The sequence below is a fragment of the Alkalinema sp. FACHB-956 genome, assembly GCF_014697025.1.
Lineage (GTDB): Bacteria > Cyanobacteriota > Cyanobacteriia > Leptolyngbyales > Leptolyngbyaceae > Alkalinema.
In genome coordinates this window covers 57672-115342 of record NZ_JACJRC010000013.1, presented here as the reverse complement: position 1 = coordinate 115342, position 57671 = coordinate 57672, and the positions used below count along the sequence as shown (strand labels likewise).

At 50.6% G+C, this 57671-nt stretch carries 42 protein-coding genes and 1 pseudogene (1 of these 43 only partly in view); 20 read left to right on the top strand and 23 right to left on the bottom strand.

The genetic code is table 11. The features are described from left to right. The 8 genes and pseudogenes from H6G21_RS14980 to H6G21_RS14940 all read right to left on the bottom strand — a co-directional run. Nucleotides 1-996: the 5' end (the start) of a TIR domain-containing protein gene (locus H6G21_RS14980; RefSeq protein WP_190574230.1), read on the bottom strand. Its footprint begins 2862 nt before the window's first position; only the first 996 of its 3858 coding nucleotides appear in the window; it begins with the start codon at nucleotides 994-996; its stop codon lies off the left edge, out of view. A 386-nt stretch (nucleotides 997-1382) separates the two neighbouring features. Further along, complete coding sequence (locus tag H6G21_RS14975; RefSeq protein ID WP_190574229.1) at nucleotides 1383-1568, bottom strand: hypothetical protein; 186 nt, start codon at nucleotides 1566-1568, stop codon at nucleotides 1383-1385. 691 nt (nucleotides 1569-2259) lie between these two features. Further along, complete coding sequence (locus H6G21_RS14970; protein WP_190574228.1) at nucleotides 2260-3126, bottom strand: Rpn family recombination-promoting nuclease/putative transposase; 867 nt, start codon at nucleotides 3124-3126, stop codon at nucleotides 2260-2262. A 394-nt stretch (nucleotides 3127-3520) separates the two neighbouring features. Then, nucleotides 3521-4711 (bottom strand): RNA-guided endonuclease TnpB family protein, encoded by a 1191-nt coding sequence (locus H6G21_RS14960; RefSeq protein WP_190574226.1) that lies wholly within the window; start codon nucleotides 4709-4711, stop codon nucleotides 3521-3523. A 333-nt stretch (nucleotides 4712-5044) separates the two neighbouring features. Next, nucleotides 5045-5257 (bottom strand): annotated as a pseudogene (locus H6G21_RS26250) (DUF4351 domain-containing protein). Nucleotides 5258-5412: 155 nt separating this feature from the next. Then, nucleotides 5413-6264 (bottom strand): formyltetrahydrofolate deformylase, encoded by an 852-nt coding sequence (purU, locus tag H6G21_RS14950; protein WP_190574225.1) that lies wholly within the window; start codon nucleotides 6262-6264, stop codon nucleotides 5413-5415. A 158-nt stretch (nucleotides 6265-6422) separates the two neighbouring features. Continuing rightward, a complete protein-coding gene (locus H6G21_RS14945) occupies nucleotides 6423-7127 on the bottom strand; it encodes a DUF4340 domain-containing protein (protein WP_190574224.1) in 705 nt (234 codons plus the stop codon). A 110-nt stretch (nucleotides 7128-7237) separates the two neighbouring features. Beyond that, nucleotides 7238-7636 carry a response regulator gene (locus H6G21_RS14940; protein WP_190574223.1) on the bottom strand — a complete coding sequence of 133 codons (399 nt, stop codon included), beginning with the start codon at nucleotides 7634-7636 and terminating at the stop codon, nucleotides 7238-7240. Between the two features lie 337 nt (nucleotides 7637-7973). Between H6G21_RS14940 and H6G21_RS14935 the strand changes: the two genes are divergently transcribed. Then, a complete protein-coding gene (locus tag H6G21_RS14935) occupies nucleotides 7974-10622 on the top strand; it encodes a DNA topoisomerase (ATP-hydrolyzing) (protein WP_190574222.1) in 2649 nt (882 codons plus the stop codon). Nucleotides 10623-10635: 13 nt separating this feature from the next. Here H6G21_RS14935 and H6G21_RS14930 read toward each other — a convergent pair whose 3' ends face one another. After that, entirely contained in the window at nucleotides 10636-11337 is a 702-nt protein-coding gene (locus tag H6G21_RS14930; RefSeq protein ID WP_199307233.1) for a hypothetical protein, read from the bottom strand. A gap of 134 nt (nucleotides 11338-11471) precedes the next feature. On the opposite strand from H6G21_RS14930, the gene H6G21_RS14925 reads away from it, so the two are divergent. After that, complete coding sequence (locus H6G21_RS14925; protein ID WP_190574221.1) at nucleotides 11472-12644, top strand: glycosyltransferase; 1173 nt, start codon at nucleotides 11472-11474, stop codon at nucleotides 12642-12644. A 383-nt stretch (nucleotides 12645-13027) separates the two neighbouring features. On the opposite strand, the gene H6G21_RS14920 is transcribed toward H6G21_RS14925, so the two are convergent. From H6G21_RS14920 to crtR, 4 genes are all read right to left on the bottom strand, one after another. Continuing rightward, nucleotides 13028-13885 carry a WecB/TagA/CpsF family glycosyltransferase gene (locus H6G21_RS14920; RefSeq protein WP_190574220.1) on the bottom strand — a complete coding sequence of 286 codons (858 nt, stop codon included), beginning with the start codon at nucleotides 13883-13885 and terminating at the stop codon, nucleotides 13028-13030. Nucleotides 13886-14649: 764 nt separating this feature from the next. After that, a complete protein-coding gene (psaC, locus tag H6G21_RS14915) occupies nucleotides 14650-14895 on the bottom strand; it encodes a photosystem I iron-sulfur center protein PsaC (protein ID WP_009458117.1) in 246 nt (81 codons plus the stop codon). 304 nt (nucleotides 14896-15199) lie between these two features. Beyond that, nucleotides 15200-16138 (bottom strand): CoB--CoM heterodisulfide reductase iron-sulfur subunit B family protein, encoded by a 939-nt coding sequence (locus H6G21_RS14910; RefSeq protein WP_190574219.1) that lies wholly within the window; start codon nucleotides 16136-16138, stop codon nucleotides 15200-15202. A 175-nt stretch (nucleotides 16139-16313) separates the two neighbouring features. Continuing rightward, nucleotides 16314-17312, bottom strand: coding sequence for a beta-carotene hydroxylase (gene crtR, locus H6G21_RS14905; protein WP_190574218.1), 999 nt, complete (start codon nucleotides 17310-17312; stop codon nucleotides 16314-16316). Between the two features lie 615 nt (nucleotides 17313-17927). Between crtR and H6G21_RS14900 the strand changes: the two genes are divergently transcribed. The 9 genes from H6G21_RS14900 (at nucleotide 17928) to H6G21_RS14860 (ending at nucleotide 36118) form a co-directional block, all read left to right on the top strand. Continuing rightward, nucleotides 17928-18842, top strand: a complete 915-nt coding sequence (locus H6G21_RS14900; protein WP_242041839.1) for a COP23 domain-containing protein — start codon at nucleotides 17928-17930, stop codon at nucleotides 18840-18842. Nucleotides 18843-19093: 251 nt separating this feature from the next. Then, on the top strand, nucleotides 19094-20866 hold the full coding sequence (gene pyk, locus H6G21_RS14895) for a pyruvate kinase (protein ID WP_190574217.1): 1773 nt from the start codon (nucleotides 19094-19096) through the stop codon (nucleotides 20864-20866). A gap of 117 nt (nucleotides 20867-20983) precedes the next feature. Continuing rightward, complete coding sequence (locus H6G21_RS14890) at nucleotides 20984-22444, top strand: phosphoglucomutase/phosphomannomutase family protein (protein ID WP_190574216.1); 1461 nt, start codon at nucleotides 20984-20986, stop codon at nucleotides 22442-22444. 1957 nt (nucleotides 22445-24401) lie between these two features. Continuing rightward, on the top strand, nucleotides 24402-25430 hold the full coding sequence (locus H6G21_RS14885) for a response regulator (protein WP_190574215.1): 1029 nt from the start codon (nucleotides 24402-24404) through the stop codon (nucleotides 25428-25430). A gap of 93 nt (nucleotides 25431-25523) precedes the next feature. After that, on the top strand, nucleotides 25524-25913 hold the full coding sequence (locus H6G21_RS14880) for a response regulator (protein WP_242041838.1): 390 nt from the start codon (nucleotides 25524-25526) through the stop codon (nucleotides 25911-25913). A gap of 36 nt (nucleotides 25914-25949) precedes the next feature. Then, complete coding sequence (locus H6G21_RS14875) at nucleotides 25950-26441, top strand: chemotaxis protein CheW (protein WP_190574214.1); 492 nt, start codon at nucleotides 25950-25952, stop codon at nucleotides 26439-26441. Nucleotides 26442-26904: 463 nt separating this feature from the next. After that, on the top strand, nucleotides 26905-29736 hold the full coding sequence (locus H6G21_RS14870; protein WP_199307232.1) for a methyl-accepting chemotaxis protein: 2832 nt from the start codon (nucleotides 26905-26907) through the stop codon (nucleotides 29734-29736). Between the two features lie 311 nt (nucleotides 29737-30047). Then, on the top strand, nucleotides 30048-33230 hold the full coding sequence (locus H6G21_RS14865) for a response regulator (RefSeq protein ID WP_190574213.1): 3183 nt from the start codon (nucleotides 30048-30050) through the stop codon (nucleotides 33228-33230). Continuing rightward, the gene (locus tag H6G21_RS14860) at nucleotides 33227-36118 is read left to right on the top strand and encodes a methyl-accepting chemotaxis protein (RefSeq protein ID WP_190574212.1); all 2892 of its coding nucleotides are present in this window, start codon (nucleotides 33227-33229) and stop codon (nucleotides 36116-36118) included. Before H6G21_RS14865 ends, H6G21_RS14860 begins: the two co-directional genes overlap by 4 nt. Nucleotides 36119-36194: 76 nt before the next feature. Here the strand turns inward: H6G21_RS14860 and H6G21_RS14855 are convergent, their stop codons facing one another. From H6G21_RS14855 to H6G21_RS14810, 10 genes are all read right to left on the bottom strand, one after another. Continuing rightward, complete coding sequence (locus H6G21_RS14855) at nucleotides 36195-36422, bottom strand: hypothetical protein (RefSeq protein ID WP_190574211.1); 228 nt, start codon at nucleotides 36420-36422, stop codon at nucleotides 36195-36197. Between the two features lie 419 nt (nucleotides 36423-36841). Next, nucleotides 36842-37234, bottom strand: coding sequence for a DUF2237 domain-containing protein (locus H6G21_RS14850; protein WP_190574210.1), 393 nt, complete (start codon nucleotides 37232-37234; stop codon nucleotides 36842-36844). Between the two features lie 172 nt (nucleotides 37235-37406). After that, nucleotides 37407-38069: a Coq4 family protein gene (locus tag H6G21_RS14845; RefSeq protein ID WP_199307231.1), complete on the bottom strand. Its 663-nt coding sequence runs from the start codon at nucleotides 38067-38069 to the stop codon at nucleotides 37407-37409. Between the two features lie 142 nt (nucleotides 38070-38211). After that, nucleotides 38212-38559, bottom strand: coding sequence for an urease subunit beta (locus H6G21_RS14840; protein ID WP_190574209.1), 348 nt, complete (start codon nucleotides 38557-38559; stop codon nucleotides 38212-38214). A gap of 319 nt (nucleotides 38560-38878) precedes the next feature. Next, entirely contained in the window at nucleotides 38879-39517 is a 639-nt protein-coding gene (locus H6G21_RS14835; protein ID WP_190574208.1) for a hypothetical protein, read from the bottom strand. Between the two features lie 64 nt (nucleotides 39518-39581). After that, complete coding sequence (gene ureA, locus H6G21_RS14830) at nucleotides 39582-39884, bottom strand: urease subunit gamma (RefSeq protein WP_190574207.1); 303 nt, start codon at nucleotides 39882-39884, stop codon at nucleotides 39582-39584. A gap of 139 nt (nucleotides 39885-40023) precedes the next feature. Beyond that, nucleotides 40024-40920 carry an urease accessory protein UreD gene (locus tag H6G21_RS14825; RefSeq protein ID WP_347278026.1) on the bottom strand — a complete coding sequence of 299 codons (897 nt, stop codon included), beginning with the start codon at nucleotides 40918-40920 and terminating at the stop codon, nucleotides 40024-40026. Between the two features lie 45 nt (nucleotides 40921-40965). Then, nucleotides 40966-43374, bottom strand: a complete 2409-nt coding sequence (locus H6G21_RS14820) for an NACHT domain-containing protein (protein WP_190574206.1) — start codon at nucleotides 43372-43374, stop codon at nucleotides 40966-40968. 220 nt (nucleotides 43375-43594) lie between these two features. Further along, nucleotides 43595-46816: an SNF2-related protein gene (locus H6G21_RS14815; protein WP_190574205.1), complete on the bottom strand. Its 3222-nt coding sequence runs from the start codon at nucleotides 46814-46816 to the stop codon at nucleotides 43595-43597. A 114-nt stretch (nucleotides 46817-46930) separates the two neighbouring features. Next, nucleotides 46931-47452, bottom strand: a complete 522-nt coding sequence (locus tag H6G21_RS14810; protein WP_190574204.1) for a hypothetical protein — start codon at nucleotides 47450-47452, stop codon at nucleotides 46931-46933. Nucleotides 47453-48066: 614 nt separating this feature from the next. On the opposite strand from H6G21_RS14810, the gene H6G21_RS14805 reads away from it, so the two are divergent. The 9 genes from H6G21_RS14805 (at nucleotide 48067) to arsB (ending at nucleotide 57542) form a co-directional block, all read left to right on the top strand. Next, entirely contained in the window at nucleotides 48067-48543 is a 477-nt protein-coding gene (locus H6G21_RS14805; protein WP_190574203.1) for a Dps family protein, read from the top strand. Nucleotides 48544-48893: 350 nt separating this feature from the next. Next, nucleotides 48894-49214: a DUF760 domain-containing protein gene (locus H6G21_RS14800; RefSeq protein ID WP_347278025.1), complete on the top strand. Its 321-nt coding sequence runs from the start codon at nucleotides 48894-48896 to the stop codon at nucleotides 49212-49214. Between the two features lie 520 nt (nucleotides 49215-49734). Beyond that, nucleotides 49735-50835, top strand: a complete 1101-nt coding sequence (gene mutY, locus H6G21_RS14795) for an A/G-specific adenine glycosylase (RefSeq protein WP_242041846.1) — start codon at nucleotides 49735-49737, stop codon at nucleotides 50833-50835. 96 nt (nucleotides 50836-50931) lie between these two features. Then, nucleotides 50932-52182: a GTP cyclohydrolase II gene (locus tag H6G21_RS14790; protein ID WP_190574200.1), complete on the top strand. Its 1251-nt coding sequence runs from the start codon at nucleotides 50932-50934 to the stop codon at nucleotides 52180-52182. Between the two features lie 126 nt (nucleotides 52183-52308). Further along, nucleotides 52309-52638: a metalloregulator ArsR/SmtB family transcription factor gene (locus H6G21_RS14785; RefSeq protein WP_190574199.1), complete on the top strand. Its 330-nt coding sequence runs from the start codon at nucleotides 52309-52311 to the stop codon at nucleotides 52636-52638. Between the two features lie 127 nt (nucleotides 52639-52765). Then, nucleotides 52766-53857 carry a PstS family phosphate ABC transporter substrate-binding protein gene (locus H6G21_RS14780; protein WP_190574198.1) on the top strand — a complete coding sequence of 364 codons (1092 nt, stop codon included), beginning with the start codon at nucleotides 52766-52768 and terminating at the stop codon, nucleotides 53855-53857. 192 nt (nucleotides 53858-54049) lie between these two features. Next, nucleotides 54050-55060: an ArsJ-associated glyceraldehyde-3-phosphate dehydrogenase gene (locus H6G21_RS14775; RefSeq protein WP_190574197.1), complete on the top strand. Its 1011-nt coding sequence runs from the start codon at nucleotides 54050-54052 to the stop codon at nucleotides 55058-55060. Nucleotides 55061-55120: 60 nt separating this feature from the next. Further along, nucleotides 55121-56383, top strand: coding sequence for an organoarsenical effux MFS transporter ArsJ (arsJ, locus tag H6G21_RS14770; protein ID WP_190574196.1), 1263 nt, complete (start codon nucleotides 55121-55123; stop codon nucleotides 56381-56383). Between the two features lie 4 nt (nucleotides 56384-56387). Beyond that, entirely contained in the window at nucleotides 56388-57542 is a 1155-nt protein-coding gene (gene arsB / locus H6G21_RS14765) for an ACR3 family arsenite efflux transporter (protein ID WP_190574195.1), read from the top strand. The last annotated feature ends 129 nt before the right edge of the window (nucleotides 57543-57671 follow it).

Sequence of the window (57671 nt, the reverse complement as noted above, 5' to 3'; positions counted from 1 at the left end):
TTGATCGGCCTCGATCGATCGAACTAAGATTGGAATGATGCGTTTATTTAAAGATAATGCGTACTGAATTTCCTGGTGACAGTAATCCGATTGGAGCGAGTCTGGCGAGAGCACATAGATGATGTTATCGGCTTCTTCGATTCCCCGTTGAATGGCTTGTTGGAAAACGAGGCCCGTTTGGATATCGACTTTATTAATCCAGGTTGTGAGCCCATGGCGCATCAAACTTCGGCGAATTTGTTCCGCGATCGCGTCATCGGTATCTGCATGGGCTATAAATACCTGCGTCATCAAGTTATTGGCGTTCTTGATGCTTTCGCTAATAAATTCGCAATGTAAGTCTGTTGGAATGCAAGGAGGCTGTTCGGTTTTAAATTGTATTTTGAGCCAGGTTTCTGCCTGTTGTCGATCTTCTCCAATGAGGAGATAACGCGATTGTTTTTGTTGCCGTTGCCAGTCGAGGGCTTTGGCTAAAAAGGTTGTATGGTGACGGACATAATCCCAGTGGCGTTCAAAAATCTCAAGGAGTCCGGCCAATCCTGCTTCAAAGTCATCCACGCCTTCCCGCATATAGATCCAATTAATCTTCCCGATCGCAGGATGCATATTCGGAAAGCTGGAATGCAGTCCCTTAGCTTGATAATCTTCCCAATCGGCGATCGACCCTTGGGGGTTACGCTGCTGCCAAATTGCTGGGGTAATTTGCTCACAATGGAGTAGGGGAATAATTCGTTTATTACAAGCTAGGGCAAGTTCTATTTCCTTGCGGCAGTAGGGAGAATTAATCGAATGGGGTGAGATGATATAGAGAAAATTATCCGCTTTTTCAATGCCATCATTAATTTGATTTTGGTAATCAACGCCTAGGGGAATGTCATCAAAGTCGAGCCAGACTTCAAAGCCTGCTGCCGTTAACCGCTTGTGGAGCATGAGGGCAAAGGTTTTGCTATCTGCTCGTCCGTAGGAAATAAAGGCGTTTTGCAATTGGTAGACCATGGGAAACTTTCACTGAGACTGCCTGTACGTTCTCTCCTACAATTTTGTGGTGATCAACTGACGATCAAGCGATTCCTTTAGGGAAATTTATTCTCTGGAATTTAAGGCTTGCAGAGAAAATGGAATCACGCCGTATTACGGGGGATCTGAAACGGTGCAAGAAATCCAGAGATCGCCCCATCGCGATCAAGCATGATTCTCAAATTTGATCCCAATCACAATGGGCTTAGTGATTCCTTACTTTCAGCATTTATGTTGCTAAAGTTGCAATCTATCAAGACGCTCAGCTGAGCGATGCATGTATTGGGGAACATGTTGTTAAACCATACGTCCAAGGGCGGAATCATACAGTTCCTCATGTTTCCCCAACAGGTTGCCAAAAATGATTAGCCTTCTAGCATGATCTCCCGAGCTGCAACGCGCACGACGGTGGGTTCTCCCCGTTTGCGGACGGTTTGACTCCATTCGTGGGCACTGATGAAGTTGATAACGTGCAAAATGCCAATTGCAGCATCAACGGCATCGGCTTCGCCACTCAGTTGCAGCTTGATCTTCTTGGTATAGCGGGTCATAGGTTTTCCTCCAAAATGTGAAGTCAATGGACGAGGAAAACCCAAAAAAGCTAGCCGCCCCGTTTTCTGACATGGCGAAACAGGGCGGCTTGGGGTGCTAAAATGCAATCCAGGCAACCATGCTGGTATCAGCAGCTTGGGGGCTTAGCGATCGTTCTGAGGCTGGAATCTCATTGCGATCGCGCTAGTTTTTTGGGCGTATCGGCAGCAGGGTTTGAATGTCCGATTGCTGCTTAACTATAGCAATGTAGCGGCGATCGCTTTTTCCGTCAACCGTACAGCGGTGGTAAATTGAGGTACTCAATTTCGGTAGTGTGTTTTGATACTACAATTTTGGTAGCACTATCAGCCCTGTGACTTCAGAGATCGTCTCTAGCCCTCTTCAGTCACTTGAAGCCAAGTAAAATCGACTCTAAAAGCTGAAAGCTTTTGACAATGAGCTGTCCAGCATATACGCATTATTGTCAAATGGTTTAAAAACTTGGAAATAGACTACATATGCTAAAGCTCAAGCTGTGTAAGAATTTCGTCGTTTTTAGCCGATTTATCCTTTCCCGAAGTGATTCAAGAGGACTAGAGACATATTCATTCGCAGCATATTGAGCGCGATCGACCGTTAATTCTGTTCGGCTTGAGTCTGAAGTTTCTGTAGTTCTTCGATCGAGAGTCCGGTAGCTTGAGCGATCGGCATCTAGTTCTGATTTTCTAACCAATTAGAGAGGTCATCGATCGATCCAAAATCTAGTAGTGCTTCACCGAGGGATTCGAGTTGTTCGATCGATAGGGAATTGATGAGATCGAGGGTACGATCGTTGATGGAGCCCACTTTTCGGGTTAGTTGGCGTAGGAGCAGCGATCTGGCTTCTCCGATTGCTCCTTCTTCTTTAGCTTCCCGAAATACTCGAACGTCTTCCATTTTAGTACCCAGCATGTCATCAATCTCCTGTCTCGATAACGTGGTAAACATGTAAGCGATGATCGTACTGACCATCTCTATTATCGCTTGCTTTTCAGACAAGTCTATAATCTCTTGATTCGCCCGCTGGAGCAGCATTTTAGCGATATCTGGCGCTTCTGTCTCCTCCACGATCGTCAGCACCATTGCCGCCACCCCTAACGGCAACGCATCGATTTCTCCCAACTCATTGAGATAGATTCGATGCACTTGTCCACCATTCAGCAGCGATCGATGGGGATAAATCTTGCTCTGTTCCGTTGATCGAGATGGATAAATCACCACGGCCTGCCAATCAGAGAACGCCTCCCGATTGCGATAAAAATAGGCCATCGACTCCGCAAACATTCGCTCATACAGCCCTTGATCCGGTTGCATCTGCACTTCAGCGAAAAACACCACCCCTGGTGGTTGCTCTTCCGGTGGCAAAAACACGCCATCAATCATAAAGGTTGGTTCTTTGACCACCACCGACTCAAAGCGATAGCGTTCACGCCGTGTCTGCATCACAGAATAGGCAGTTTCTGGCACCGCTTCCAATAGCTCAAAAAGCAGATTGGGAGCCTGCTGGAACAGTTTATAAAAAATAGCATCACGACGCATACTGTAGCCGATTGCAAGAGAGTGCGTTCTATTGTACTAGAAGCCATAACGAACTCGGATGTCAGAGTGCTGTCAGCAGCAATGACGGCACTCCCAACGACTTGAGCAGTAACCCACCACCCGCTACTTCTATGACAAGGATGAATTAGGCAGTACGCGGTTGCTGATGGATACCCATAGGTATTCAACACATGCCCCTAGGTATAACGCATTTGGTGAAACCATCATTCAGAGTGGAGCTGCGATTAACAAGTATCAGTATGCGGGAGAGCAGTATGATAGAGCGTTGGGTGATTACTATCTGCGTCAGTGGTTTTATGATGCAAGTAATGGCAGATTTATAAGACAAGACACTTGACACTCCCCGTGGCTAGAAGCCAGGGGATTCTTGGTTCTACGACAGTGCTTGCTGTAGCAGGCTTTTGCCAACAACAGTAGAGGCTCCATCTCCCCAAGCGTTTCCCATGTCTAGTATGAGGCTTCCCGTATGCCCTACGGTAGCTAATCCCCGACTCAGGATGTTTCTAGCTGCGTTGTGGTCTCTATCCATTTCACACCCACACTGGCAAGAGTGGGTTCTTTGGGATAGAGACTTTTTCACAATCACGCCGCAGTTAGAGCATTCTTGGCTGGTATAGGCTGGTGGAACGGCAATCGTGATTTTAGAAAATACTTTGCCGTAGTACTCCACCCAGCACCTGAACTGATACCAAGATGCATCGTTAATCGATTTGGCAAGACAATGATTTCGCACCATATTTTTGATTCTCAAATCTTCGTAGGCGACAACATCGTTAGATGTGACTACGCACCTTGCCAACTTAATGGCATGGTCTTTACGCTGCCTACTTATTTTGAGATGACGCTTACCTAAAATCTGTCTTGCTTTTCTCCGATTGCTTGAACCTTTAACTTTCTTGGAAACTCTACGCTGACTACGCTTCAAGACTCTTGCCGCCTTGCGTAGAAACCGAGGATTTTCAACCGTCGCGCCATCGGAATCGGTGTAGAACTCTTGCAATCCCACATCTAATCCGACTGCTTTCCCAGTTGATTCAACATTTTCAGCACGGTCTACCGATACGCAAAATTGCACATAGTAGCCATCGGCCCGTCGCACCAACCGCACCCGTTTAATCTGGTCGATTGGATAGAAATGCAGGTCACGAGTCCCTTTCATTCTCAATCGACCAATCCCACACTTATCAGTAAAAGTGATGGATTTGCGGTCATCCGAGAGTTTCCATCCAGAGGTTTTGTATTCCACACTGCGACAATCTTTCTGAAAAGTCGGGAATCCTTTCTTGCCAGGAACTTTCTTTTTACAATGGTCGTAGAACTTGGAAATACTTGCCCATGCTCGTTCTGCTGCTGCTTGTCGAGCCATTGAATTCAGCTGATTTGCAAAGTTAAATTCTTTTGCCAGCAGCGAACAGTGGCGAGATAGTTCAACCCAGGATTTAGCCTGCCCATCCATCCACAATCGAATTGATTTATTCTGAATGAACTGAGTCACACGGATGGCTTCATCAACTACTCTGAACTGTGCAGGCTTGCCGTAGGTTTTGAACTCAAGCACTAGCATGGGGGTTTCCTCCTACTCTTGTGATAGTAGGCTCATCATAAGAATGTGGATTTGCGGGTTTGTCGCTCTAGTATCTGGTTGGCTTCCTCCCGTTGGTCAGACGCGGGGATATAAGCCGCGCGTCTGAAGCCGGGGGCTTTACGCCTGTTTTTCGGTAATATCTTTTGGAGCAATTTAGCGCGATCGGCCCTGACCCTTGATGATTTAACCAGGTGGTCCGATCGTCGATCGAGTCGAAGCGGAGCAGCGTGATCGGTTCTTAATTCTGATCAGCTTGAGCCTGAAGTTCCTGGATCTGTTCGATCGTTAGGCCAGTTGCTTGGGAGATCGGCTCTATCCCTGATTTTCCAGCCACGCGGTGAGGTCATCGATCGATCTAAAATCCAACAAGGCTTCACCGAGGGATTCGAGTTGCTCGATGGTCTACGACCGACCATAGGTCATCGATAGGGCGTTGATACGATCGAGGGGGAGATCGTTGATGGAGCCAAACTTGCGATTTAGTAGTCGTATCAGGAAAGATCGTTCACCCCGTTTTTCCGCCATGCGTTCGATCGTGGTGATGTACTTCATTTGTCGTGTCTCCTCAAAAGCCTTTAACTCTGACTGAAACAGCTTTTCCCACTCTTCGGGTAACCGCATCAGCCAGTCGAGAAAATGGTTCAACTCCAGGGGATGACTATCTACGCAAACTATGCAAACTACGCAAACACTACTGTCCGATTACCGTAGACCAACACCCGGTGTTGCAAATGCAGCCGCACTGCCCGCGCCAGGACAATCCGCTCCAAATCCTTGCCTTTGCGAATTAAATCCTTCACATTGTCCCGGTGGCTAACTCGGATCACGTCCTGCTCAATAATCGGCCCCTCATCCAGATCCGGTGTGGCGTAGTGGGCTGTTGCACCGATGATTTTGACCCCCCGATCGTAGGCCCGTTGGTAGGGATTGGCCCCCGCAAAGGCTGGTAAAAAGGAATGGTGAATATTAATCACCTGGGGAAAATTTTGGACAAAATCCGAGGACAACACCTGCATATATTTCGCCAACACGACTAGATCAATCTGGTATTGCTGAAGGATTTCCAGTTGTTTGGCTTCCTGGGCCAGTTTGGTATCCGGGGTAATCGGCAGAGGGTGGAAGTCAATGCCAAACTGCTGGGCGATCGGTGCGAGATCCGCGTGGTTGCTAATCATCACGGGAATTTCCGCATCCAGTTCCCCAGCCTGGTGTCGCCACAGCAGATCGAGTAAACAGTGATCCTGCTTGCTGACCCAAATGGCAATCCGAGGCCGTCGATCGGAGAAATGTACTTCCCAGTGCGCTCCCAGGGGATTCGCGATCGCACCCAGGGCCGGGTGAATCACATCTCGGGGAAGGTTGAATCCCTCCAACTGCCACTCGATCCGCGTCAGAAACAACCCCGCCGAAAAGTCCGTATGCTGATCCGCCTGGATGATATTGCCGCCATTGGAGTAAATGAAGTTGGCTAATTTTGCGACCAGACCCTTCTGATCGGGACAAGACAGCAGCAAGGTGGCAGTGGGAGACATGGGTGGAATGGGATGGAACCAAAAACTTCAATCTTCCACTATAGACATAAAAACCAAAGACAAAACAGAAATTAAAACAACACAATGGCTGAATTTCCGCTGTGGGGATTGAAGCGGTGGGCAAACTTTAAGAATTGGGAATGAATTGAGGCGCGAACTTATTGGGGGGATGGGAGGGGTGTAGCAGGAGTCGGTGCAGGTGAAGTGGATTCCGCAGGGGCAGGAGATGCAGGAGTGGAACTAACGGGACTGGGGGAGGCAGAGGCCGATGGCCTGGAACTAGGGGACACAGAGGGGGATGGACTGGCCTTGGGTGCTGAGGCTTTCCATTCTGCGAGGGGCCGGGTGACCGCACTCTCAAACGTCGTCGGGACGAGCAGCACCGTGAGTTCTGCCTTGGGATCAGCCGGTGGATCGACGATCGCATACAAAGCCGTGCGATTAAAGTTGGGCTTGCCCAGGATCAAGGTATGCACTTTTTGATCGGCTAACTTTACTTCCACCGTTGCGAGGGGGGGCTCTAACCCAAATTCCGCCCGCCGATCGGCAGCAGTGGGTAGCGATCGTTCCGATTGGCCGGTGGCGAGTAAATTGGTCAAAAAGGCGATCGCGGCCTCACTGGCAGGTGTTTTTTCCGGCGCAAGCATTTGCCATTGGTTCCCCTGCTTTTCAAACACGAGCGTATTGACCCAGGTTTTCAGCGTGAATGCACGAATATCCGCTTCCTGAAAATTAAAAATTGGCTGACTGCCCGCCGTCTCCGTGGCTGGGGGCGTTGATTTACGACCTTCCACCACATACACGCCGATTCCTAGAAGTGTTGCAACCAGCAGTAGAATTAAAGGCGATCGCTGAAATTTCATCTTGCCAAACTTCTTGCCAAATTGGACTTATAGTAGTACAAATGTACGATACTGTTTTAAGCAATGATGAAATTATGCACAGATTTGCGCCTCGATCGCGAGCCCGATCGCTAATTCTCCGGCAGCAATGCCAAAATCTGATTCACAAAGGCCTCGTGGTCAATCACTGGCTTAGAAATGTAGCCATCTGCCCCACTTTTTGCTAGAAAGGTTTCCCGATCGCCATCCATGGCGTGGGCCGTGACTAGAATGACAGGGAGGTGAGCCGTGTCAGGATTATCCTTCAGCATTTGGGTCAGCCGGATCCCATCGACGGATTTGCCCTGATACATGCTGCGGGACAACGAAACATCCATCAGAACAATGTCTGCTTGCTTGGCTTGCGTGATTTGTAAAACTTCTTCCACATTTTCGGTGTGCTTGACCGCCAATCCTCCCCGTTTGGTGAGGATTTTTGAAAAAACCCGTGCATTAATCGGGTCATCTTCCACTAATAAAACAGTTCTCATCCCTATCACCTAGATCCTGGGCCCCCGATTCGATTAGCATCTACAGTTTGTCCATCGTCCTATCAGCAGCCTCTACTCCCAGCAGGCTTGCCAAAGGATCAAGTCAAACCCTAGACTCTCATCTAATCAAACTGCCATACAGCTTACTGGATAAAAATTCATTCAAACTTTTCCATCTATGATTCAATTCAGCAAAATCCACAATCGGGTTTTTACTGAGACGGTCTAAAAATCTCTCTTCTCAAATCCTACCTTTCCCAAACTATGTTAAGAGTGGGTACGAGCACTCCTATTCATCTTCTCCACCTTTCGCGAAATTTCACAGGAACCCCCGTCCATGGCTAAGCAGTTAGATATTCTCCAAACAGGACAGGTGATCTCCACCGCGCTGCATACGGAAATGCAGCAGTCCTACTTGGAATACGCCATGAGCGTGATTGTGGGGCGTGCCCTGCCCGACGTGCGCGATGGCCTAAAACCTGTGCACCGTCGGATTCTCTACGCGATGCATGAACTGGGGTTGACGCCCGATCGCCCCTTCCGGAAATGCGCCCGTGTGGTGGGGGATGTACTGGGTAAATACCACCCCCATGGGGATCAGGCGGTCTATGACGCCCTGGTGCGGATGGTGCAGGACTTTTCCAGCCGCTATCCCCTACTGGCAGGCCATGGCAACTTCGGGTCTGTGGACAACGATCCGCCCGCTGCGATGCGGTACACCGAAACCCGCTTGTCTCCGATCAGCAATGAGTCCATGCTGACGGAAATTGGTGATTCCACCGTGGAATTTATCGGCAACTTCGATAACTCCCAGCAGGAGCCCACGGTTCTCCCGGCACAATTGCCCTTCTTGCTGCTGAATGGATCCTCAGGGATTGCCGTGGGGATGGCAACGAATATTCCGCCCCACAACCTGGGCGAGGTGGTGGATGGCTTGATTGCGCTGATTGATAATCCCAATCTGGCGGACGAAAAGCTCCTGGAAATTATTCCTGGCCCCGATTTTCCCACGGGGGGCGAAATTGTTGGCACCGAAGGGATTCGGGAGGCCTACTTAACCGGACGGGGGAGCATTCCCATCCGGGGGGTGACGGATATTGAGGAGATCCATGTCGGCAAAGGGAAACACCGCCGATCGGCGATCGTCATTACGGAACTGCCCTACCAGGTCAATAAAGCTTCGCTGATCGAAAAAATTGCGGAATTGGTGAATGGCGGCAAGCTAGAGGGAATTTCCGATATTCGCGACGAGAGCGATCGGGAAGGCATTCGGGTCGTCATTGAACTGAAGCGCGATACGAACCCCAATCATATTTTGCAGGCACTGTACAAGCAAACGGCGCTGCAAAGTAATTTCGGAACGATCATGTTGGCCCTCTCCCAGGCCCAACCCCGCCAGATGACCCTGCGGGAATTGCTCCAGGAATTTCTCACCTTCCGGGAAGAAACCCTGACCCGGCGCTATGGCCATGAACTGACCCAGCACGAAAACCGAATTCACCTCGTGGAGGGTTGGTTGGAAGCGTTGGCCAATCTAGATGATGTGATTGACATCCTGCGTAACGCCCCCGATGGAACCAGTGCCAAGGTGGAATTGCAAAATCAGTTTGACTTTAGCGATCGCCAAGCCGATGCGATTTTAGGGATGCCCCTGCGTCGTTTAACTGGGTTGGAACACCAGAATTTGCAAACGGAGTTTGAGGAGTTAACCACGAAGATTGCCGACTTGAAAAAACTGTTGAGCGATCGGCGGGAATTACTGAAAGCGCTGAAAAAAGAATTGCGCCATTTGAAAAAGCAATTTGGGGATGCCCGGAAAACTCGCATTCTAGACCTGGGGGCTTCCCCCACTGCGCCCCTGGAATCCTCCAAACCATTGGCCAAACGCGCCAGTGCACTCCCAAAAAATGCGGACGCCACTGAAGCTGCCGTCAGTGCACCCAAGGCCGAAAAAGGTCGCAAAGCTTCGCCTAAACCAGCGATCGAAGAAGTCGAATTATTCGCCGTAGAAGACGATCAAGAGACCGTGATCGAGCTCACGCAAAAGGGCTATATCCGTCGTGTCAGTCCCAAAACCTATCAACGGCAACAACGAAAAACGGAGGATCTTGATAAGCCCGTTTTAGAAGAATTGGATGACGTGGTCATTCAGACGGAATTCACAACCACTGCCGAAACGTTAGTGGTCTTGACCCGGAGCGGCAAAGCCTTTCCGCTGAGCGTGCGGGACATTCCCCAAGCGGCAGCTCGTACCAAGGGTGTGCCGTTGGTGACGTTGTTACCAGCCAATGCCGGGGTCGGAGCCGATACCCGCGCGATCGTCAGCACCTTCTTTTTGCCAGAGGATTTGGACAGCCAAGCTCTGCTGCTGTTGACGGCTCAAGGCAAAATGAAACGCATTGCCTTAACGGAATTCCAAGACATGACCAATCGTGGACTGATTGCCACCAAGCTCAAGGACGATGACTCCGTTCTCTTGGCGGGATTTGTTGAAGAAGGCGATCAGGTGGTGGTCTGTACCAGTTTGGGGCGAGTGGTGCGGATTGAGGTGAATGAAGAAACCTTCCCGATCGCCAACCGTACTTCGGTAGGGACCCAAGTCACTAAGCTGTTGAAGCTAGAGCGCTTTGTGGGTTGGGCGATCGCAGGCTATGAAGACGATTTTCTTATGGTGTCGGAGCAGGGCTATGCGAAACGGATGACCGTTGGAGCCCTCAAGCTCTGTGCCCCTGGGGAACTGGGTCAGAATGTCTTCCAATTCACGAATAAATCCGACGTCCTGATGGGGATGACCGTCGCCTTTCCTGGTACTCACACCCTGGCGCTCATGAGTGATACTTGCGTGGCCAAGCTGCCGGTGGAAGCGGTGCTGTTGGGTACGCGCATGGATAAAGGCGAAAAACCCTTCAAAATCGCCAAGGGTGAAAAGGTGACGGATTTGATTCTGCCCATCGTGCCTTATGGCGAAGGGGAGGATGAGTTCTAAGTTTGGACACAGCCTAGGCGTTTTCCGCTGGTTCACCCGATCGCACCCACAGGGCTAGGCCACCCCCCCGGCCCCGTGCGGCAATGTAGCGATCGGTGACGGTAAAAAAGGCAAAAAAGGGTAACTGGCCGATCGGCAGTTGCTCAAAGGGTTTGGCCCGTTGGGGAGCCGGAAATTTTCCGTCATACAGCGTTTTGCCCAGCACCTGAACTTGCAAATGGAGAAAATCAAAGGCCAGCAAATTTTTCTTGCCGAGATAGCGGGCGGGGCCGGTTAAGCGTAAGGTAACGAGTCCCACTTGCAGTTGATTCGCGATCGTTAAATTCTGGCCCAAATTGGCATTTGCAGGGGAAATTAACGCAGGGGAAATTAACTCTGGAGTAGGTTCCGGGGCTGTTCCAGACTGGAGTGCTTGAGAAACAGGAGCAAATTCCAGATAAGCCGGAACCCATTGAGGCAGATAAAATCCTGGCCCTAAGACGATGCCTGCCCGTCGCCGGACTCGCTTGGTTCCGGTTGCAAAACACAACCGCCATTTTCCAACCAAATCGGTGATGGGGTATAGCATTCGCGTCTGCTGGGTCTCCTTTTCGGCCTGTAAAAGGGCCTCAACTACGGCTTGGGTGGCAGGCCGATTGCCCGAACTCGCTGGTGTTGCAACTTGGTGCAGAATTTCGGCTTGGTGCAGAATTTCGGCAAAGGGGCGATCGGTCATTCCAGCTCCTATCCAGAGTTTAAATAAACTTGACAAACTTATTATCGCTTGGCAACAGTAATTTGAAAGGGGTATGTTAGCTTAGAGCTGTTGATGAGACTTTCGTGCCCCTTGAAACGCCTCCTAACTAAGCTATGCGAATTCTACAGTTGCACAATCGCTACCAAATTGTTGGAGGAGAGGAAGGTGTTGTTCAATCAGAGCAGGCACTCTTGAGGCAATATGGTCACTCTGTTGAGCTTCTCGAAGTCAGTAACGATGATCTGCGCAATTCCTGGAGCAAAGTTCTGGCGGCTCCACAGGCAATTTATTCCTGGACTGCCAAACGTCTTCTCTGCGATCGATTGGCGCAATTTCAACCCGACATCGTCCATGTTCATAATTTTTTTCCGCTACTATCTCCTTCGATCTACGATGCTTGTCACGATCGCGGTATTCCTGTGATTCAAACTTTGCACAACTATCGGTTGATTTGTCCGAAGGCAATGCTGTTTCGTGAGAACGAAATCTGTGAAGCTTGTGTAGGTCGATCCTTTGCAGCGCCGGGAGTGCAGTACGGTTGCTACCGTGACTCCAAGGCTCAAACAGCGATCGTCGCAGCGATGCTGAGTTGGCATCAATGGCGCAACACTTGGCACGATCGGGTGAATGGTTACATTGCCCTCACCCAATTCCAACGGCAAAAACTGATACAAGGTGGCTTACCCGGTGATCGAATTCATGTCAAGCCGAATTTTGTATTTGTCCCACCCAGTTTACCCGTTGATCGGCAGTCCTATGCTCTATTTGTCGGTCGATTGTCAGAGGAAAAAGGGGTTGCGCTTCTGCTTGAAGCTTATCAACGATATGGTCTCGATCTCCCCTTAAAGATTGTGGGAGATGGCCCCCTGCGCGATCACCTGCAATCTCAAATCCAGCAAGACCGACTGGACGATCGTATTCAACTGCTGGGCCGCCGAGACAAAGATACGGTTCTTAAGCTGATGCGACAGGCTCAGGTATTAGTCTTTCCGTCGATTTGGTATGAAGGGTTTCCACTAACGATCTCCGAAGCCTTTGCCTGCGGTTTGCCAGTGATTGTTCCTAGCTTTGGCAGTATGGCTGAAATTGTTAGGGATAGTGAAACAGGACTTCACTTTATTCCCCGAGATGTGGAGAGTCTCGCCCAAAAATTACAGTGGGCTAACAGTCATGCTAAGGAATTACAGGTTCTCGGAACCCACGCTCAACAGCAATACAAAGCGCTCTATACGCCGGAAGCTAACTATGAACAGCTGATGACTATCTATCGACAAGCGCAACGCTAGAATAGTTTGCTTGAACTTATCGCATTAGCTTGCGCTGTAGTAATAACTTATGCTGTAGCCATAATAGGCATGGTAGCCGTGCTTATTATGGCCTGCCATGCTTTGCCTGAACGTTAACGAGCATGTAAGTAATCAATTTATTAGAGTGTTGCTCTGCGTTCTTTGTCGGAACGGTTTGCCAAGACCGTTGCAACAATAGTTTAAGGATAGTCTTTCTAGTATACTTCGTTGACAGCAGAGATGGTGTTGTCAAAACTCTCAGAATAAATAATTAGGTTGATTCAGCGATACCTGTTTCTATGAATTATGAATCCAATCACAACTATTTTTCGTAACCATATATTTGTTATATGTTTATATTTGCTATATGTGTGCGATCTAAACTATTTATGATGACTCGATGTGAGTTGTTCCAAAGTCGATTTAGATTCCACAAAGGCCGAGCCTTCCACCAGCTCGACGGAATGGCCTGGATGACGAGCCGTCTGCCAAAGTTGCTTCGCAGCCATCCAAAGAAATGGCGGAATTGTACGATAGTAGCGTTTCCAAAGACGGCGAGGTTCCTGCAAAAGCCGATAGAGCCACTCTAGACCAATTTCCCGAATGACCCTAGGTGCACGTTTGTGTAAGCCTGCATAGACGGGAAATACACCGCCGATACCGACCATAACGCCTTGAATGTCCTCGCGATGCTGCGCCATCCAGAGTTCCTGCTTAGGACAGCCTAGAGAAACAAAGACAATCCCTGCGCGACTCTCTTGAATCTTTTTCAGGACAGGTGCCTCTTGTTCTGGGGGCAGCGGAATCGAACCAAAGGGCAGGGGTTCCATCCCGGCAATGATGAGATTGGGAAAGTCCCGTTGGAGGTTGCGACGCATCTTTGCCAAAATCAGCTGATCTGAGCCAGCAAAGAAAACAGGTAACCCCTCCCGTTCAGCCTGCTGACAGACGGACAGCATGATATCTAACCCTGCAACGCGATCTTGTGACCGACCCGTCAGGAGGCGCAACATCCACACCAAGGGCATGCCATCGGGGGTGACTAAATCAGCCGTTTGCAAGACTGAGGACAGTCGGGCATCCCACGAAGCTTCGGTCAGCATGTGCACATTTGCGACACACACTACTTTGCTGAGATGGGCGCGTCCCCATTTCATAATCCAATTAATTTGGGCTTCAAACGGCAGGGCCGTGACAGGTAAACCAATTACGTTTTGAGTTTCGATCGAATTATTTAGCATTTATATAACCCCATCCTTCACAGCCCTAAAACCATTCCCTGCCTATGTGTTGATCCGTTAGTTCAAGATCACAACATCAGACCAGTAAACTTTACTCATTACCTGCCGCAAGACTGATAGCTTCAGTATTTCCAGGTTTAATCCCGAAAAACTTGGATAATTTATTCCAGAATGAAAACCAGCCTTGAAAATCTACGGCAGCAGATCGTAAAAACTCTTAGCTCTCAGATCTGGGGAAATATGCAACCTACCAAATCTAACGGAGCAGTTTTAGAATCTTTAGACGTTGAAAACACCTGATAGTGGTTATCGTAGCGTACTCCCACTGAGTCGTCTGTAAAGCTTGAATAAACTCTTGGTCGCCGTAACTCCGGTTATCCATGAATTTATGCTGGCTAGAGGGGTGTTACTTTCGGCACAGATACCTAGGAATCAGTCTTCCAGCAATATGAACTCACGATAAAGCTAGAACCCAAGCTAGACCTAAAAGCATCTACCCTGAATCAGATCTAGTAAATGTACGGAAGAACCGACACTTGCGATCGCACTTAATGCTGAGGTTAAGCCAGCTGTAAGGATCCAAAAACTAGGCTTTCCTCTATCAACTTGCTTGAATCAATACGAAAAACTAATCATTGTCAGGATCTTCAAGGTCAGGGTCTTCAAGAAGACAAGCCCTACGCAAGTAAGCAATAAAAAAGGGGCAAAGATTTGCCCCACTGTTGAACCCACATGAATGAAAAGTAATTGCGTATAAGATGTTCTTAGTACGCTAGACCCATGCTGCGGGTCGTCTCTGCACCGAGGTAAACCCGAATGCTGAGGAAGTCGGTAGGGCAAGCCGTTTCGCAACGTTTGCAGCCGACACAATCTTCCGTCCGAGGAGACGAGGCAATTTGGCCTGCCCGACAACCATCCCAGGGAACCATCTCTAGAACGTCGGTAGGGCATGCCCGAACGCACTGGGTGCATCCGATGCAGGTGTCGTAGATTTTGACTGTATGAGACATGTTATGAAAGGCTCCAGATTAGTGCGTTTGCAATATCTGCAGTCCGTCGATTTCGTAGAAAAATCTACCAAACCTCAGAATCATTGCCTAGTGTACTCCAGGGCGTTTCCTGTGCCTGCGAAGTGGTTGCAAAACTTTGCAGAACGTAATAACTGAACTGAACGACCCCGCACTGTTGAGTTGCCGAAAGCATTGGGGGACTGGGCTGCTGGAGCGTTGGAGACAGGTTGTTACAGCCGCTTGTTACAGCAACTTGTTACAGCAACTTGTTACAGCAACTTGTTAGGGCTGTATTAGAGCCGTGTTATGAAAGCCGCGCAAGTTTATCCAAAACTGGTTGGGTAGAGACAACATGCCGATCGAGGCCCAGATCCTGCGGTGCAATCCCCAAGGCCAAGGCAATCAACTGGGGAAGGTGCAAAATCGGCAGTTTGAGTGACTGTCCCGTGACCTTTTCAATTTCTGGTTGGCGGGAGTCTAACTGCATGTGACAGAGTGGGCAGGGCGTAACAATGCAATCAGCACCCGACGCGATCGCGGCCTGTAAGTGCCCGCCTGCCATTTGAAATGATTGTTCCGTGGCGTAGCTAGAAATGGGCCAACCACAGCATTGCGTTCGACCTGAGTAGTAAATTGGATCCGCACCAACTGCTGTAAACAGGGTTTCCATGGATTTTGGATTGACTGGATCATCGTAGGGGTTGTCCTGTCCCCGCAGAAGATAGCAGCCATAAAACGCGGCACATTTCAGCCCTGACAGCTGGCGTTTCACTCGCTGTTTGATAGCTTCAACGCCATAGTCCGCCACCATGACCCAGAGTAAATGCCGGACGGCGCTGGTGCCTTGGTAAGGAGAACACCCTTCTTTCTTGAGAAATCCATTGACTTGCTCAAAATAAGCTGGGTTTGACTGCTGGGCTTGCTTGAGACGATCATCCACATGCCCAATCACCCCCTGGCAGGTACTGCAATGGGTCAGCAAAGGCAGTCCTAATTCCTCCGCGAGGGCAATGTTACGCGCATTGACGGTATCCTCCAGCAACTGGGAATCTTCTTTGAAGGTGCCAGAGCCACAACAGGAAGCTTTTTTCAGCTCTAGTAACTCAATCCCCAATGCCTGGGTCAATAGCGCTGTGGACTGGTAGAGTTCCCGACAGGCTCCCTGGGCCACACAGCCGGGAAAATAGGCATATTTCAGTGGGGGAGGATTTGAAGTAGCCACGTTGGAAGTAACAACAGCCATAACTCGCACAGATAAGAAAAACTGACTAAACCATCTTTTCCAGTCTGCCTAGAAATGGAACCCTCTCCCAAAAAGTTCCAAATCAAAAAAGGCTTCCTCCCCAAGAGAAAGCCTTAATCAAAAGTTGGATTTGCTATCTGACCTAGCTCAATCCTTTGCCAAGAGGGATTGAGGACTAGAGCGATTGAGCAGGTTCTGATGCCATTAAGGATTCGGGTTCAGCGGATTCGGGCTCAACCGGATCAGTCATCACATCTAGCAGTGGTTCTACGGGGGACACGACAGCCGCCTCAGCAGGGCGACGATGGCGACGAATCCCAATGAACACATCATAGATGAAATGCAGTGGATCCTCTGTGAAGATGCCAAGGGTTTGATGACAGCCTTTTTCATCCAACAAAGGCTTCATGGCAAAGTAAACCTTTTCGTAGTTGTACCAAGGTACTGCTGGCCAGAGGTGGTGGACGAGATGGTAGTTTTGCCCACCAATGAGGTAATTCAGGATGCGACCGGGGTAGACCCGAGCATTGAGCCAGCGATCGCGCTCCTTAAAGGGACGGTGGGGCAAATAATCAAAAAATAATCCGAGTTCTAGACCCACCAAGGCCAACGGGGTAAACCAGAAATTGAAAATGTAGTGGATAAACCCAAAGTGGTAGGCCAGCCAAAGGAGGAGAACCGCACTCGATCGCGCCAGGATCCACTCGTAAAGCTCAAACTTTTTCCAGAGTTTCCGCTGAAAGAAGTAAACCTCGTGGTACATGAACCGGGCATTGATCAACCACAAAGGCCCCATGGTGGAGACGATATGATCGGGGTCATTATCGGGGTCATTCACATTGGCATGGTGCTGCATGTGCACCCGCGTGAACACTGGAAACGAAAACCACAATAGGAACGCACTGCCATGGCCTAGGATCGCATTAACGACCTTGCTCCGGTGGGCAACCCCATGGCAGGCATCATGGATAACCGTTCCCACCAAATGCAACGCTAAAAAGTTGAGGCAAAACGTTATCCAGCTAGCCCAATGGAGTTCAAAATGTCCCCATGTTGAAAATGCGGCGATCGCCACCGCAGCGATGAACATAAATAAGTTGGGATTGAACTGTCCCGGCCCGGGAGCACCAACTAGCTCGCGGGGAACTGCTAGGGGCTGCTTTGCCGCCGCCATCAGGCTTTCTCTCCTTTCTCACACCCTCGGGTAGTATACACGATACGGAATGTCATGAAGTTAAGTAAAGACTAGTAAGTTTTTCTCATCAAAGCGCTTGTGTTTGCTACGTTTGTCGTTATCAGATTGGGCGTTATCCCAGTTGCTTGGGCAAGCTCTGTTGCGTCCTCCAAGCTATGGCCATGGGTGGAATGGCCTGGGTTGCTTGGTGTAGAGCGGTGGGTGTCAGGAGATTACTAGACCCAGGGAATACTAGAACACATCAAATACTTGTCATCGACACAGCTATATAGATACAGCATCAATGGGCGTCCATGAGAACGGATGGCTGAGAACGGGTGGCTGAGAACGGGTGGCTGGGAACTTTTGCTGGAAGATTCGGGTCTTAGGCCAGTAGTTAGACGGGTTAGACACGTTACCCAATTTCTCCAGTTCATGCCCCCAAGCATTGACTCCTAAGCCTTGAGATCGAACAGTACTTGTCTCGATGATTTCTCTCAATCACTTCTCTCAATTACTTCTCTCACTTGGTGCTCTTGAGTTTCCATCGTTTGTTGAAACCTGTTCAAAACTGTCTTCGCAACTCACACCTTTCTGGATTAAGGATTGACTCCCATGGCACGACTTCTCTCTGGTTTCCGGTTCAGTCAGTTAGGACTCAGTCAATTGGCCCTCGGTCAGTTACTCCTACGGGGTAGCAGTGCCGCGATCGCAACGCTTCTCTTCACCAGTGGCATGGCGCAGGCGCAAACGACTCCTCGGTCTAGCCTGCGCTCTACGGGCGATGTCACTGTGCCCACGGAAACGGTTTCCACCCCCAGCAGCAGCACGCCCTCATCAACTACCCCCACAGCCACAACGCCCAGCACCAATATTCCCCTCACGGGTGTCCGGTTTGCCTGCCAGACCCTCAATGGCCAACAAACGGTTGTCTACATGCCGGAAAGTCAGCCTACGAAAATGTTTCCTTGGGCTGTTCCGAGCCAGATGGGGGGTGGCTGGAGCAGCGATCGCCGCTGTGCTGAGATTGCGCGACGCTTGGAGTCCTACCGCCCCGATGGCCTGACGGAAATGATGACGGCAGTGGAAAACGGCTATAACACCATCTGCGTCACCACTGAGAAAGTACCGGCCTGCCGAATTGTTCTGACGGTTCCCAATGGCCAGGATCCGATCGCGACCCGCGATCGCGTTTTCCAAAATCTGGCGATCGCAGATAGTGGTGAAATGACCCAAGGGGTGTTAACCTACGGATCCAAAAAGAATGGCGGCGATATCCTGAACCAACTGGGAGATCTATTGGGGATTCCCGGTGTGGGTAAAACTGCGGAGACTGCCACGGGCAACGCTACCCCAGCGTCCAAGAATGCTGGCATCAACCTGCGACCTTTCTTGGATAAAGCCGATGGCGGTACCGGAGCCAAGCTCAGCAATGGCGTCAATCTGCCGACCCCAGCGGCGAAACCCTCGACCTCTGCGCCGAAAAAACCCCGTTCTGGGCTCAAACTGAATCCTAGAATTTTCCGTTAATTGTGATTGGATCCATGAAAGTTGTCTCTAGAGGCGTCATAACAATTTTTTAGTCTCAACTTTGCGCCTCAACTTTGCGCCTCAATTTTTTAGCTTCTTAGCTTCCTGTAGCCGCAGGTTTGCAGCTAGGTTGGTGAGTTCCCTGTCCCAGATTGGGGCAGGGTTTTTTCTTTGGTTTCCCCTTCCGTGGTACTATCCCATATGCTTTCACTAAATTCGATCGAACCTGTTCAGTCGTTGAGTATTTGTTCATGACGTTCCAACCTTCTCGCCGTAGAACCAAAATTGTCGCGACGATCGGCCCCGCTACCAGCAGCCCGGAGGTTCTACGGGAGTTGATCAAAGCCGGAGCGACCACCTTTCGGCTGAACTTCTCCCACGGTACCCACGATGACCATCTGCGCAGCATTCGTGTGATTCGCCAAGTTTCCAACGAACTTAACTATCCCGTGGGGATTTTGCAGGATTTACAAGGCCCCAAGATTCGCCTGGGTAAATTTGAAGACGGATCCATCACCCTCAAAAAAGGGGATCCCTTCATCTTGACGAGCAAACAAATCCCCGGCACTCAAGCCATGAGTTCCATCACCTATGAACCCTTGGCCGAGGAAGTGCCAGAAGGGGCCACCATTCTATTGGATGATGGCAAAGTCGAAATGACGGTGGAACGGATTGATAAGACCGCAGGGGAATTGCACTGCCGGGTTGTGGTCGGCGGTGTCCTGTCCAACAGCAAAGGGGTCAACTTCCCCGGCGTATACCTGTCCATTAAGGCGCTGACGGATAAGGATCGCAAGGATTTACTGTTCGGGTTAGACAACGGTGTGGACTGGGTCGCCCTCAGCTTTGTCCGTAACCCCGAAGATGTGAAGGAGATCAAGGAAATGATCTCCAACGCAGGAAAAAGTACCCCCGTGGTTGTCAAGATTGAGAAGCACGAAGCGATCGAGCAGATGGAAGAAATTCTGTCGCTGTCCGATGGCGTGATGGTGGCGCGGGGAGACCTGGGGGTAGAACTACCCGCCGAAGATGTGCCAATTCTGCAAAAACGCCTGATTGCCACCGCTAATCGCCTAGGGATTCCCATCATCACCGCCACCCAAATGCTGGACAGCATGGTGAACAATCCCCGGCCTACCCGAGCAGAGGTTTCGGATATCGCCAACGCAATTTTGGATGGCACCGATGCCGTCATGCTGTCCAACGAAACCGCCGTTGGGAAGTATCCCGTGGAAGCCGTGGCCACCATGGCGCAAATTGCTATCCGCACCGAACGGGAAAAGGCCAACCGGATCAAGGAAGATGCTGGCAAGTCCATTACTAATGCCATCAGTAAGGCGGTGGGACGCATTGCAGAACAACTCAATGCCGCCGCTATCATGACCTTGACCAAAACAGGAGCAACGGCCCGGAACGTCTCCAAGTTCCGCCCGAGAACCCCCATTTTGGCTATTACCCCCCACATGGATGTGGCGCGGCAGTTGCAGTTAGTTTGGGGGGTCAAACCCTTGCTGATGCTGGAACTAGATACGACCTCCGAAACCTTTGAAGCTGCGATTAACTTAGCTCAAGAACGCAGTATGTTGGCGGCGGGGGATCTCGTCGTGCTCACCGCCGGAACACTGAAGGGTGTAGCCGGATCCACAGACTTAATTAAGGTGGAAGTGGTGACGGCAGTGCGGGGCAAGGGTGTGGCGATCGGGGAAAAGTCCGTCAGTGGACGCGCCCGCATCATGTACAACGAGAAAGCCCTCACCCATTTTGAAGCCGGGGATATTCTGGTTGCTTCTAGCACGTCTGCCAATTACGTGGATGCCATCCGGCGGGCAGGCGGTGTTGTGATTGAAGACGGCAATGTGACGGGCCATGCGGCTACGATCGGTCTGCGGCTGGGTGTTCCCGTGATTGTCGGGGTCAAAGATGCCACGTCTGTTATTCGGGACGGGGAAATCGTCACCCTAGATATGCAACAGGGCGTGGTTTATTCTGGCTTGGGCCATACGGCCAAGGGGAGCGAAGAATAAGCCTAGAACTCTCCGTCAAGAGTTTATCAAGCCCTAGCCGAAGCCCAGACCTCACGGATACACTAGTTCAGGTGCATGAATTATCTGAAAAAAGTATATTTGTGAGGTTCCTGACCTATGGCTCAAACTGGCTTAAATGTCCCAACGATCCACCCCATTAAGTTTGGAACGGACGGTTGGCGCGGGGTCATTGCCGCCGACTTTACGTTTGAGCGGGTGGCGCGGGTGGCCCCTCTAGCAGCGCAAATCCTCAAGGAAGTCTACGGGCCAACCACGGGTAGTAATACTGTCGTGGTGGGGTACGATCGCCGCTTCCTGTCAGAACAATTTGCAGAAACGGTGGCAAATACCGTTCAAGCCATTGGCTTTGATGTTTTGCTATCCGAATGTTATGCCCCTACCCCGGCCTTTAGCTGGGCTGCTAAGCAGATGAATGCCCTAGGGGCGATCGTGATTACCGCGAGTCACAACCCCGGTAGCTATTCTGGCCTGAAGGTGAAAAGTGCCTTTGGGGGATCGGTGCCGCCGGAAGTGACCCAGAAAATTGAAGCACTCTTAAATGCAGGCTCCCAGCCCGCTCCCGCCAGTACACCGGGTACCCTCCAATCTTTTAACCCTTGGACGGGCTACTGTGAGGGACTCCGACAATTAGTGGATATTGAGGCCATTCGATCGGCCATTCAGCAGGGCAAATTGAAGGTCTTAGTCGATGCGATGCATGGGGCTTCGTCCACGGGAGTCAGTCAGATTTTGGGGATTGACGTGGAGGAACTCAACTCCGATCGGGATCCGCTGTTTGAGGGCGGTGCGCCGGAACCGTTACCGAAATATTTGACGACCTTGATGCAGCGATTAAGGGACGATGTGGTTCCCAATGGCGTTAAAGTGGGCTTGGTCTTTGACGGAGACTGCGATCGCATTGCTGCGGTGGATGGCGCGGGAAAATTTCTTAGCTCCCAGGTGCTGATTCCTATCCTGATTGAACATATGGCTACCCGTAAGGGTAAAACGGGGGAAGTCGTTAAAACCGTGAGCGGGTCTGACTTGATTCCCAGAGCGGCGGCCTTATTTAACCTGCCGGTGTTTGAAACGCCGATCGGGTATAAATACATTGCCGATCGTATGTTGGAAGCCCAAGCACTGCTAGGGGGCGAAGAATCCGGCGGAATTGGCTACGGACACCATATTCCTGAACGGGATGCGCTGCTCTCAGCTTTGTATGTCCTGGAAACGGTGGTACAAACCGGGTGTGATTTGAGTGACCTGTATCGTCAATTACAGGAGAAAACAGGATTTGATGCAGCCTACGATCGCATTGACTTACCCTTAGCGAGTTTGGATGTGCGCGATCGCCTACTAGCACAGTTGCAAAATTCTCCCTTACAAACGATCGCTGGCAAAGCAGTTGCAAGCTGCCAAACCGATGATGGTTACAAGTTTCGGCTTGCAGATCATAGTTGGCTATTAATTCGATTTAGTGGCACTGAGCCGGTGCTGCGCTTGTACTGCGAGGCTGCTACGTTGGACGAAGTGCACAAGACATTGAACTGGGCTAAGGACTGGGCCAGTGCGGCCTAGATGTATTGAGGTATTGAGGCGTATCTTGGCATAGGGTTAACTCAATCAATCGGTAAGCCAATGAATCGGTAACCCAATGAATCGGTAAACCGATGTCCCATGATCTGGAAATGCAAGTGAGAACTGATGCCTCACTCCATTGATGCCTCAATTCATTAAAGACAGTTAAATACACAATAGGGCGTTGCTAAGTTGGGAAAATTATCCTTACAATTAGCAGCGCCTCTTTTAATTAGCAGTGTGAGTTGATAGTGTTAGTTAGCAATGCCTATATTAGTTAATAATTAATAATATTAGTTAGCACAGGTTAGTTAGCACAGGTTAATTTTAGAAAGGTGTTCTTCTACGGAAATCGTTTTTGGGCAGATACTACTAGCAAATGCTATTGGCCAGCAAACGCGATCGACAAACACGACTGGCTGACAAACACGACTGGCTAACAAACGCTATTGTTTCAAGATTTTGGAAGGGGAATAGGGTTCCTGTAAAGGTGAACATGCAAAGTATTTGAGCCTACAACGTGGGAATGTCAAGCAAAACGCAAATTGAAAAAATATTAAGAAAAATTAATTTATATCGCTCTTTGCTTACAAACCCGATGAATGTTGAAGTCCCAGTAAATAAAATTCTTCGGGGGAATTTTCTATCAATTCTTTCCCAATCACGAGATTGAGACTGCTCTATCAAGGTATATAGGCTTTTAGAAAGAGTTGATCCCGCTGGGCTGGTTTATTCCTCCCCTGAAAGTCTAAAAAAGATTGTCTTTTTTTTATGAAGCATCTTCCTAAGGTGAGATCTTGCTTTTTTCCCACTTAAACTATTAAGCTAGCAGTGACAATAGGAGCTTTACTGAAATTCAGTAAAAAGCATGATGCTGATAAAACACTTTCATTGCTGGATGGGCTGGGGGGACTAAGGTTCGGTCATTCAATTTGGGTCTTCAAGATTCGGTCATTCGTGTTTGGATGCTTTGGTATTTGGATGCTTTGGTGTTTGGATACTTTGGTGTTTAGACATTTGCAGGATGGCGAGTCATGATGGGTTGAGTTGTTGGTTGAGTTGAAAGTTTTTGCGTCAGAAGTTTTTGAGTCAAACAACTTTCAAGATTAGCTATCCCAAAGCAATCCTATGTATGTTGTGTCTTTTTCACCATGATGGAACCTGTTGTCTTCTAGGATACAAAATGGTGTTATCTTATTCAGTCTATTTCAGTTAATCGTCCTTTTGAAAAGGGATATTGCAGATATCCCATGCGCCGAATTGAATATTTTCAGTTCAGTTGAATTGGATAACCCATCGATCAAGATTTTGGTGCCAAATCAAACTGCATACTGTGAGGTCACTGTGAGGACAGATTTTCTATGGAGATTGAAAAAACTTCATAGCCTTGTTCTAATCCTGTGCCATCACCGTTGTAAGTATTGATTTAAGTCAGTTGGAGCGATAGTGAGTACTAGAGAAAATGCATCCTGTAGATATTCTCAAGTGTGTTTTTCAGTCCTTCGACTTAAAAACTCCACAGGATTTGCACAACAGTTGAGCAGTCTAATACATAAGTCTAATTAGGTTGTTCAATTCAGTGGCATGGAACTGATCTCTAGTATCAATTCGTCGATCGTGCAATATGTGAATTAGTCAAATGTTCCTAAAATCGTCATCGAGTGATTATTCATGAACAGCGGTTGATCATTGACATTGGCTAATCTTAAAAATGAACGATCTATAACTTTGCCAGTTGTTCCCAGCAATTCCTACAGTCTTTTGTCAAATACTACGTAGTTTGATGATAAAGATGATACGTTTGTGGCTTTTGTTGGGGTAACAGCGATGTTTAATTCGTAATTTTTATGATTTTTGAGTATCAACTCTAGTAATTTACTGGTGGGATTTTGGCATCTATATCACTGCTATTCGGTGATTTTTGTTGACCAAATTATGAGGAATGAGAGAACGCGGCATGAATACACTGTCTTCCGTTAGCTATCGCTCATTTGAACGGCTACATCCTTTAAATCTGTTGGCTCAGTTGAGTAGTCGCCAAACGACGGGACGTCTGCAAGTGACGAGTGAAGCCACTGTTTGGTCAATCTACCTCGATCGTGGGCAATTAACCTATGCCACGAATCTAGTGGATCCCTTTGGCCGGTTAGAGCGCCATCTAGAACAGTTGGCGATGCAGCTTCCTAGTTTGACGGCTGCAATTCGAGAAGAAGCTCGGTCTCGCTTTGAACATAGCGTTCGGAACCAGGCGAATGTTGAACCAGATTATCGGGCGATTTGCTGGCTCGTTGACCAAGGTTATCTCCTGCCAGCGGATGCGATCGTGCTCATCGAGAATTTAGCGAAGGAAGTCCTAGAAGGGTTCCTAGAAATTAAGGCCGGTCGTTTTCTCCCGATCGATAGTGACGTGCTTGCCCAAGCCCCCAGCTTTGGTCAACTAGAACTTAAGACGCTGGTAGAACATTGCCAATCCCAGATTCGCCAGCGCTACTCTCAGGTTTCCAACGCTTCTGCGACCCCGACTGCCCTACGCCTGCCTCAGCTCAGTCTTGATCCCCCTCTTTCCGCTACTCGTTCGGTGGCTGAGCCGCCCCAGAACGCAGAACAACCACTCGCCAAAGACCACTACACGATCGTCTGTATTGACGATAGCCCCACAGTACTTCAGGCCATTAATTGTTTTCTCGATGATCAAAATTTTTCGGTGATCATGATCAATGATCCCGTTAAAGCACTGATGCAGGTGGTGCGCAGCAAACCTGATTTAATTTTGTTAGATGTTGGAATGCCCAACCTCGATGGTTATGAATTGTGTTCGTTACTTCGGCGACATCCGACTAGTAAAACAATTCCTATCATTATGGTGACCGGGCATACTGGCTTCATTGATCGGGCGAAGGCAAAGTTAGTGGGTGCATCCGGCTACCTGACTAAGCCTTTCAATCAAGCCGATTTATTGAAAACCGTCTTCAAGCATTTGACCTAGCAGGTGTCAGACCCGAGAGGACGCAAACGTCATTGCCAACTTAAGGGTGCACAGGATGGGGCAATAAGATGGTGCAAAAAATGTGAGGTTTACATGGTTTCATCATTTATCGACACGAAAATGGCAACGATTTTGGTGGTGGAAGATACTCCCTCAGAAATGGAACTGCTGAGTCATTATCTCCGGGAGAGCGGTTATACCGTCATTGGTACAGCCAATGCCAAGGATGCTCTCCAGTTAGCCCTCGACCAAAAGCCGGATGTCATTGTTAGTGACGTGGTCATGCCGGGGATGAGTGGGTTTGAGCTCTGCCGTAGTCTGCGGAAACATCCCGAAACGGCCAAGATTCCGGTTATCTTTTGTACGTCCAAAAATCAAGACATCGATCGCCTGTGGGGCATGAAACAAGGGGCTAATGCGTACATCACCAAGCCCTTTACCCGTGAAGCTCTAGTTCAAGCGATTCAAACGGTCAAACTCTAGCCTTATTCCTGCAATCGTCTTTTCAGGCATGAACTCATGAATCAATCGACTTTAGCTGTGCCAGCGCCTCGAGCGCTGACTACTCTGGATACGGGGTATCTTCGGGTCACCTTACCCAACAATATTCAAGCGGTTGTTCCGATGAGTGCAGTGCAGGAAGTTTTGGCGTTGCCGATTCATCGGATTACTGCAATCCCCAATATGCCCGTGCCGGTTCTGGGTCTGATGAATCGGCGCAGTCAAATTCTATGGCTGGTGGATTTGGCGAATTTATTGGGGGTGGGTTGCTTGGAATTAAATCGCCAAACCCAACCCGTTGTGGTATTCAAGCAGGGCAATACGCTGGTGGGATTTGCCGTGACGGAGGTTGAAGGCATGATTTCCCTCAATCCCGATACCTTTCAAGTGCCGACCCACACCCCCCCCAGCTTACTGCCCTATCTACAAGGCTGCACGGTACAAAACGGGGATATCATCCTTGTCCTCAATCCCGAAGCCATTTTGCAAGCCCCAGTTCTTCAGATTTAAGGGGATAGGTCAATCCATCATCGGCTGGTTAAGCCCATGGTTCAGCCCAAGGGGATTGGCAACGCAAAATGGCATGCAACATTAAATCTGGTGTGGCTGATCCTAGCAACTGGTGCTGATAGCGGGTTCTACTAGCTGATTCTGCAAGCTGACTCCGAAAGCGTATGCTGAATGATTGCCCCTAGTAGCAACAATGGGTAGTAGCGACAATGGGTAACTGATCGCAGGAAATGATCTCGGGTCATCGATCAAGCTTTCGCAGAACGTTGCTGGAGCGATCGCTGAAGAACGCTCTCCGGAATTCATGCCATGAACATCAAGCGTGCCATGAATAGCAAGCGCGACATGAACATCAAGCCCCTATGACTGGGTTATCTCCGCTAATCGGCAATCTCCGACCATATTAGACGGTGCTCAAGCTCTCAAACTAAATCATTCTGTCCGGATACTTCGCTGAATACCTATGGTTGACCAACTCAACACAACGACGACTAGTCGCATGAGTCCGACTGTTCGGACTGAGATTGCTGATTCCCCGATCGGTTCATCAGCGATTCCCAATGCCACTCCAGATCCTTTACCGAAACTCCAAACCCGATCGCCCAAACGTCACTGGGATCAAATGCTTCAGTGGACCCAGCAAATGAGTCTGCGAACCAAAGCAACCACTTTGGCGATCGTCCTAGGCACTGTACCCATTATCGGGATTGGGGGACTGGCCTATACCGTGGCAGACCGAACCATTTCCCAGCAAATTACTCAAACGAATCTGACCCAAGCTCGGGGGCTGGCGGATAAACTCAATCGGTTTATGAACGAGCGTTTTGGGGATATTTTGGTGATCTCCAGATTGCCGGTTTTTACCAATGAGCGCGTTCGTAAAAATGTCGATCGGGTTGATCAAGAGGATCTCCTGACCCGATTTGTGGAAGTCTATGGCGTCTATGACAGTGTGGCGGCCTTTGACCTCAATGGCGATGTGATTGCCCAATCCGCTGGAGATAAGTTAGAGAATCACCGCAATCGCAACTATTTCCAGCAGGTGCTTGCAACCCGTACCCCCATCATCTCCCCGCCCGAAAAATCCATTTCTACGGGCCGCTGGGTGGTTCACGTTGCAGCTCCGCTCATTGATGACAGTAGCCGCAAATTAATTGGTGTGGTGCGAACTCGTATTCCCATCGACAAAATTAATGATGTGGCCCGTGCCTTTGCGGGGAATGGTGCCCACTATCACGTCGTTGATGCCTCAGGCAACATTTTTCTGGCGTCGGATGCTAGACGGGAGCAAAACTTGGGGCAGTCCGCTGTCAAGGAATTCCCCGCCATTGCCAGCTTCCTTAGCCAACGCCAAGAGGGGGGAGCGGTTGGAGAACACGATAGTGAAGAGCAGTTGATCGGCTATGCTCCGGTGGAGCGGTTAGAGGGGTTGGATTTACGGTGGGGATCCATCATTAACCTATCGAGCAACATTGCCTTTGCTCCCCAGCGATCGCTCCTTACCACCATTGCCTTGGGAACTGCCCTCACTGCGGTTGGGGTGGGTCTACTGGCTGCTTGGTTGGCTCGCCGGGGTACCAAACCCTTGTTGGAAGCGAGTCAAGCTGTGCAGGCCTTGGGAGATGGGAAATTGGAGACCCGCCTGCAAGTGACAGGGCAGGATGAATTGGCTGTCCTGGGTGCCAACATCAACCAGATGGCGGCGCAGTTGGGGCAACTGATTGCCCAGCAAACCCGCAATGCCGAGCAATCGAATCTGCTCAGTAAAGTAGTGGTAAGCATTCGTCGTTCCCTTAACTTCGACGATATTCTGCAAACCAGCGTTGAAGAAATTCAGGACTTTCTGAAGTGCGATCGGGTAGTGATCTATCGCTTTAATCCCGATTGGCTGAGTGGCGTGATTACGGCGGAATCAGTTTCTGCGGGTTGGCCGATCGCCATGGGCCAAACCATTGAAGATCCCCTGACTCCTGGCACCCTCGATCGCTACCGCAGCGGTCGCATCTGGACGATCGAGGATTGGAGTAAACAAAACCTGGCCGACTGCCACTGCAAAATTCTAGAAAAGCTGGCCGTCAAAGCTAACATGGTCGCTCCGATCATGCGGGGTGGGGAACTGATTGGGTTACTCTGTGCCCACCAATGCGATGCTCCCCGCCACTGGGAACCGGAGGAAATTGACTTCTTTAAACAACTCTCGACCCAGATTGGCTTTGCCCTAGACCAGGCTTTCTTGCTGGAGCAAACCGACCAAGCCCGACAAACGGCGGAAATTCTTTCCGAAGATCGCCGTAAACAAAAGGAAACACTCCAGATGCAGCTGATCGAACTCCTCTCCAACGTGGAAGGGGCTGCCATGGGGAACCTGACCGTGCGGGCGGATGTGAATGCCGGCGATATCGGAACCGTTGCTGACTTCTTTAACTCGATTATTGAAAGTTTGAGAACGATCGTTTTACAGGTGAAGGATTCGGCGACTCAGGTGAACCAATCCCTCGCGGCTAACGAATCCGCAATTATCCAACTGGCGGAAGAGTCAGGGCGGCAAGCGGAAGAGACAGATCGCACCCTGGGATCCCTAGCAACGATGGCGCAGTCCATCCGCGACGTGGCCAATAACGCCCAGCAAGCAGCTACCATTACCCGCGCTGCTGCCGAGAATGCCCAAACCGGTGGGGCCGCGATGGAATCGACGGTGAATAACATTTTGACCCTGCGAACCACGATCGGCGATACCGCGAAAAAGGTGAAACGGTTAGGGGAATCCTCCCAGGAGATCTCCAAGGTGATTTCGCTGATTAACCAAATTGCCATGCAAACTAACTTGCTGGCCATTAATGCGGGGATCGAAGCCGCCCGGGCGGGTGAAGATGGTCAAGGCTTTGCCGTTGTGGCGGAGGAAGTGGCGGAACTGGCGACCCGCGCTGCTGCTGCGACCCGTGAAATTGAAACGATCGTCTCTGCGATTCAGCAGGAAACGGCGGAGGTGGTCAATGCGATGGAACAGGGAACCAGCCAAGTGGTCAAGAGTACCCGCTTGGTCAACGATGCGAAGGATACCTTAGGGCAGGTGGTCGAAGTGGCGCGTCAGGTGGATGAATTGGTGCAAGCCATTTCCGAAGCGACGATCTCCCAAGTGGCAACCTCCAACATCATTTCCGATCGCATGCGGGAAATCGCCCAATTCTCCAGCCGTACCTCCGATTCTTCCCGAGAAGTGTCGGCGACCCTGCGTCAAACCCTCAATATCGCCCAAGATCTCCAAGCATCTGTGGGAACGTTTGTGGTGGATTAGTGATGCAGTGGATTAGTGATGCAGTGGACAAATTGAATCGCAGACAAGTGGCATTCTAGATCAGTTACTTTATCAATCAGTTGCGTGATGGATTAATTATGTAGGGAGCGTGGATAACTTGTAGCCAAAAACAAATATTGCATGATGAATTTATGATGATTGTTCGGGGATATACGTGAATGGGTTGCATTTAGCGTTTTAATTCACTAACAATTATCGTAAATGTTGCTGAAGGGATTAATATGAACGCACTGATTCGTATTAATCCTTGGATCGATACACTCTTTCCTCTAGTGATCGCAGAGCCTCCCATGGATAAGGAACTTGAAATTAAGCGACAGTTTCTCGACGAAGCCCAAGCCTATCTGGATGCGCTAGACGCTGCGATTCTCGGGATTGCGGATGGACAGGTTGACCAAGCTAAGTTGAATGCAGCGCTTCGATCGGCCCACTCCATCAAAGGTGGAGCAGGCATGATGGGCTTTGATGTGTTGAGTAGTTTGGCCCATCGATTAGAAGATGGCTTTAAAGTTCTCAAAATTCAGCGGGCCAATCTGGAAATTGACGACAGCCTAGAAAATCAATTTCTGCACGCGATCGACTGTTTACGCCAGGTCATCGATCACAGTCGATCGCAAATGCCCCACCTGACTCAAATCGATCTCCATTGGCTCGAAGCCCAAGTGCTGCCGCAATTTGACGCGCTCCACGATCGCCTTGGGGATCCCGACAGTGAAGATGCGGAATCGGTGCTGAATCCAGAGGATGGGCAAGAAATTATCACCCTGCTGTTTGAAACCGAAGTGGAAGGGTGTCTGCAACGCTTAGAAGCGGTTCTGTCCAATCCAGAGCAACCCTGTTTGCGGGAAGAGGTCAACATCCTGGCCCAGGAGTTGGGCGGATTGGGTGAAATGCTGCAACTCTCCGAGTTCAGCCAACTGTGCACCCATGTGGGGCAATGGGCAATCGTTGCCACCCCTGAACAAGTCCCCCTGATTGCCCAAACGGCCCTAGAAACTTGGCGGCACAGTCAAAGCTTGGTGTTGTCCGGACAACGTCACCATCTCCCGACCACGTTGACTGCCGAGGGGTTACCGGAGTTGCCGATCGACCTGGCCGCAGACACTGCTTGGGCGGATGCAGGGCAAGGGCAAGATCTGCCCGTGGAGGTCGCCTCAGCGGTAACGGGCTTTGAACCGGGATTCGATGCAACCGCTGACTTGGACTGGTCATGGGATGCCGCGATCGCCGCTGCCCAAGCCGAACCTGCGAGCGAAGATTTCTACCACCAGGAAGCCATCACCGCCCAGGATCAGCCGACCCGCAATGGCTCCCAGCGAACAACCACGATCGAGGTAGGTCGCACCGTTGATCCCAATCCCACCTGGCAAGTCCAGCCCGATCGCTCCTCTCAACCCGGCAGCAAAATCTCTGCGGCTGCGGACAACGAGGTCGATGAAGATGCGACAGTCCGGGTACCTGTGCGCCAACTGAACCAGCTCAATGATCTCTTCGGTGAGTTGGCGATCGAGCGCAATGGTTTGGAACTGTATTTAAAACGCCTGCGGACCCTCAGTAAATTGCTGCGTGAACGGATTAAGCAATTGGATCAGGCCAACAGCGATGTGCGATCGATCTACGATCTGAACTCCGTTGCCCGCCAGTCCCCAGCCCAAGGTTCAGCAGCCCAAGGTTCATCCCAAGGTTCAGCATCTCAAAGTGCATCCCAAGGTTCATCATCTCAAAGTGCATCCTATCCCCGCCTAGGGAGTTTTATTCCAGCTAACTTCCCCCTCTCGGCGAGTCTGCCGTCCAACCCAGCCCCCGCCGCAGAGGATTCCACCCAGATTGCCGCGACCTTCGATTCCCTAGAAATGGATCGCTATGGGGATCTCCACTCCCTGTCGCAGCAGTTGATGGAGACGATCGTGCAATTGCAAGAAGTGGCGACAGACCTCGACTTGGGTCTGGATGACGCAGAACAAACCACCCGCGATCTCAATAAAACCGCTAAAAACCTACAAAGCCGCCTGTCTCAATTGCGGATGCGGCCCCTGTCTGATGTCACCGATCGCTTCCCCCGTGCCCTGCGGGAGCTGGCCCTGCAATATAAGAAAAAGGTGCGCTTCAATGTGGTGGGGGGCACGTTATTAATCGATCGCAATATCCTAGAAGCGTTGCAAGATCCGCTCATGCATCTGCTGCGCAATGCCTTTGACCATGGCATTGAGGATCCCAACATGCGCGTCAGTCAAGGCAAAACCGCAGAGGGCTTAATTGAAATCACTGCGATCACCCGAGGCAACCGCACCCTGATTACAGTGCGCGATGACGGCGGTGGCATTCCCCTGCACAAAATTCGCCGTCGGGCGGAGGCCATGGGCCTGGACGCTGGCTTACTCGCCACGGCCAGCGAAGAGGATTTATTGTCTCTGATTTTTGAGCCGGGGTTCAGCACCAGCGATTCGGTGACCGCAATTTCCGGTCGGGGCGTTGGCATGGATGTAGTTCGGGAACACCTGAAACAAATTCGGGGAGAAATTACCGTCAACACCCAAGCCGGAGAAGGCACCACGTTTACGCTCTCCGTCCCCCATACCCTTTCGATCGCGCGGATCTTGCTGATCGAAAGTCAGGGGATGCTACTGGCGATTCCCAACGATGCAGTGGAAGAAATTTGTCTCTTCCAACCCGATCAACTGCAAAACGGGAATGGCCGAGAACTCCTGCGCCACAACGGTGACTTGATCCCCATCGTGCGCCTGGGCCAATGGTTGCCCTTTAACTGTGCCCGCCAGCCCCAGACCCTGGAAGCGGCTCCCACCATTAACGCCGATGCCGTCCTGATCACCCGGCGGGGCTCGGAGCGGGTGGGGATTCACATTCAGCGCTGTTGGGGCGAACAGGAAGTAGCCAGTCGGCGCATTGAAGGCCCACTCAAGTTACCCGCAGGCTTTAGCAACTGCACCATTTTGGGCGATGGGCGAATTGTTCCCATGGTGAATATGAATGAGTTGCTGCAATGGATTACCACCTACGAGCGGGTACCCAATTTCCCCATTCTGTCCGTCAGCAGGATTGGCCTCGCCCCCACGACCAGTCAACGCCCCACGCTCCTGATTGTGGATGACTCGATTAACGTCCGGCGATTCCTGGCGCTAACCCTAGAGCGGGCAGGCTACCGGGTGGAGCAGGCGAAGGATGGGCAGGATGCCTGGGATAAGCTGCGGGCAGGACTCCTCGTGTCAGCGGTGATCTGTGATGTGGAAATGCCGCGACTGGATGGCTTTGGCCTCCTGACCCGCTTGAAGGCCGATGAAGGCTTGCGATCGCTGCCGGTGGCCATGCTGACCTCTCGTAGTGGGGACAAGCACCGTCGCATGGCAACGGGGTTGGGTGCTGACGCCTACTTTACGAAACCCTATAACGAACAAGATCTCTTAAAAACCCTGAAAATTCTCGTTCAGGCATCTGCCGAAGCTGCTGCTGTATGACCAACACTCTCCCCTCTCCGCCCAAGTCCAAGACTGCTTTACCCGCTGACTTGCAACTGCCGCCCCGCGAACCGAGTCCCTCCCTGGGGGCCAATCTGTTCCAATGGTTCAACGATCGGCCCATTGGTCAAAAGCAAGTTCTTGCCATCATTGCCTGTGAGCTCATTCCCATTCTGGGATTGGGTATTGGCTCGACGATAGTTCTGACAAATAGTTTGCGGACACAGCTCTTGTCCCAAGCAACCTCAGAACTTGCGGTCACAGAGACGAATTACAACATCAAGATTAATCAAATGGGCTTTGGTTCGCGGGGGCAAGCGGACAACGTCTCGGTGATTAATGCGGCGAAGTTGCGATCGCGGGGGGAAACCGTCAACGCAGGGCTGCAAAGCTATATCAAGACAATTTTGCAAAACGAAGTGCGCGCCCGCAAGATTGAATATGCAACGTTGGTGGGTAGGGATTTAAAAATCATTACCAATGCCAATAACGATCGCACGGGGGACACATTTGATCCCAATCAGTTAGTCAGCGAAGCTCTCAAAACCAATCAGCAGATTAAAGCCAGCGCGATCGTGGCCCAGCAGGAAATTAACCGCGAGTCCCCCCCTTTACCGGAAAACTACGATCGGGAGTTGCCCCAGGCCTTAATTCGCTATGTGGTGACTCCTGTTAAAGATCCGGCGACCCAAGCGCCGATCGGGGCGTTGGTGTTTGGAGATGTCGTCAACTACAAACCCACGATCGTCGAAAACACGATCAATGCCTTTGGTGGAGGGTACAGTGGCGTTTATTTACAAGCTGCTCCGCAACAATTTCGCATTGGCAGTACCTTCGATGGCATTCAGCGGGATTTGGGGATTCCTCAAGCGGGATTGGATCTTCTAAACCAAGCGGTACAACAGAAGGGGAAAGCGGTTACCGGACGGATGGAGATCAACGGGAAAACCTATACCGTCGCGGCGAAAGCGCTGCCCACGCGCATTGTGGAAACACCTAACGGCAGCGAACCAAGCTATACCCCGGAGGCTCCGGCCTTGATTGTGCGGGGAACCCCCGAAGACAGTGTGAACCAACTGTTACAACGAAGCTTACTCCAGGAAGGGGTTGTTCTTGGGGTGTCTTTCCTGTTTATTGTAGGGTTTTCGCTGCTGTTTCGGCGCACGGTGGTGAAGGCGATTCGGCAATTGGAACAGACGGCCCAAGCCTTTGCCCAGGGAGATCGGACGGCTCGGGCTAAGGTGTTGTCCAGTGATGAAATTGGCCAGTTGACGGTGCAATTTAACCGCATGGCTGACACGATCGCGGCCTCGGAAATGGCGCTGTCGGAAGAAGCCAGTCGCCAGGAGCAACAAGCGCGAGAAGCGAAGATGCTCAACGACGCGATCGCTAAGATGCGCAGTTCCCTCAGTTTTGACAGCATTACCCAAACGGCGGTGGAAGAAATTCGTCAGTTGCTCAAGGTCGATCGGGTATTGATGTATGACTTTACGGATTCTGGGTTCCGGGGGAAGGCTATTGCGGAATCGGTGGTGTCGGGGGTACCCCAGGCCGTAGGGTTAGAAATCGATGATCTGTTGGGCTTGAGTAAAACTGAACAACCGAAGGAGCAATCTTTCTGGTTTATGAATGACGTGAACCAGGCGGATCTGACCGATCGTCACCGCGACTATTTAGAGCGGTTACAAGTCAAAGCCAATCTGGTGGCTCCCATTCGTCATAATAACCAGTTAATTGGTTTGCTCTGTGCCCACCAATGCCAACGACCTCGCTATTGGCAAGGGTCTGAAATCAACCTATTTGTGCAGTTTGCCAACCAGATCGGTTATGCCTTAGATCAAGCTCAGTTGTTGAAAAATCAACAGCAATCACGATTGTCCGCAGAAACGCTCAAGGATCAACTTCAGCAACAAATTGTCCATTTATTGAATGATGTGGAAGGCGTTGCCCAGGGGGACTTGACCGTTCGAGCTGACGTGATGGCGGGGGATCTCGGAACGCTGGGTGACTTCTTTAATGTGATTGTAGAAAGCTTGCGTGACCTGGTGGTGAAGGTGAAATCATCCACGTTGACGGTGAATGATTTGCTGAGCGATAACGAAGCTGCTATGCAGAACCTGGCTTTGGAATCGAGGCAGCAGGTGAGTGAGATTCAACACCTGTTGAGCTTAATTCAACACATGACCACGACGATCGAAACGATCGCGGAAAATGCCAATCAATCGACGATCGTCGCTCAGAATGCGACGAAAACTGCCATGACCCATGAACAGTCCATGGCGGTCACCGTGGAGAAAATTGATCAGTTGCGCGGGACGATCGAAGACACGGCGCAAAAGGTGCAGCAGCTCGGTATGTCCTCCCAGCAAATTTCCCGTATTGTTGCCCTAATTAAGGAATTTGCGGTACAGACTGACCTCCTTGCCGTCAATGCGGGTTTAGAAGCCAGTCGTGCGGGAGCCCAGGGACGCGGCTTTGCCATCATTGCCTCGGAAGTGGCGGGATTGGCGGCCCGATCGGCGGAGGCCACGCGGGAAATTGAGCAAATTACGGAAACCATTCAGTTGGAAACCAAAGCCGTCGTCGAGGCGATGAACCAAGGCAGTCAGCAGGTTGCTGCGGGGAGCCATGATGTGCGCAATGCCAAGCTGGGGTTGGCCAGTCTGGTGAAAGTCTCGCAACAAATTAGCCAGTGGGTGGAGTCGATTTCGCAAACGACGGTGTCCCAGGTGGAAACGTCGCGATCGGTGGAGGCACTCATGCAAACAACGGCTAAGTTGACCGAAACGACCGCAGCTTCCTCGGAGCAGGTGGTGGTGGCCTTGCAGAAGACGGTGGCGACGGCTCAAGATTTGAAGGACTCTGTGGAAATGTTTAAGGTGGAATAGTTTAAGGTGAAATAGAGGGGAATTCAGCCCCTTATATTTCAAGCCCCTCAGGTGTCAGCCAGCCCTTCAGGGTTGCTCATTCCGACGCCCGATCGCGTTCCATCATGCTGATATATTTCCAATCGGAGCCGAGGACTGGAATCGGTGGACTCCAACGAATCCGCTCACAAAACCGCACCACTTGCAGTTGGTTGATCGTGGATTGGATTTCTTCGCGGGTGCCGAGGAGGTAGATTTGGAAGGGTCTGCGGGAATCGTCGATCGAAGTTTCTGGGCGATCGTTGCCGCCAAAGCCAGTAAACATGGGATTTCTCCTAAATGAGGTGATGGGAAGAAATCCCAAAAATTAAGACCACCCTTTTGCGCAGGACAAGTAGGGTGGCCCGATCGAATGTTAAAATCCGTGTCAGACCGCCTAGCTGCCGGAATCAGCTTCGGGGTTTAGCTGCCTTACGTTGTTGGTCGCAACTGGGGCAGCGCCTTAATTTTTGGGGTCTAGCTGATTCATTGCCCTTACGGTCGGTCTTCGACCAACGGGGCTGACAAAACACGTTTGCACTCAGCTATGAGAAACAAGCCTACGAAGAAAGTCCCACGCTGTCAACCGTACAGAGATAGTTTGTAATATCGGTAGTTTGTAATATCGGTGATAGTTTGTGACCTCGATCGGGAAAATTCTGCGCCTAGGAAATCCGTGCACCGGAGGAAAAGTTCAGCCCAGCCCTATTCCACCGTTTGCCCGATCGCGTGTTGCTGCAACTGTTCCAGTGTCACCACCTGCAACGCTTTGATATGACAAGCCTCCAACACGATCGGCGGAGCCACCCCTGCTTCCAATGCCTCCTTCCAGCGCGACACACAAAGACACCACTTATCTCCCGGTCGCAACCCCGGAAACTCATAGGCCGGAAGGGGCGTAATCAGGTCATTACCCCGCGATCGGGAAAACTCTAAAAACGCCTGCGTCACCTGCGCGCAAACCGTGTGGCTGCCATAATCCCACTTATCGGTTTGACAAAACCCATCCCGATAAAACCCCGTCTTGGGCGACGTGCAACAACACTGCAACTCCCCACCCAATACATTCCTAGGCCGACTGCTAATTTGACTGGTCATGGCACCCGTTTCCTAAATCACCACTTGAGTTTGTTGGATTCCTTGAACCCGTTTCATTCTATCAACCCAACAAACTCAATACCGTCAAAATTCGTAAATTATGAGCTTCAACACCCATGAGCTTTACTAGCTTATAGATGATGCGTCTACTAGCCGACTGGCTAATGATTGTTTATACCGTAACACCGAGTTCTTCTCGCCATTGAGCTAATGGTTTCTCCCAGTGTTCCTCCCAGCGTTGGGCTAAAAATGGTTTTGCCCGCAATCCTAACTGATACCCTCGCGAAATTTGGGACAATAAGATTTCTAGATCCCGAGGCGATTTCAGTAACGTTTGCAAAAATGCTCCAGCAATCAAGATCCCCGACAACGGTCGATGGGTTTGTGCCAATTCAAACGCTTTAATGCCAATTTCCCCTGCCACATCTACGGAAAATCCCGCCACTACATGCCAGATATCATGGGTTTGCCGCAACCGGAAAAGCAGATAGGTCATATCGTCCTTGATTTCCATTTTTCGATAGAAATCTGGATCAAAGCCAAACCCCGTAATGTAGTTGGCATAGGCTTTTCCCAGCGATCCGTCCGGACAGAGCAGCAGTTTTGCCAAATCCGGTGTCGGCACAATGTAGCGATCGCGAACTAGCTGCGCAATTTCAGGAATAGACATCATTTTTTCCGTTGCCGCTTTCATGGCTTCGGTGTTGCATAATCCATCTTCCACGTCATAGACCGATTCCGTCTGACTGGGATCTCGCAATAGGGTTAAGATCGCCTTTAACGTTTGCAACGAATCTAAATTAAACCGCCGCAGTTCTTTAAAACTTCTCATCATGAATTCCCTGATGAACGATCGAATCTCTTATCCATTCGTCGGATCTCAGTATCAGACCCGCCTACCGTTTAAGATAACGCCCCTCCCATCAGGTTGAGATTGCCAAACTAGACGGATATCCGTCTACCCAGATGATTGTTACCTATTTATTTTTCTTTTTGCTACCAGATTTCTTCGCTTTGCCGTCCAGCTTGCCTTCGATCTGGGCATTGAAGCCATAGACCTCGCGCTTGCCGACGTAGGGCACCAAGGTTACTTCCTTCTCATCGCCGGGTTCAAACCGCACCGCTGTACCCGCCGGAATATCCAGCCGCATCCCCCGAGCCGAGGCCCGATCGAAGGTCAACGCAGCATTCACTTCATAGAAATGGAAATGGGATCCAACCTGAACCGGTCGATCGCCCGTATTGGCCACCGCGATCGTGACTGTGGGCCGATTGGCGTTTAATTCAATCTCACCTTCAGCGGGAAAAATTTCACCGGGAATCATGGACAACACCTCGCAATGTTGTAAATAATGTTGTAGCTAGATTGTTCACTCCGTCCTGAGACTGCCATATAGCGTAATGATTCACAATTGTTCTGACAACTGCTCAATACACGATGTGCAAGTCTGAACCACAAGTCTGAACCACAAGTCTGAACCATTTGTATGATGCAGTGCAAATCCTACTGCGTCAATGTCTTTTCGATACCGAGGCTTGTCGATACTGAGTCTTTTCAACATTCAGATCGTCTACTCAATCTATTCACCTCACCCTCTATTGACTATTTCAAGATTGCCAAACCCATGAACCTAGCCTGACCCACTAGCCAACGGTCGTAATCAAACGATAACGTTCTGGAAATTCCAGTTCCACTAATCCCGATAAACCCTCATCCCAGATTCTCCTGACAAATTCTATTAAGGGTTCCAGCCATGTGACACGGAGGCGAGACTCATAGGGCTGTAGGCCATGTTTTTGGTACTCAGCAAAGGCCGCAGGAGTTTTAGCTCGGCGACACCACTGGAGCGTCTGAGCCAAGTGGTAACCATGGGTTCCCATCGCTTTCAGTTGAGCGATCGGGGCGGGTTGATAGCCGTCTCCAAATAGATGGGCATACTGCGGTTCCACCCACCCCTCAACCAAGACCATTTGTTCCGACCACTCTGATAGATACAGGTCAGGCAGCGCAATCCATCCAGCATACTCATCATCGTCTTCAAAATTCAAGTGCACGGCTTCCCAAACCCTTGCAGAAAGATCTGTAGGCAGTCCTAGATTGAAGGGGATGATGGGATCATCTCCAAAAAATATGGAGGTAGGAGATTGTCGCCAGCTCCACGAACATACTTCCAGAAGCCCGAGGTGCGTGCGTGGGTTTTTCACCCGATCGGCGACATGCAAAGCAGGCTGCCAGCCATCGGTATCATAATATTCCAGCAATAAACCAATATCTAATCCCATCCTCTATCCTCCTCAAAAGGAGTCCTTCTATTTTACTGGAGGGGATCTGGGCTGGAGGGAGGCTTTACTGAATGGGATCGTGGACGGTAACGAGTTTAGTGCCATCGGGAAACGTGGCTTCCACCTGCACTTCAGGGATCATTTCTGCAATCCCCTCCATCACATCATCGCGGCTGAGTAACGTCTTGCCATAGGTCATCAGTTCCGCCACCGTGCGGCCATCCCGTGCCCCCTCCAGAATGCCAGCGGTAATGTAGGCAACGGCTTCCGGGTAGTTGAGTTTGAGGCCGCGATTTTTGCGTCGTTCCGCGAGCAGCGCCGCTGTAAAAATGAGCAATTTATCTTTTTCTTGGGGTGACAGTTGCATGGCAAACTCAACCAACGGTAATCAACAAGCAAATGGACTAGAACAATCCGAGTTTGAGTTTACAACTCCTTTCCCAGAATCTCAAAATTCATAAGCTAAATCTTAGAACTCGTGACAACCATCTAGCTACAGCATCTAGCTACAGCATCCAGACCCGGGGTAACTCCTCCCACGATCGACCTTGCACCGATCGAATCCATTGCCAAGTCTGAATGAACCCATGGCGCACTGCGGTGCTGGAATGGCCTCGGTAGCGACAGAGCAACCCCTGGGGTAAGCGGGTCACACCAAATTGGTCATCGGGATGGTGCGCCGCGATCGGGTCCCATAACTGCCGAGCCACTTCAACATCTGACTTGTCCAGGGATCGGCCTATCCAAGCCAAGGTGCCCACGATCGGACAATGATTCAATCCGTGGGGACTGGCCAGCATTTCCGGCGAACCGGGAAGCCATTGCCGATCGATCCAAAGAGGGGTGCCCGCCTGCCAAACCTCCGTGTGCGATCGCCAATCTCCTTGGCTAAATTGCTCGCCCCGCGCCGTCCGACCAAAGCGCGTGATTTCCCACAGCACCACCTGCGCCCCCGCTGCCAGTTCAATCCGGAGATCCTGACGATACTGGGCGCGATCGAACAAAATCGTTTCCTGGGGCAGCCATTCTAGACAAGCCTGGGGCGCTACGGTCAGGTGAACGGTTTGCTGGGTGAGGGTTCCCGTCGATTTATAAATTTTCGCGGCAGCAGCGGTGGTGAGCAACACCTGAGCCTGTTCCCCGATCGTCACTGCCGTCGTTAAGCGATCGCCACCAACCATCCCGCCCGCTGTGTGCAACATCACCACCTGACAGGTGCCATCGGCTTGGGCAAACGATCGCTGCACTTTGTAGGGGGCGATCGCTTGGCTATGGGTTAGCCGAGTCTTGCCATTGACGGCCTGAAATTCTAGGTTCAGTAAACCATGCCAGTTAGAGCTAGCAGTGGAGCTAGCAGTGGAGCTAACCGTGGATTGGGATATCGGAGAATCGATCGAAGACACAGCAATCACCTCAGACGCACTACCACCATACCATCAGACCTCGGCTCAAAAGATTCTGGTCGCCGGTAGCAATAACGTTGTTTCGATCTGACTTTTCGTTGCTTCACTCACGGCTCCTTCAATTTTCAGCAATTGCACAAGAAATTGATTGGCGCGATCGTATTGCTTCAGTCGTTCCTTCTGTTGCCGACTTAGGGGCCATGCATGACCAAGATTGCGATGGGTAATGATAATTTGACGGAGTTGCTCTATCCACTGTTGGCCGTAGAGTTGCCACCAGCCTAAAAACGTATCCATTCCATTTTGTTCTGCGGCTAGGATGATGGCTCTGTAGTGTGCGAGAGAATGGGTCAGATCTGGGGCCAAGGTACGGGCACAATCGAGGGCATAGTCCAAGGCCCGGATGAGATCCAGCGAGAGGGTTTCCTCCAAGGCACAATCCAAGGCCAAAGCAGGCGTATGGGCCAGCGCTAGGGTGCAATCCAGGGCACGGGCCAGGGCACGGGCCAGCGCCAAGGCCCGATCGAGGTCAAAATCCAGGGCACGGGCTAGGATGCGGGCTAGGGCAAAGTCTAAATCGAGGTTGAAGTCTAAATCTAAATCCAGCGTGACATCGATCGCCAACGCCGCATCTAGGGCACGGGCACGGGCCAGATCACGGCTAAGATCGCTCGTTAAGGCATGGGCCAACCCAAGGTAAAACATGCGCACCGCCGCCGGTTTATAGGGGACGACCAAGGTATTCGCTTTTTGATTGACCCACCGCAGCAAGGTTTGGAGTTGGGTATCCTGAGCCAGCATTTGATCAATGGCTTGTTTGAGCGCACCGATTAAGCGATCGGATTGTTTTTGAGAGCGGACAATTTGTTCGATCGCCGGTTGCCAAGATGGATGAATCAGCTTCTCCGCAAGTTGCATGGGAGACTGTTGCAGCAACCATTGCGTAATGAAATATTCCTGAAAAATCGAATGGGAAAATGACCAGCGACGATCGGCTTTTTGTATCAGCAAACCTTGTTTATCTGCAATCATCATGAGAATTGCTAAGCCATCGCGATAGTGATGCAATTCCAGAATCTGGTTAATCCAATTCACCAGCTCAGACTGATCAAAAATCACAAAATTAGGCGAAGTCTCAATTTTGCGAATCGCAATTTCCATGAGGATCTGCCTGCGATCGAGAGAAGTCAATTGATGATAAATCCGCTCCGCTAATTTGGAGGATACCTGGAGCTCGGCTTGGCCCGGGGTCAGCAGTAACTCGATCGCTGCTCCATAAAGTTGAGACACCTGGGGCGGCAGATCCCCCGTATTTTCAAAAACCCAACAGGCCAACCCCAACAGCATGGGCGTCAGTGTCAGTTCCCTACGCTCAAAACAACGCCTAAGGCTGGAAAAAAATGATTGCCACGGTCGCTCTAGAGGTTGTTGGGCCTCTCGGCGGGTTTGTAACCAGGCTTGAACGAAGGATTCCACTTGTCGCTCATTCAAGTCAGCAATTTCCACTGCTGTAAATAATTGATTTTTCCAACGTGGGCTCCAAGCTTCGATCGTGGGTGTTCGGCAACTGAGGATCACATCATTTTTGCGATACACCGGATGTTGTAACAACCAACAAATTTGCTCTTGCACCTTTTTGCGAAAGGCCAGGGGGACTTCATCCAAGCCATCTATGAAGATTAAGAGCTGGCCTTGGGTTAGGAGTTGGTTGAGCCGCTCTCGGTCTTGGGCAAATTCTTGGGCATGGGATTCCTGGGAACATAAACCCATCGCCTCCAAAATGGCATATAAAAAGTGCCAATGGGGGTGATCCACGGGTTGAAGTTCAATCCACACTGGAATTAACTCAGATTTGAACTGTCCCCGACAGCAAGCGATCGCGAGTTGTTTCAGCAGGGTGGTTTTTCCTGCGCCCGGTTTGCCTAATACGAGGAGCGGCGAGGGAGCATTGGCAACTGCAAAACTAGATTTTCGCACACCCCAACGCCCGAGAGCAGTCAGTTCACTGATTTTGGTCGGAGCGTTTAAAAAATAACTATCAACATAGAGTTGATCAATCTCAATGAGTTGCTGATTGAATAAGCGAATTTTGCTATGCTGCGACAGAATTTTTTCGCGGCATTGTTGCCGAATAATCTGAAAGGACAATTCATGACAGGCATCCAAATCGGTGGTACAACCGCTGAATTCACAGAGACAGGATGGAGACATGGCCTGCAATGAATCCAGGGTTTGTGCACAAACTGATCCCCAATGGATTTGGATCGCATGGCACAAACGGGAAAAGCTTTCAGAATCTACCTGTTTCCCAGCCTGGAAATTCTGAGCGATCGTCAGGTGAACCGAAGCCACATCCGCTAACTGAGCAATCGTCCACTGTTTTTGTTTAAGCTGTTGTTCAACCTCCTTGTGACCCTGTATGGTGAGACTCAAAGAATGATGAAATTGCTGCATGGGAAAGCCAAAAAACAGGTGTTACCAAGTTACCGTATCTTTGCACTCACGATACAATCTCCCCAAGTTTTGCATTTTTGTTGAAACCCCTAAAACCCCGCAATTTCTAGTCATTAATTTCCATTTTCGCGGGAAATTCTAAGCTAGAATTGTCAACCTATTTTTGCGATCTTCCTCAATTAGTTGGTAACTTGAATAAATTGGTAACTTGCTGGAGGCATCATGGGCTTGTAGCGCTAGTCGCTTCATCCGCAATCACGGCCCGTCGATCGAGCAAAAGTAAATCTCTGAGTTGATCGGTATTGAGTTCCGTGAGCCAATTTTCACCCGTTCCCACGACATTTTCTGCCAGGGCTCTTTTACTTTCGATCATGTCATGAATTCGTTCTTCCAAAGTGCCTGAACAGACAAATTTATGGACTTGAACATTGCGTTTTTGACCAATGCGAAAGACCCGATCGGTGGCTTGATTTTCCACCGCCGGATTCCACCAGCGATCGAAATGGAAAACGTGGTTTGCACGGGTTAGATTGAGCCCAACGCCCCCTGCTTTCAGCGACAGGATAAACAAGCGGGGGGCACGGGGATCCTGCTGAAAGCGATCGACCATGGCTTCCCGCTGGGCTTTGGGGGTGCTGCCGTAGAGAAAGAGAACCTCCTGGCGGGTGGTGGTTTCTAAATAAGCTTTTAGCAGCTTACCCCACTCGGCAAACTGGGTAAAAATTAAAGCCCGATCGCCCTCGGCCAAGACCACTTCCAGCATCTCTTCTAGGCGTTGAATTTTGCCAGAAGTGAGGCAAAATTTGGCATCAATGGGGGCTTTCGATTTTTCTGCCAGTAGCACCGGATGATTACAAACTTGTTTCAGCTTGGTCAGCAATCCTAAAATAATTCCCTTGCGTTGAATGCCTTCCGCTTTTTCAATGTCTGCCAACGATGCATCTACAATTTGTTGATAGAGGGCGGCCTGTTGTTCCGATAATCCACAAAAAACCGTCATTTCCTGCTTTTCGGGCAGATCTTGAATGATCGATCGATCGGTTTTTAGTCGGCGTAAAATAAAAGGCTGCACGAGCGATCGCAGGGTCTGCAACGACGTGGTGTCCCCGTAGCGTTCGATCGGAATGGCAAAGCGTCGCTGGAAAAACTGCTTGCTGCCTAAGTATCCTGGATTGAGAAAATCGAGAATAGACCACAGTTCAGCCAAGCGATTTTCCACCGGAGTTCCCGTTAATGCAATGCGAAATTGGGCTTCTAACTGACGAATGGCTTGGGACTGTTTGGCTTCAGCGTTTTTAATATTCTGGGCTTCATCGAGCACAATTCCTTGCCAATCTACTGTTTTCAGCGTTGTCACATCCCGGTGAATCAGCGCATAACTTGTAATCACCAAATCATGCTTTTTCGCTTGTGCCGTGAACGTGACCCCCTGCGATCGTTTCTCACCATGGTGCAGCAAGACTTTTAAACTAGGGCCAAACCGTTGAATTTCCCGTTCCCAGTTGCCCAAAACGGAGGTAGGACAAACCAAGAGGATGGGGCTTTCCAGGGCTTTATGTTGCTTGAGGTGCAGCAGAAAAGCAATGAATTGAATCGTTTTCCCCAGCCCCATGTCATCGGCCAGACAAGCCCCCAAGCCCCATTGTTCTAGGAAGGCTAACCAACCCACGCCCCGTGCTTGGTAGGGCCGCAGTTCCCCTTGGAAGCCTTTCGGTTGGGCGATCGGGGTAATGGATTGACTATCGGCCAGGGTGGTCACCAATTCCTGCAACGCCCCCGAAGCTTCAAAACTGACGACGGGCAGTTTATCGATCGTCTGCGTATCGCCGGTACTGAGCCGCAGCGCATCTTCCAAGGAAAGGGTTTTCTGATCCTTGCGACTGGCAAAAAAGTTTTGGGCCGCTTGAATATCCTGGGGCCGCAGCTCGACCCACTCGCCATTGATTTCCACCAGTGGCATATTCAGCGCCACTAATTTTTCAAACTCAGCTTTAGTTAAACTATGCCCCCCGATGGAGAGTTCCCATTGAAAACTCAGTAAACTTTGCAATCCCAAGCGTTGCTGTTTCAGTTTTTTAGGCGTTGTCGCTGAAATTTTCAAGCCCAATCGATTGGCCCAGCCAGAACGGTTGGCTAAACTATCCGGTAAAATGACCCCAATTCCCCGTTCCTGCAATTTCCAGGCGATCGATCGCAGAAACTCATAGGCTTGGATGGGCGTTAGCGGACAAATTTCGGGACAGGCCGTTTGCAAACTCGTTTCCAAGACAGGATAAATACGGCAAGCTAAGCCGAGCCCCCGCAAAAGCGTTTCCTGGGGGCGGACGATCGATCGTCTGGATAGCGTCAAGGTCTCCACCGGATTTTGCCAAATCATGGGAGCCGACACCCAGAATGTCGAATCACCGATCGCCTGTAAACCGTATTCCACAATCCATGTGGTCTCGCCGGTGGCCGGTGGATGTAACCGCAAGCAAGGCCGAAACTGGTCAATTTGCAATTGCAGCGTTGCTGTCCAGGCGGTTAACGCTGGTATTAATCCCTCGGCAACGGTGGCATCGAGGCTGGCTTGGGATTGCTGTAGAGATTGAATCCAGGTTTGTAAGCCTTTGGGAAGAAGCTTGGGAATGGCGATAGGACTGCTAGCAAAGACCTGACGAATCAAGTGATCAACCGTGTAGTTGAGGAACTCGATGATCTGCGATCGTCCCTGGTTGCGGATTCCTTCCAAGTCCTCCGGGGTCGCTTGGCTGTAACTTTGGCAGACCAAAGGCATCCGGTGGGCGAGATGACCCAATCGTTCCTGATCGATCGCGCTATCTAGCACCACTTGCCAGTGAGACAGGACAATTTCTCCCGCTTGGTGCAGCGTTGGCAAAAACTTGCCTCGTGCTAACAGATCTAGACCCCAGCGAACGGTATGGCACCAAAAACGTAGATCTTCTCCCCAGAGGGAATCGCGATCGTTGAGTAACCCCAGGGGAATTTTGTGCAAAAGTTGAAGGGCGTCCCCAATGTCCAAGGCGACCCCGGATACCATCCAAGCTTGTAGCGCTGGGGCTTGGGATGCATCGGTTAGGGAAACGCTAGGCTGATCTAAATCGGCACCGGATAGAAGCGGTAAGCGATCGTGGGTTGGCAGCAGGAGCGACTGAGTGACCCAGCGATCGCCCCAGGGGGAGGCGGGGGAGGTCTCTGTTGAACTCGTGGATTTCCGGCGCGATCGGGGTGTTTCCGCAACGGGGGCTGACGGTGAACTGGCCAGAACTGTCGTCAGATCAACCGTCTTCAGCCCTTCCCACAATTCCTGGGAACTTAGCAGAAACGGATGCGGCAAAATTTCATCCTGCGTCTCAGGAAACGAATCCAGATGTCGCCAAGTTTCTCCCCATAGAAAAAACTGGCTGGTTTGCGGAATCCAACTACCATGCAAAACTGCCACGCCAAGCCTCCTGATCACCACTGCGAACCAGCAGCTTCAGAACGTTGCCAACGCCCTAATCATGACGTGACTGGCTCGTACTTTTCAAGAGGCTGACACAATAATGCAGATTCTCTACTGATTCCAGCGAGGTCCCCCGATCGGCGGTTGAATGGGTTGGCTGGGAATTAAGGTCATGGGTGTCGATCCGATCGGAGGTTGGATCGGCTGACTGGGTAACATCGTGCTGGGCTGGGACCCGATCGCAGGATCCACAGGCTGGTAAACGGGGGTTGCGCCGTAGGGGGGTGTCAGCGGCTGGCTCGGCACGAGGTTAGCGGGTTGTGACCCGATCGGCGGTTGGACGATGGGGCAAGGGGTGGTGTCCATGCCTGCTGGCGACACACTGTAGGCGGGATGCAAGGAGGGGCAGGCCGGGGCTCCGGTGGGGGCGGTCACGGGTTGGCTCGGAACCATCGTGGCAGGCTCTGACCCGATCGGCGGAATAACATTGTAATGGCTGGTATCGGCAGCCCCGATCGGCGGCTGGATCGCGTAGGTTCGGATTCCCCCTACGGGCGGCGCGATCGTTTGTTCGTCGGGGTTGGTGGGAGGAGTCCAACCAATGGGCGGCTGAATTTGGTATACGGGATGCATGGCGGGTTCCGTTAATTGCGAGGGTGGGACTACGCAGGGGTACCTGTAAGAGTGGGACTGCGCAGGGATGACTGTAAAGGTGACTCTGAACGTGAACTGTAAAAGGGACGCAGACTTGCGGGGATAGGCTGCCAATCTACCATACAGGCATGGACGATTGCGCTTTATCTTTCCGCCAAGGCAAGCTGATCAAAGCCTGCTCCTTCCTACGGACTCTACTTACTGGGTTAACTGACGTTGCCTGACAGCAGCTAATTTCTTTGGATACTGCCCCCTATTGTAACGGGCGATCGGGAAAAGCACGATCCCCAAGATTTATTTGCAAGTCGTAGTCATTACGAGTATGATTTATATAGATTCAATCCACCCTACCTTGCAGGCTGATCCCCCAATCCCTATGACTCTGTGAGTATCTTTCTGTGCGTATCTTGTAAGCAGCTTCTTGTGAGCGTGAGCATACATCTGTGAGTATTGGTGGGAAAGCTGCAAGGGCTGTACGGAGGTGAATTGAATTATCCAATTGAATGGAGTGAATGGTCGGTATTACACCAACCGCAAAAATCACTCGCAAAAATCGCTTTGAGTGGATTGCCCGTAAAAAGAGAGGAAAACCTATGGCAACGAAAGCAGTCAATATCGGAATTGATGACGCGGCTCGCAAAGATATTGCAGATGGTCTATCGCGGCTATTGGCAGATACCTATACGTTGTACCTCAAAACCCATAACTTCCACTGGAACGTGACGGGGCCAATGTTTAACACGCTGCATTTGATGTTCGAAACGCAGTACACCGAACTGGCGCTGGCAGTGGATCTAATCGCTGAACGGATTCGGGCCTTGGGCTTTCCCGCCCCTGGAACCTACAGCGACTACGCCAAGCTGACCTCAATTCCCGAAACCGCTGGGGTGCCCAAGGCTGATGAAATGATTCAGCTGCTGGTGGAAGGCCAAGAAGCAGTGGTTCGCACCGCCCGATCGCTGTTCCCGATCGTTGATGAAGCCCACGATGAACCCACAGCGGACTTGCTGACCCAGCGGATGCAACTCCACGAGAAAAACGCCTGGATGTTGCGCAGTTTATTGGAATAATCCTGCAATGCCAAGGGTTGGGAAAAGCTTGCAGGTGTGCAGGCTAGAGACTGGTAGAGCGGCTATCTACAGCCCCGCTGTTATAGAAACCCCCCACCCTTGGGTTCGGTTCTGCCTACTGCCTACTTTGGATTGGCTTGTTAAATTAGGTGCATCCCGCAGGAAACACTTCCTATTTCAACCGTTGGACGCGATTCTTCAATCCGCAATTCCCAGACATTTAACCCAGGTATTCAACCCAGGTATTCAACCCAGAGATTAAAATTCGTCGGTTTGAAAGATGTCGCTCTGGAATTCGTCAATGCAATCCGTCTAACAGTGTTAGCCTGTTTTCTCCGATGGAGGTTCCCGTGAACGACGCGATTAATCTTTCTGAATTTAATTCCCATGGCAACGATCCCAGCCAATTGTGGGATTATGTTCAGTCGCTGAGTCCAGAAACCGTTGCTCAGTTATCTCGCCCTGGTTCTTCGGAAGTGCTTCAAGCCATGGAGCGCAATATTATCGGGTTGTTAGGTGGACTGCCATCTGGAGCCTTTGATGTTTCGATTACCACCAACCGCGAGAGTTTGGGGCAGTTGTTGGCTTCGGCGATGATGAGTGGTTACTTTCTGCGCAATGTGGAACAGCGAATGACTCTGGAGCAAACGCTGTCTAATTTTGAAGCGTAGAAAAACCTAAAGCTTGAAAATTTGCAGCTTGAAAATTTGCAGTTGAGAGGTTGTGAGCAACTTTGAGCGTGAAGGTTTCAAGCGTAAAAAAAACCTGGGCCGATCGCCCCTCGATCGTGCCTGAAGTAATTTTCTTCCCACTGTGATTAACCGCACTCTACTGGGCAATCTGAGGTTGGAAATCATCAGAAGCAACGCCTCAGATTTCTCGATCGGGACTTTGAACATTGAAAATGCAAGACGAACGCGATACAGTTGGCCTCTGTTGCCGATGAAAGGTCTGTACACGGGCTTAGACATCTCCATGGGCTAAGCTCCATGGGCTCAACCACTCATGGCCTCAACCACTCATGGCCTCAACCACTGTGGCATCTGTGTTTGCTGAACCTGCATTTTGAATCCGATGGCTTCCTCTAGACAAACAACGCAACCAATAACCCCTCTTGATTCGGTGGATCCTCATCTGCCGAATTTTTTGTGGTCATCCGATCGCGCAACGGAACTCGGTTCACCGGAAGTTTTGGACAGCCGACAGCAGGTTGTGGACAGTCTGCGGCGATCGCTGCTGGATTGGTATGGCGACTGTGGCCGGGATTTGCCCTGGCGTAGGCTGCGGGATCCCTATGCCATTTGGATTTCCGAAATCATGTTGCAGCAAACCCAGGTGAAAACGGTGATCCCGTATTTTCAGCGCTGGCTCGATCGCTTCCCCACGGTGGAAGGGTTGGCCGCAGCGGATCAGCAGGATGTGCTGAAGGCTTGGGAAGGCTTGGGCTACTATGCCCGTGCTCGCAACTTGCACAAGGCCGCAAAAGTAATTGTTGAACAGTATCAAGGGCAGTTTCCTGAAACACTGGAAGCAACCCTTGCATTGCCCGGAATTGGCCGGACAACGGCGGGTGGCATTCTCAGTGCGGCGTTTAATCTACCGTTGCCCATTTTGGATGGCAATGTCAAACGGGTGCTGGCGCGATTGATCGCCCTAGAGGTTCCCCCAGCAAAGTCCCTCGATCGCCTCTGGTCTTGGTCGGAAGCCTTGGTACCGCCCGATCGGGGTCGGGATTTCAACCAAGCACTGATGGATCTGGGGGCCACCCTCTGCACCCCGCACAATCCCGGCTGTTTGCTCTGTCCATGGAATGCACACTGCAAGGCTTACAATTTAGGGGTTCAGACAAAAATACCTATGACAGAAACCAAGGCACCCCTTCCCCACAAAATTATTGGCGTTGCTGTGATCTGGGATGATCAGGGCAATATTTTGATCGATCGCCGTAAGCAGGAAGGACTGCTGGGCGGACTGTGGGAGTTTCCGGGCGGCAAGGTGGAACCCAACGAATCGATCCAGGACTGCATTCAACGGGAAATCCGGGAAGAACTGGGCATCGAAATTGCGGTGGGGGAGGAACTCATCACGGTTGATCACGCCTACACGCATTTTAAAGTGACGCTGCATGTGCACCACTGTCGCCATGTATCGGGCGAACCCCAGACGATCGAATGCGATGAGGTGAACTGGGTGACGTTGGAGACGATCGATCAATATCCCTTCCCAAAAGCAAATGTGCAAATTATTGAAGCGCTACGGCAGGCGGGTCGTCCAGCCAGCATTGGCCAGTAGATCGATGGCTAATCGATTAAGACGGTAAAAGACGAGTCCTGGGCTCGTTAGGTTTGTGCATCCCTTTTTCCCTTTCTCTCTTGCACGGGGTAACCCATGGTCAGCCAACCGCTTCCTCCTAAAAATTCTTCGCTGAAACTGGCTGGATTGCAGCCCCGCATCCGGTGGGGCGCTTGCGATCCGCTAGAACGGGGTGCGATCGTGGGAACGGTGACGAATCCAAAGCACCGCAATGTTATTGGTACCCATGGCGGCAGTTATAGCGTCTATCGGGCGTTGGCCGTGGCTACGGGACAACTGAGTCCTGACCACCGCAGCGATTTGAGTCAGACGGAACCGATCGTCCAGATTCCCCCCAATCCGGCCTGGTGTAGTCGGCGGCGCATTGTCTCATTGGATCCCTGGGGCGCACGGGTGACGGAGGTGTTTGCGCCGTTGATCGTCAAGGAGTACAACATTCAACCGACGATCGCGATTACCCAGGCCCATTTGAATTTGCCGGAAGTCCAGCAGGCGATGACGGCGGGGCGGTTGCAACCGGATGGTCTGTGGTTGCTGGAGTCCGGGGACGTGCGGGTAACGAAGGTGGCGATCGATCCGGTGTGGTATTTGCCGGGGGTGGCGGAACGGCTGGGGGTGGCGGAGGCGACGTTGCGCCAAGCGTTGCACCATCAAACGGGGGGGATGTTTCCGGAGTTAATCAGTCGGCCTGATTTGAAAATCTGGTTGCCACCGATCGGCGGGACGACGGTTTATATTCTGGGTGAGGTGGCGGCGATCGGGGATTTGACTCGCTCCTTAACCGTACGCATCCACGATGAGTGCAATGGGTCGGATGTGTTTGGCTCGGATATTTGCACCTGTCGGCCCTATCTGATGCATGGCATTGAGGAATGTATTCAAACAGCACAGGCGGGGGGCACGGGCTTGGTGGTCTATTTCCGCAAGGAAGGACGGGCGCTGGGCGAGGTAACAAAATATCTGGTTTACAATGCGCGGAAACGATCGGGCGATCGGGCCGATGGTTATTTTGAGCGGACGGAGTGTGTGGCGGGGGTGCAGGACGCACGGTTTCAGGCGTTGATGCCGGATGTGTTGCATTGGTTAGGGGTGCAACGGATCGATCGCCTCGTGTCCATGAGTGATATGAAGTATCAGGCGATCGTGGAGTCGGGAATTACGGTCGTAGAGCGGGTGCCGTTGCCGGACGATCGCATTCCGGCGGATGCTTGGGTCGAAATGGAAGCCAAAAAAGCCGCAGGTTATTACACGGTGGGAGAAACTCCTACACCGGAAGATTTGCAACAGATCAGAGGTCGCCACCTAGAATCACCGAAGATTACCTAGCGCAATGACCATCTCGATGACCATCCCTATAATCCTCCCGATGACGATCCTTTTGCAGATTCCCGATCGCTCTGAAGGCAGACTACACTGAGAATACTAACCCTCCTATCATTTCGAGAAAAGTTGATGCCAAAGACTGTTGAGTTTTCATCAAATATGATTGTTGCCGGGTTTCATGCGCTCTCTGATCCCTTACGGGTTCAGGTGTTAGATTTACTGCGCGATCGTGAACTCTGCGTTTGTGATTTGTGCGAAACCCTCGAAGTCAGCCAGTCGAAGCTCTCCTTCCACCTCAAGACGCTCAAAGAAGCCCAGCTGGTTCAGGCCAGACAGGAAGGACGCTGGGTTTACTACAGTTTGAATTTGGCTCAATTTGTCGTTTTAGAACAGTATTTAGCAGAATTTCGCCGCTTAAGTCCCATCCTGCCCCCCCGGAAGTGTCGCGATGACGTTTAATCCAGCAGGTTTTTACTATTCTTAACGCTTGATGTTTTATAGAACACTTGAAAACATCAAATTTACTTGAAATGATTAGTGCATTCCTCACTGTTCCATTGGTGAGATACACGATGACATTTCAAATATGACCCTTCAAACATTCATTTCCTTCCAACGTCTGCTGGGTGCCTGCATGGTGATGGCCTTGAGCATCGCAGGGTGTACCTCCAATCCAGCCACCGACTCTGCTCAAACCCAGGCAGCCAATGCGGCCCAAGGACTGAAGAATCCTGTGATGCCGCCTTCCCCCGGTATCAAAATTGATGGCTCAAGTACGGTGTTTCCCATTTCTGAGTTGATGGTGAAGCAGTACCGTAGAACGACCGATGCTAAAGCAGGACCGATCGACCTCAAATTTTCTGGAACCGGTGGCGGTTTCAAGAAATTCTGTGCGGGTGAAACGGACATCAATAATGCGTCTCGTCCAATCCTCAAAGAAGAAATAGAAGCTTGTGGAAAAGCGGGTGTTCGCTTCTATGAATTTCCGATCGCCTTCGATGCGCTCACCGTGGTCGTGAATCCGCAAAACACTTGGGCAAACGATATCACAGTCGCAGAACTGAAGAAAATTTGGGAATCGGCTGCCCAGGGAAAAATCACCAACTGGAATCAGATTCGTGCTTCCTATCCCGATCGACCGCTCAAGCTGTATGGTGCAGGCAAAGATTCTGGAACGTTTGATTACTTCAACGAAGTGACGATCGGGGATCCCAAAGCAAGCCGGACAGACTATACCGCTAGTGAAAATGACAATGAACTGGTCGCAGGTGTGCTGAAAGACCCGAATGCCCTGGGCTACTTTGGTCTTGCTTACTATGAAGCCAAGCACAGCCAACTCAAAGCCTTAGCGGTTGATCCGGGGAAGGGCCGAGGCGCAGTGTTGCCCTCACGAGAAACGGTGGAAAAAGCCCAATATCGCCCCTTCTCTCGTCCCCTATTCATTTACGTCAACATCGTTGCGGTTCAACACAAGCCGGAACTGCAAGCCTTTGTGACCTACTACCTCAACAATGCGAAACAACTGGTTCCGCAGGTTGGCTACATCCCACTGCCGGATGAGGGCTATCGCTTGACGAATCTGCACTTCTCCCAGGGCAAAGTCGGAACTGTGTTTGAGGGGGTGCCGCAGCCAGATTTAACCATCAGTGAATTGCTGCGGAAGCAAGCCGTATTCTAGAAGCTCACTTGAGCCAGCCAGCCAGCCAGCTAACCAACCAGCTAGCCAACCAACAATTATTCTTGGGAATTAAACAATTTTTTTAGATGTATTCTTCTCAAGAGTATTGATATTAATTCCTTGAAAAGATTAGCCTTGGGGTTTACACTAAATTAAATTGATATATAGCGGCAATTTCTCAGGGTAAACCACATGACTATACGGGTTGGAATCAATGGATTTGGTCGAATCGGACGGCTAGATTTTCGGGCTGCTTGGGGCTGGTCGGAATTTGAGTTTGTTCATATCAACGAAGTCAAAGGCGGAGCAGAAACGGCGGCCCATTTGCTGAAATTCGACTCGGTGCATGGTCGCTGGACACCAGATGTGGCAGCAGGAGACGATCGCATTCTCATTGATGGCAAACCCGTTACCTTCAGCGAGTATGCGAAACCGGGTGATGTGCCTTGGGAAGATTACGGGGTGGATATTGTCCTGGAATGTTCTGGCAAATTTCGCACCCCAGAAACCCTTGAACCCTATTTCAAGCGTGGTGTGAAAAAAGTCATTGTCGCAGCTCCTGTCAAACAAGGCGCACTCAATATTGTCATGGGCATCAATGATCACCTGTATCAGCCTAACGAGCATCATTTATTGACAGCGGCGTCTTGCACAACCAATTGCCTTGCGCCGGTGGTGAAAGTAATTCACGAAGGACTGGGGATCAAGCATGGTGTCATTACAACGATTCACGATAATACCAATACGCAAACGATCGTGGATGCACCCCATAAAGATCTCCGTCGTGCTAGAGCAACCAATTTATCACTGATTCCCACCACCACCGGATCAGCAACCGCGATCGGATTAATCTATCCAGAATTGAATGGCAAGCTGAATGGTCTTGCGGTTCGTGTTCCATTACTAAACGCATCACTCACCGATTGTGTCTTTGAAGTCGCTCGATCGACCACGGTTGAAGAAGTTAATCAATTGCTAAAAGCAGCATCTGAAGGCACGTTAAAAGGCATTTTGGGCTATGAAGAACGCCCGTTAGTTTCGATCGATTACAAAGATGATCCGCGCTCCTCGATCATTGATGCCCTCTCCACCATGGTGGTTGATCAAACCCAAGTGAAAATCCTCGCTTGGTACGACAACGAATGGGGTTACTCCAATCGCATGGTTGAACTTGCTCGCAAAGTTGCCCTCAGTTTAAACTAACTTGCTTGAACTAACCTGCTTGAACTAACTCGCTTGAACTAACCCGTCTGAAGTAACTCTATGTCTTCTACCACGGCTTCTAGTGCCAATCTCAAAAACTACATTCTCGTGACGCTGGCCTACTGGGGGTTCACGATTACCGATGGTGCGCTCAGACTGCTTGTCCTGCTCTATTTCTATGAGATTGGCTACTCCCCGTTACAGGTTGCGTTTCTGTTCCTGTTTTACGAAGTGTTTGGCGTTGTCACTAATTTTCTAGGCGGTTGGATCGGATCACAACTTGGGCTGAAGGTCACGCTCTACGCTGGGATTGGGCTACAAATCTTTGCGCTGGTGATGTTATCGTTTCTCGATCGCAACTGGGCGCAATGGTTTGCGGTGGGTTACGTGATGGTGTCGCAAGCTTTTTCGGGCATTGCCAAAGACCTAACTAAAATGAGTTCCAAGAGTGCGATCCGATTGGTGGTGCCGCAGGATGCGCAATCGTCACTCTTCAAGTGGGTCGCAATTCTGACGGGATCAAAGAATGCCCTGAAAGGGGTGGGCTTTTTCCTAGGCGCTGTATTACTCGCGTCGATCGGGTTTGTGAGTTCACTCTGGCTGATGGCGGGCGGGCTGTTTGTGCTCATGTTCACCGGCTGGATGTTACCGAGGGGTATGGGCAAAATCAAAGCGAAGGTGAAGTTTAACCAACTATTTTCTAAGAGTCGCGAAATCAACGTTTTATCAGCCGCACGATTCTTTCTGTTTGGTTCCAGGGATATCTGGTTTGTCGTTGGCTTACCCGTCTTTCTGCGCGGGCCATTGGGGTGGTCGTTCTATCAAGTCGGTGCATTTATGGCCCTGTGGGTGATTGGCTATGGCATCATTCAGTCCTCTGCCCCAACCCTAATTAAACGATTTGGCTCAGGTCGTCCACCTTCGACCAGTACGATTCGATTTTGGACGTTTGCGTTAACCGTAGTTCCGGCGCTGATTGCGATCGCGCTGATTGCTGGCATCAATCCCAACTATGCGATCGTGGTGGGCTTAATGTTATTTGGGGTGGTGTTTGCCTTCAACTCTGCCGTTCACTCTTACCTCGTTCTGGCGTACACCGACGACGATAAGGTTGCGTTGAACGTTGGATTTTACTACATGGCTAACTCCGGCGGACGGCTCGCTGGCACGGTTCTATCAGGCTTGATCTATCAATGGGCCGGACTGGTGGGATGCTTATGGACCTCAGCGGCGTTTGTTTTAGCGGCTGCATTGATTTCCTTGAAATTGCCAACGCCCCGCCCCAATAAAGCCATTGCCTGGAAAGCAAAAGGTGGAGATTAAGCAAATGGGTATTCATCCTCGATCGACGCCCCCAATACAGGCGGGAAGTCATCTTAGTTTCTTTGAGAAATATCTGACGGGTTGGGTCTTTCTCTGTATTGGGATTGGAATTGTCCTGGGACGACTGTTTCCAACGATCGCAACGACCCTAGATGCAATGAGCATTTATCAGGTGTCGATTCCGATCGCGATTTGCCTGTTCTTCATGATGTATCCCATCATGGTCAAAATTGACTTTTCCCAGGCCAAGCAAGCCGTCCGCACTCCCAAACCTGTGATTCTGACGCTGGTCGTGAACTGGTTGATCAAGCCGTTTACGATGGTGTTATTTGCTCAACTGTTTCTGGGGGGCCTATTCCGCCCTCTGATTGGCGGAACGGAGATGATTCGCGGAACGGAAATTGCCCTGTCCAATTCCTACATTGCAGGCGCAATTTTGCTAGGGATTGCACCCTGTACCGCAATGGTCTTGATGTGGGGCTATCTCTCCTACGGCAATCAAGGTCATACCTTAGTGATGGTCGCTGTGAACTCTCTGGCGATGCTGTTTTTGTATGCACCGTTAGGGCGGTGGTTACTAGCTGCTAATGATCTCGTCGTTCCTTGGCAAACGATCGCGCTTTCGGTTGCGATCTATGTAGGCTTACCCTTGATCGCTGGAATGTACTCCCGGTACTGGATTTTGCGACACAAGGGACGTGTTTGGTTTGAGCAAAAATTCCTCAAGTACCTCAATCCCGCTGCCATTTCTGCGCTATTGATTACGCTGATTTTATTGTTTGCGTTCAAAGGAGAGCTGATTGTTAACAATCCCTTGCACATTTTATTGATTGCAGTTCCATTGTTTCTACAAACCAACTTTATTTTTCTGATTTCCTATGTGGCAGCATTAAAGCTGCGATTATCCTATGAGGATGCGGCTCCGGCGGCATTGATTGGGGCAAGCAATCATTTTGAAGTCGCGATCGCAACGGCTGTAATGTTATTTGGACTCAACTCGGGCGCTGCTCTGGCAACCGTGGTCGGTGTGCTAATCGAAGTCCCGGTTATGCTGATGCTAGTGGAGGTCTGTAAACGAACCGCCGCATGGTTTCCGCGCGAACCGGAAAAAGCGACCCTACTCGATCCGCGCTGTATCTCCTCCCGTTCTTCGCAGTGATGAATGTTCGATATCTCATCATCGCGATCATTCACGTTGCTCAAATTGATGCGTTATTGATGATCCATTGATAAGTGGCATACGGAATCCAAACTGTAGACCGTCCCCTGAAGGGCGATCATGCAAGGC

What these genes read in the sequence shown, in the direction of transcription:
- H6G21_RS14975 (WP_190574229.1), bottom strand. Translation starts at nt 1,568, where the DNA reads ATGACCCGCTATACCAAGAAGATCAAGCTGCAACTGAGTGGCGAAGCC.
- H6G21_RS14970 (WP_190574228.1), bottom strand. Translation starts at nt 3,126, where the DNA reads ATGCGTCGTGATGCTATTTTTTATAAACTGTTCCAGCAGGCTCCCAAT.
- H6G21_RS14960 (WP_190574226.1), bottom strand. Translation starts at nt 4,711, where the DNA reads ATGCTAGTGCTTGAGTTCAAAACCTACGGCAAGCCTGCACAGTTCAGA.
- purU (WP_190574225.1), bottom strand. Translation starts at nt 6,264, where the DNA reads ATGTCTCCCACTGCCACCTTGCTGCTGTCTTGTCCCGATCAGAAGGGT.
- H6G21_RS14945 (WP_190574224.1), bottom strand. Translation starts at nt 7,127, where the DNA reads ATGAAATTTCAGCGATCGCCTTTAATTCTACTGCTGGTTGCAACACTT.
- H6G21_RS14940 (WP_190574223.1), bottom strand. Translation starts at nt 7,636, where the DNA reads ATGAGAACTGTTTTATTAGTGGAAGATGACCCGATTAATGCACGGGTT.
- H6G21_RS14935 (WP_190574222.1), top strand. Translation starts at nt 7,974, where the DNA reads ATGGCTAAGCAGTTAGATATTCTCCAAACAGGACAGGTGATCTCCACC.
- H6G21_RS14930 (WP_199307233.1), bottom strand. Translation starts at nt 11,337, where the DNA reads ATGACCGATCGCCCCTTTGCCGAAATTCTGCACCAAGCCGAAATTCTG.
- H6G21_RS14925 (WP_190574221.1), top strand. Translation starts at nt 11,472, where the DNA reads ATGCGAATTCTACAGTTGCACAATCGCTACCAAATTGTTGGAGGAGAG.
- H6G21_RS14920 (WP_190574220.1), bottom strand. Translation starts at nt 13,885, where the DNA reads ATGCTAAATAATTCGATCGAAACTCAAAACGTAATTGGTTTACCTGTC.
- psaC (WP_009458117.1), bottom strand. Translation starts at nt 14,895, where the DNA reads ATGTCTCATACAGTCAAAATCTACGACACCTGCATCGGATGCACCCAG.
- H6G21_RS14910 (WP_190574219.1), bottom strand. Translation starts at nt 16,138, where the DNA reads ATGGCTGTTGTTACTTCCAACGTGGCTACTTCAAATCCTCCCCCACTG.
- crtR (WP_190574218.1), bottom strand. Translation starts at nt 17,312, where the DNA reads ATGGCGGCGGCAAAGCAGCCCCTAGCAGTTCCCCGCGAGCTAGTTGGT.
- H6G21_RS14900 (WP_242041839.1), top strand. Translation starts at nt 17,928, where the DNA reads ATGGCACGACTTCTCTCTGGTTTCCGGTTCAGTCAGTTAGGACTCAGT.
- pyk (WP_190574217.1), top strand. Translation starts at nt 19,094, where the DNA reads ATGACGTTCCAACCTTCTCGCCGTAGAACCAAAATTGTCGCGACGATC.
- H6G21_RS14890 (WP_190574216.1), top strand. Translation starts at nt 20,984, where the DNA reads ATGGCTCAAACTGGCTTAAATGTCCCAACGATCCACCCCATTAAGTTT.
- H6G21_RS14885 (WP_190574215.1), top strand. Translation starts at nt 24,402, where the DNA reads ATGAATACACTGTCTTCCGTTAGCTATCGCTCATTTGAACGGCTACAT.
- H6G21_RS14880 (WP_242041838.1), top strand. Translation starts at nt 25,524, where the DNA reads ATGGTTTCATCATTTATCGACACGAAAATGGCAACGATTTTGGTGGTG.
- H6G21_RS14875 (WP_190574214.1), top strand. Translation starts at nt 25,950, where the DNA reads ATGAATCAATCGACTTTAGCTGTGCCAGCGCCTCGAGCGCTGACTACT.
- H6G21_RS14870 (WP_199307232.1), top strand. Translation starts at nt 26,905, where the DNA reads ATGGTTGACCAACTCAACACAACGACGACTAGTCGCATGAGTCCGACT.
- H6G21_RS14865 (WP_190574213.1), top strand. Translation starts at nt 30,048, where the DNA reads ATGGATAAGGAACTTGAAATTAAGCGACAGTTTCTCGACGAAGCCCAA.
- H6G21_RS14860 (WP_190574212.1), top strand. Translation starts at nt 33,227, where the DNA reads ATGACCAACACTCTCCCCTCTCCGCCCAAGTCCAAGACTGCTTTACCC.
- H6G21_RS14855 (WP_190574211.1), bottom strand. Translation starts at nt 36,422, where the DNA reads ATGTTTACTGGCTTTGGCGGCAACGATCGCCCAGAAACTTCGATCGAC.
- H6G21_RS14850 (WP_190574210.1), bottom strand. Translation starts at nt 37,234, where the DNA reads ATGACCAGTCAAATTAGCAGTCGGCCTAGGAATGTATTGGGTGGGGAG.
- H6G21_RS14845 (WP_199307231.1), bottom strand. Translation starts at nt 38,069, where the DNA reads ATGATGAGAAGTTTTAAAGAACTGCGGCGGTTTAATTTAGATTCGTTG.
- H6G21_RS14840 (WP_190574209.1), bottom strand. Translation starts at nt 38,559, where the DNA reads ATGATTCCCGGTGAAATTTTTCCCGCTGAAGGTGAGATTGAATTAAAC.
- H6G21_RS14835 (WP_190574208.1), bottom strand. Translation starts at nt 39,517, where the DNA reads ATGGGATTAGATATTGGTTTATTGCTGGAATATTATGATACCGATGGC.
- ureA (WP_190574207.1), bottom strand. Translation starts at nt 39,884, where the DNA reads ATGCAACTGTCACCCCAAGAAAAAGATAAATTGCTCATTTTTACAGCG.
- H6G21_RS14820 (WP_190574206.1), bottom strand. Translation starts at nt 43,374, where the DNA reads ATGCAGCAATTTCATCATTCTTTGAGTCTCACCATACAGGGTCACAAG.
- H6G21_RS14810 (WP_190574204.1), bottom strand. Translation starts at nt 47,452, where the DNA reads ATGCATCCCGTATACCAAATTCAGCCGCCCATTGGTTGGACTCCTCCC.
- H6G21_RS14805 (WP_190574203.1), top strand. Translation starts at nt 48,067, where the DNA reads ATGGCAACGAAAGCAGTCAATATCGGAATTGATGACGCGGCTCGCAAA.
- H6G21_RS14790 (WP_190574200.1), top strand. Translation starts at nt 50,932, where the DNA reads ATGGTCAGCCAACCGCTTCCTCCTAAAAATTCTTCGCTGAAACTGGCT.
- H6G21_RS14785 (WP_190574199.1), top strand. Translation starts at nt 52,309, where the DNA reads ATGCCAAAGACTGTTGAGTTTTCATCAAATATGATTGTTGCCGGGTTT.
- H6G21_RS14780 (WP_190574198.1), top strand. Translation starts at nt 52,766, where the DNA reads ATGACCCTTCAAACATTCATTTCCTTCCAACGTCTGCTGGGTGCCTGC.
- H6G21_RS14775 (WP_190574197.1), top strand. Translation starts at nt 54,050, where the DNA reads ATGACTATACGGGTTGGAATCAATGGATTTGGTCGAATCGGACGGCTA.
- arsJ (WP_190574196.1), top strand. Translation starts at nt 55,121, where the DNA reads ATGTCTTCTACCACGGCTTCTAGTGCCAATCTCAAAAACTACATTCTC.
- arsB (WP_190574195.1), top strand. Translation starts at nt 56,388, where the DNA reads ATGGGTATTCATCCTCGATCGACGCCCCCAATACAGGCGGGAAGTCAT.